Raw genomic sequence first — 56720 nt, forward strand, 5'->3', positions numbered from 1 at the left:
ATACTATCATTCTTCCAGGAAAACGGGTTTCTTTATGCATTCATTTTTGGATATTTATGAGTTTTGCAACACCCTCTATATCAAAAAGACGACCATACCATGTTATAGAACTATGAAATTTTTTCGACTTGTCATCTATATATTCAATAAAGAAGGCGTTTATCCATACATGACATCTTTTTCCCACATATATTATAGGAAGAACTTTTTTTCATTTGAGGTGTTCCTTATGGATCCATACGTCAATATATGTATTTGCATTACTCCCGGCGCCGATATTTCTGATGACCGCATCGCAAAAGATTTAGCTGTTGCAGAAGCAATTTGGCACCCCATTACATTTCAAATTCAAGAAGTAATTGTATTAAATGAACTTTTCCGTTTTTTTGACCGTGAAATCAGTTATAAAAATTCCATTCAAAGTCAAGAAAAGTTGGCATCCTTTTTCCAAACATGTGTAAATGAAGCTCCTGAATGCGACCTTTATATTTGTTATATTGGCAGTGATTATTTCAAAGAAACAGCAGTAATTGCCTGCGCTTATTCTTTAGCAAAACAACAGCAACTTACTGGCTATATCGTTTTAACAAATTCGGCTGCCCCTATGAAAAATATATATACGCTCGCTCACGAAATCGGTCATATTTTATTTACAAGACGTATTCATGGAAAACTTACTCATGCAGATCCTCATTCTCCAACCGGCTCGGAGCACCACCCTTCTCCAACAAATCTTATGTATCCGATAGTCCCTCGTCCAGAAAACGTTCATATTCATTCCTTATTAACAACAGAACAAAAAGCGCTCTCTTTACAAAGCTCTTTACTACAAAGAAAAAAACAGTAACCCTCATGTTACTGTTTAAAACAACTTGTTCCAATCAACAAACCAAATCCCGGCTGCTAGAAATAAAAATAGACAACTAAATGTAAATGTAATCCCTCTAAAAATCCCTATATAATATTTCTTTGGAAATAATTTTTTGTATATCCAGAGCAGCCGCTTTCCTATTAAACCGAAAAACAGAATATATCCTGATGTATAATCTAATATATTAATAAAATAGTCAACATATACCCTTTTTATAAAAGAGTTATTGTTAGGTTAACCTTAGAAAACTACTACTTAATTTACCTATAAATAATACTGTCTCTCTTTTTATTCGTATACTTTCCTTTTTCTAATTTTATATGAATTTTCAAAAGCATATAAATAACAATGAAAAGAATTATTTGTTGTACATACATTCCAATAATACTTGATAAATCTATCATTACGAATACATATTCCAATGCAATTGGAACTAGTAAATACGCCAAAGTAAACCAACCACCAAATTTAATATTTACAATAGCTGCAAATAGAACTACTATTCCAACAAGAATGAAGCTTTCTGTCGCAGTAAATTTAATAAATGTTGTACCATAAAAATTATTTAATAATGCAATACTGAAAATTGATAAAAACCATATCGCACCTGTTATATACATAATTAAAAATTCAGTTCTTTTACGCTTAAATGAGGCTGTTCTCATGCCCCATATTAATACACTAATTCCTACAAAAATCATAATCGGATATCCGATTAATTCAATTAAAGAATAAGACAAACGATGGTCGGCTTCACTAAAAAATACACTCTTCATCATCGTGAATGCTAATAAATTTATAATAAAGTAAAGCAATAATTTATAATTCCCTTTTTTATCAACTTCCATCTCTTTGGCAAGTTGATTTGCATACTCTTTTGGAGCATGACCGAATATATCATTTACACTCTTCCCTCTCTTTTCTCCTTCTATTAAATGAACTTCCGCATCTTCTATAAAGGAAATAATATCAGCTTCTCTAATGCCCTTCGTTCGTAAATACCCTTGAGTATCATCTAAAAACTTTTGCCCTTCATTCGATAGCACTTTTATCACTCCCTTATTTAACCATTTCTCTTCTATTCGTCTTCATCATAATTTCAAGGAAAATTAAAATAAACAAACTTCCGTATAAACATATAATTTGAAATAACATTGGCATAAGATCTTCAGATGTAAATGTTTTAAACATTAACATAATAGAAAGCGGAATGATTAAATATAAGTTTTTAAACCATCCTTCAAAATATATATTTATAGCTACTGTTATGATAAAAATCCCACCAGCTAATATATAACTTTGGACTTCGGTGAATGTGAGCATTTTTGTAGGATATATCACATCTAATATCGTAACAGCTCCTAATAAAAACAATGGAGCAATCATAACTAAAGACCACATAGAAAACCATGTTTTTGTAAAGCTTGTGACGAAGGTCATTTTGCGAAGTAGAAAATTAGGACTCATAACAACTAAAATCAATGAAAAACTGTAACCGATACACTGAATAAGTGAAATCTGTAACATTCCATTATTCACTATTAAGATAGAAGCAATAATCCAAAAAGATACGATATTCATTACTGTAAAACCAATTTGCTTCCACGTTTCCTGTCTATCTCTTTCCATCACTTTTACAAGTTCATTTGCATATTCTTTCGGTGAGCTTCCGAAAATATCTTCTACACTCTTCCCCTCACTCTCACCTTCTATTAAATGAAGTTCTGCGTCTTCTAAAAAGTTTTCAATATCACTTTCTTTCACACTCTTTGCCGTCAAAAATAATCTCATATCTAACAAAAACTTTCGTGCTTCACTTGATAACATTATTTTCTCCTTCCCTTCCCTTCAAGTAGACGTTCTACACTACTTTGCATCGCTTCCCAGCGATCCATAAATTCATCAAGTGCTTCCTCGCCTTTTTCTGTTAATGTGTAATATTTTCTCTTTGGACCAGATGGAGATTCCTTCATTACGCTTGTTATTAGTCCTTCTTTTTGCATTCGTATTAATAACGGATAAATACTTCCCTCACTCGCCATTGTAAAACCATACTTTGCTAGCTTCTCACTCATTTCATAACCGTATATTTCGCCTTCAGAAATAATAGCAAGTAAGCATCCTTCTAAGATCCCTTTCAGCATTTGACTTGTCGACATAATTCAAATCCTCCTACTATCTTGTTTTACAAGATAGATAAGCGTAAGTATCTTGCTTTACAAAATAGTATAGCAAAGACTATTTTGCAAAACAAGATAGCTAACGATATTTTTTCCAAATGTTTGCAGGACTTTCATTATAAACTCTCTAAATAGAGCACTATGAAAACTTTATTATGAAGGGATGTTTTTCATCATGGTTACAAATCGAGTTGTCTTTTTAACAGGTGCTGCGAGTGGTATTGGATATGAAATGGGAAGTGCTTTTGCAAAAGAAGGTGCAAAAGTTGTGATTACTGATCGTCTTGAACAACGTGCGAAAGAAGCTGCTGAGCAATTACAAAGTGAAGGTTTTCAAGCTATCGGTTTAAAATGTGACGTTACATCTGAAGAGGAAATTACAGCATCAATTTCTCAAACAGTTAGTCATTTCGGTTCATTAGATATATTAATTAACAACGCAGGAATGCAACACGTTTCACCCATTGAAGACTTTCCAACGGAAAAGTTTGAGCTACTAATTCAAATTATGCAAATTGCTCCGTTTATCGCAATTAAGCATGCCTTTCCGATTATGAAACAACAAAAATATGGTCGTATTATTAATGTCGCTTCTATTAACGGCCTTGTCGGGTTTGCTGGAAAAGCTGCCTACAATAGTGCAAAACATGGCGTAATTGGATTAACAAAAGTTGCCGCTTTAGAAGGTGCTACGCATGGTATTACTGTTAATGCCCTTTGCCCTGGTTATGTCGATACCCCTCTTGTACGTAATCAACTACAAGACTTAGCTACTACACGAAATGTACCACTTGAAAATGTTTTAGAAGATGTTATTTATCCACTCGTCCCACAAAAGCGCTTATTACAAGTACAAGAAATCGCTGATTATGCTATGTTTTTAGCGAGTGAAAAAGCTAAAGGTATTACTGGTCAAGCTGTCGTTATCGATGGTGGCTATACTGCGCAATAAAAAATAAAGTTTGCTCAAGAAGAGCAAACTTTATTTTTTATTGCGAGGATCTTCGTACTTTAGTAATTGCCGCGGGAGCTTCTCAATTGCAACAATTACCCCCTCTAATTTACTTTCAATACGGTGGAGTAAATATAATGTTACAACAATTGGAAACCCTACATTACCTATCATCTTGATCCACTCTTCCATCCTCTTCTCCTCCTTTCATTATATAAGTAAGAGAAAACAATGCATTTAGGCATAAAAAAACAAGCTATTATGTATTAGCCTGTTTTTCAAATAATAATGCAATTTCTCGTTTATAATCCCCGCTTATAATACCTTTCTCAGTAATAATTCCTGTAATTAATTCGTTCGGTGTTACGTCAAATGCAGGGTTATAAACATTCGTTCCAATTGGTGCTACTTGTTTTCCAAAGATTTTCGTAACTTCTGTTTCATCTCTTTCTTCAATAATTATTTCGGCTCCAGTTTCTTTCGTAACATCAAATGTTGACAGTGGCGCAGCAACATAAAATGGGATATCAAAGTGCTTTGCTAAAATAGCTAAATTCATTGTCCCTATTTTATTTGCCGTATCTCCATTTGCGACAATTCGATCCGCCCCTACAATAATTGCATTTATTTCTTTCGTTTGAATAGCATGAGCTGCAGTATTATCTGTAATAAGGGTCACATCAATATTTGCTTGCTTTAATTCCCAGGTCGTTAAGCGACCACCTTGTAAAACTGGTCTCGTTTCACACGCATATGCATGTAAACGCACACCTTTCTCTTTTCCAATATAAAAGGGAGCTAATGCAGTTCCATATCTGGCAGTTGCGATACTTCCAGCGTTACAGATTGTTAAAATATTATCGCCATCTTTAAAACATGTTAACGCATATTCCCCAATATTTCGGCACACCTCTTCATCTTCCTGCTGAATGCGAAGCGCTTCTTCTTCTAATGTTTTTTGTGCTTCTTTTATTGTAGTAATCTCTCGAATAGATTCTCTCATACGATCAATTGCCCAAAATAAATTTACTGCTGTCGGGCGTGACGTTCCTAAATAATTACAATCTCTATTAAACTTCTTTTGAAATTCTTCAATATGTACAGTGTTATATTTTTTTGATGCAAGCGCCAAGCCAAATGCAGCTACAATTCCAATTGCAGGCGCTCCTCGTACTTCTAACATTACGATACTTTTCCAAACCTCTTCAATAGTCGTCAATGTTTTGTATTCTGTGCTATGCGGCAATTTCGTTTGATTTAATACCGCAATTGCATCACCTTTCCAGCTTACAGATCTCGGAACAGTAACAATTGTACTCACGCTTTTACGCCCCCTGAAACTGTCTGTTGAAATAATGTTCGAAACAGTTGAATATCAGCACTTTTAGATTCATATTTTATTAGTTCTTTACCTAAGGATAGCGCTTGTTTCTTAGCTTGAATTCTTGTTTCTTTATTTTCTATTTCATCTAAATCTGCTACATGAGCTAAACCAATTGTTCTACGAATCAGTTCACATCCGGCAAATCCAACTGCATCAGTAAAGATATTTTGCAAAATAATTGGTAACCATTGTTTTTCTTTCGTATATGCTTCTACACCTTCTCCAATCCATAATTTTGTAAAATTTTCTACAAAATAACTCCACGTCTTTTCTATATGGAAAAATAGTACACTTCTTTTTTCTTCTTCTCTAGATAAAGCATTTAGTAATAGATTTGCAATAAATTGACCTATGTCAAATCCAAATGGGCCATATGTCGCAAATTCTGGATCAATCACTTTCGTTTCAGAAGGTGAAGAAAAAATACTACCAGTATGTAAATCACCATGAATAAGAGTTTCTTTTCTTGTTAAGAACTTATATTTATATTGTGCTACTTTTAGTTTTAAAGTTTTATCACTCCAAAGTTCATCAACCACTAGCTGTAAATCTGGCTCATAATCATTTGTATCATAATGTCCAAACGGATCTGTAAACACTAATTCCTCTGTAATTTTACAAAGGTCCGGATTTACAAAGGTACCTTCTAGTACCCTCTTCTCTTCTGACTGTAAACCAAAATCTGAAGTGTAAAATAAAACATGTGCTAGAAAACGGCCGATATGCTGGGATAAAAGCGGATATTCTTCTCCGTCTATTAATCCTTTTCTTGTAATTGTTAGTCTTGATAAGTCTTCTATTACCGTTATCGCTAACTCTTCATCATGACTGTACACTACTGGAACATAATCCGGTACATACTGCGCAAAAATTTGTAATGCCTTGCTTTCAATCGTTGCTCTTTTTATAGACAATGGCCAGCTTTCACCAACTACTTTCGCATAAGGCAGTGCTTGTTTTATTATAATTGATTTCTCTCCATCATCTAATTTGAACACATAATTTAAGTTTCCGTCTCCAATTTCATGACAAACGACATTTGCCTTTGCTTCAAAATAGCCATGATCTTTCGCATATTGTACAGCTGTTATTTCTGTTAATGAATAATATCCCATCGTCTTCTCCCCCTTTTTAAATTCAGAGGTTTTTCTAACATAGAAAAACCTCTTTCCACTAAGAAAGAGGTTTGAAGTTTATCTTCTCCCCTCTTATCTGCCAGAAAGTTTTACTTTCTGCTGGAATTAGCACCGTGCCTTTTGGCGTAATAAACGCCCCATTTCACAATGGTATTACGGTCGGTTGCTGGGCTTCATCGGGCCAAATCCCTCCACCTGCTCTTGATAAGAGTTGTATAATTTTTTGAATTTTTAACTTTATGTTGAAGACTATACCAAGAATAAAAATCACTTGTCAACATTTTATTTGTATAATTCTGGACGGCGATCCGCAAAAACTGGAATTCCTTTACGTACTTCTTTAATTTTCTCGAATTCAAGCTCTCCAAATAAAATTGATTCCTCTTCATTCGCCTCTACTACAACTTCACCCCAAGGGTCCACAATTAAAGAATGACCCGCAAATACATTATTTGGATCCTTTCCTGCTCTATTACATGCAACAACATAACACTGATTTTCAACTGCTCTTGCTTGCAATAGCAAACGCCAATGTGCTAAACGAACTAATGGCCATTCAGCTACAACAAATAATACTTTTGCCCCTTTAGCAGTATGGACACGCATCCACTCTGGAAAACGAATATCATAACAAATTGTTCCAGCGCATTCAACATCATCCAGCTTAAATTCGCCCGTACCATTACCGGCTATTAAATATTTATGTTCATCCATAAGCTGAAATAAATGTACTTTACTATATTCGTTGACTAGCTGTCCTTCATTATTTACAACATACATCGTATTTGTAACGCCTTGCTCTGTTTGCTTTGCTATAGAACCACCAACAATATGTACATCATATTGCTTCGCCCATTCTATTAACTTTTCTTTCGTTTCCACTCCATCCCTATCTGCAATTTCAGAAAGTCTCGTTAAATCATATCCTGTTGTCCATAGTTCTGGTAAGACGATAACATCTGGCCTTTCCTTCATAGCTTCGCTTATTTTATTTTTAGCATTCTCAATATTTTTTTCTACATCTCCAAAAACAATATCCATTTGAATACATGCGACTTTCATTTTTTCAGCCCCATTCTTATTTTTTTCTTTACAAAATACTGGAAAGATTATATTATTTGTCACTAGAATTGTAACAACTTTCAAAAGAGGTGGAAAGTATGAAATTATTTCAACCTTCTGAGATAGTAACATCATTGCCAACACAATTTTTCGCTTCACTTGTTGCAAAAGTTAACAAAGTCGTTGCAGCTGGTCATGATGTTATTAATCTAGGTCAAGGTAATCCAGATCAACCAACACCGCAGCATATCGTAAAAGCTTTACAAGACGCTGCCGAAAAGACCATTCATCATAAATATCCGCCATTTCGCGGACATGAAAGTTTAAAAGAAGCCGTGGCAACATTCTATCAACGTGAATATGATGTAGTAGTAAATCCGAAAACTGAAGTTACTATATTGTTTGGTGGAAAGGCTGGATTAGTAGAATTACCAGTTTGTTTTACAAACCCTGGTGATACGATTCTCGTTCCAGATCCAGGCTATCCAGATTATTTATCAGGAGTTGCTTTAGCCAAAGCACAATTTGAAACAATGCCGCTTATTGCAGAAAATAACTTTTTACCAGATTATACAAAAATTAATAACTCTATTGCCGAGCGTGCAAAATTAATGTTTTTAAACTATCCAAATAATCCTACAGGTGCTACTGCATCAAAAGATTTTTTTGATACAACCATTCATTTTGCTAATAAACATAATATATTAGTTGTTCACGATTTCGCTTACGGTGCTATCGGATTTGATGGTCAAAAACCTGTTAGTTTCTTGCAAGCAGATGGTGCGAAAGATATAGGAATTGAAATTTACACGTTATCAAAAACTTTCAACATGGCTGGCTGGCGTATTGCTTTTGCAGTTGGAAATGAAAGTGTCATCGAAACCATTAACCTATTGCAAGATCATATGTATGTTAGTATTTTTGGTGCAATTCAAGATGCTGCTCGCGAAGCACTATTAAGTTCACAGTCTTGTGTAGTAGATCTTGTAAATAGTTACGAATCTCGGAGAAACGCTCTTATTTCAGCTTGTCACTCAATTGGTTGGAATGTAGACATTCCAACCGGATCATTCTTTGCATGGCTTCCTGTACCAGAAGGTTATACATCCGAGCAATTTTCTGATATTTTACTAGAAAAAGCACACGTTGCAGTTGCTCCTGGTGTTGGATTTGGTGAACATGGCGAAGGGTATGTCCGTGTTGGTCTCTTGCATACAGAAGATAGATTACGAGAAGCCATTAATCGAATTGATAAATTAAATTTTTTCAAAAAGTAATTGACAACATGAAAAATATCTGACAAAATTCAGTTATCTTAAAAATTTAAACATTTCTAAATACTTCTTATCAAGAGCAGGTGGAGGGACGAGCCCGACGAAACCCGGCAACCGATCTACAATCGTAGACACGGTGCTAATTCTCGCAGCATTATGCTGACAGATAAGGAGCTGGTTGTAAAAAAACCTCTCCTTAGCTGAGAGGTTTTTTTATTTAACTAGGAGGTTATAACAATGAGCGGAATTATAGCGACGTATTTAATCCATGATGATTCACATAACTTAGAAAAAAAGGCTGAGCAAATTGCACTTGGTTTAACAATTGGCTCTTGGACTCATTTGCCACAATTATTGCAAGAACAATTAAAGCAACATAAAGGCAACGTCATTCATATTGAGGAATTAGCTGAACATGAACATACGAATTCGTATTTACGTAAAAAAGTAAAACGCGGAATTATTAAAATCGAATATCCGTTATTAAACTTCAGTCCAGATTTACCAGCAATTTTAACGACTACATTTGGAAAGCTATCCCTTGATGGCGAAGTAAAATTAATTGACTTAACTTTTTCAGAAGAATTGAAAGAACATTTTCCTGGTCCAAAATTCGGGATAGATGGGATTCGAAACCTTTTACAAGTGCATGATCGTCCCCTTTTAATGAGTATTTTTAAAGGAATGATTGGACGAAATATTGGGTATTTAAAAACGCAATTACGTGATCAAGCAAGTGGTGGTGTAGATATAGTAAAAGATGATGAAATATTATTTGAAAATGCATTAACACCACTTATGAAACGCATTGTATCTGGAAAAGAAGTTTTACAATCCGTATATGAAACATACGGACATAAAACGTTATATGCCGTAAATTTAACAGGACGAACTTTTGATTTAAAAGAAAATGCGAAACGTGCAGTGCAAGCTGGAGCTGATATTCTATTATTTAACGTATTTGCTTACGGACTAGATGTACTGCAATCACTTGCAGAAGATGATGAAATCCCAGTTCCTATTATGGCACACCCTGCTGTAAGTGGTGCTTATTCAGCATCTAAGTTATATGGAATTTCATCTCCATTATTACTCGGAAAGCTACTACGCTATGCTGGGGCTGACTTTTCATTATTCCCATCTCCATACGGAAGTGTTGCGCTAGAAAAAGAGGAAGCTCTTGCTATCTCAAAATATTTAACTGAAGACGATGCATTTTTCAAGAAGAGCTTTTCTGTTCCATCTGCTGGTATTCACCCTGGTTTCGTTCCCTTTATTGTACGAGATTTCGGTAAAGATGTTGTTATTAATGCTGGCGGCGGGATACATGGACATCCAAATGGAGCGCAAGGCGGTGGTAAAGCTTTCCGTACTGCAATTACAGCTACTTTGCAAGGTAAATTACTCCATGAAGTAGATGAAATTAATTTACATAGCGCACTACAAATATGGGGAAACCCCTCTCATGAGGTGAAGTTATGAGTATTCAATTGTTTTGTGATTTCGATGGTACGATTACAAATAATGATAACATTATGTCCATTATGGAAAAATTCGCTCCACCAGAAGCAGAAGAAGTAAAAAATAGAATTTTATCACAAGAGCTATCTATTCAAGAGGGTGTTTCTCAATTATTTCAATTAATACCTACTCATCTGCACGATGAAATTATTCAATTTTTAATAGAAACTGCTGAAATTCGTAATGGTTTTCATGAATTTATACAATTTGTAAATGAAAATAACATTTCTTTTTACGTTATATCAGGTGGAATGGATTTCTTCGTCTATCCACTCTTACAAGTACTCATTCCAAAAGAGCAAATTTACTGTAATGAAACAGATTTTTCAAATGAATACATTACGGTGAATTGGCCTCATCCTTGTGATCATCATTGTCAAAATCATTGCGGATTATGTAAATCATCACTCATCCGTAAATTGAGTGATACGAATGACTTCCATATTGTGATTGGAGATTCAATTACTGATTTACAAGCTGCGAAACAAGCAGATAAAGTATTTGCTCGTGACTTCCTTATTACAAAGTGTGAAGAGAATTATATTGCTTATACACCGTTTGAAACATTCCATGATATTCAAAATGAATTAAAACATTTGTTGGAGGTGAAATCATGAAACAACTTTTTCGTCAATGGTATGACTTAAGCGAGATAAAAAAAGAATTAACAACTCGAAATTGGTTCCCAGCAACAAGTGGTAATATTTCTATAAAAGTTAGTCATGAGCCACTTACTTTTCTCATTACAGCAAGCGGTAAAGATAAAACAAAAACCACTCCAGATGATTTTCTATTAGTAGATCATGTAGGAGTTCCCGTTTTAGAGACTGAATTACGCCCTTCAGCAGAAACAATATTGCATACACATATTTATAACAATACGAATGCCGGATGCGTACTTCATGTTCATACAACTGATAATAATGTCATCACAAATTTATATAGTGATGCAGTTACCCTTCAAAATCAAGAAATTATTAAAGCTCTCGATATTTGGGAAGAAGGGGCAACAATTCACATTCCTATTATCGAAAACCATGCCCATATCCCAACGCTTGGAGAAAACTTCCGAAAGCATATACAAGGTGATTCGGGAGCGGTATTAATCCGTAACCACGGTATTACCGTATGGGGCCGAGATAGCTTTGATGCAAAGAAGAGATTAGAAGCTTATGAGTTTTTATTCCAATTTCATATAAAACTATTATCAATTCAAGGAGGCGTTTCTAATGGCGCAAATTCATATTCATGAAGTAAATACTCGTATTGAAAATGAAGTGGAAGTATCTAAATTTCTACAAGAGGAAGGCGTTTTATATGAGAAATGGAATATTTCTAAACTTCCTACTCATTTAAATGAAAATTATTCTTTAACAGATGAAAACAAAGCTGAAATATTAGCTGTTTTTTCAAAAGAAATCGCTGATGTTTCAGCACGTCGAGGTTATAAAGCACATGATGTAATTTCACTTTCAAATAGCACACCTAACCTTGACGAATTATTAATTAATTTCCAAAAAGAACATCATCATACAGACGACGAAGTCCGCTTTATCGTCAGTGGTCATGGCATTTTCGCTATTGAAGGCAAAGATGGGAAATTCTTTGATGTTGAACTTGAGCCAGGCGATCTAATATCTGTTCCAGAAAATGCAAGACATTATTTTACCTTGCAAGATGATCGTCAAGTTGTAGCTATTCGTATTTTTGTGACAACTGAAGGCTGGGTTCCAATCTATTAAGGTAGTTAGTTGAATAAAAGGACTTGGATCCCCTTTTCCAAACTTTTATTCACTCTACATATATACATCCTCCTATGGAACAGGCTTATTTCACTTTTGAAATAGGCCTGATTTTTTATTTACTCAAAAGTACCATTTCATCACAAATTTAACGCCTTGATTTTTCAAGTGTATTTATTGAACATTTATTGAACATTTATTGAAATTTTTCTGAAAATTCTGTTTTAAATGTGATATACTACAATTAACTAAGAAGGAAAATAATATCGCAAACAGAGGGGGATAATCATGAGCTTACTTATCGCACTTATACTTGGAGTTACATGTGGAGCATTTCCTGTTATTTTAGGAGCTATTATGGAAGAGTTAGAAATTGGTGTTTTAGGATTTGTCGCATCTTGTGTAAGCGCTTTATTTTTTGGTTTATTCGGCGCTATTCCTGTTTCAATTCTGTGTGCTTTTTATATAATACGCCATGCTCGTACAAAACAATTTGGTCCTAATCACATCGCACAAATTATCCCATTCCCGGTTGAACGATGTCGCCGCGCTTCTAACTTATAATGACTAAATAAATAAAAGTCCTCAAATGAGGACTTTTATTTATTTTCTTCTAGAAATTGAAACAATTCTTGTAGATGTAGGGCATCTTCACCATAGCTAACAGATACATGAAATATACCGTCAATCTCAGCTTGCATATAAAGATCCACTCCATCACGATCATATTTCAATGCCAAATAAAACTCCATTTCTTCTAACATCTTTTTAGAGGTTCGAATTACATAATGCCCCGTCTCATCTCTTCCATATTCAAAGTCTGGTTCAAAATCATATTTTTGTTTAAAAGCTTCTTTTTGTTTTTCATTAATTTGCATACAAGTAGCTCGCTGTACAGTATCAATCATCTCATCAAACTTTTGAAGGTCCACCTCGTTTACCCCCTTATATATTTTTTATATAATACTTGTGTTCCACTATTTTCTTCGCCATCCTTAATTAACTCTTCATACAATTCTTTCGCCAAACTTAAGCCTGGGACTGGTAATTGTAATTTTTCTGCTTCCTCTAAAGCAATTTTCATATCTTTCATAAAATGCTTTACATAAAATCCTGGCTCAAAGTCTCCTTTTAACATTCGAGGAGCTAAATTACTTAATGACCAACTACCTGCTGCCCCTGTTGAAATACTCTCTAACACTTTATCTGGATTCAATCCAGCCTTCTTCGCGTAAGCAACAGCCTCACATACTCCAATCATATTGGAAGCAATCGCAATTTGATTGCACATTTTTGTATGTTGTCCACTCCCAGCTGGTCCTTGTAATTGAATGTTTGTTCCTAACTTTTCAAGTAAAGGTAAGCATCTATCATATATTTCTTTCTCTCCACCTACCATAATTGCGAGTTTTGCTTCTTTCGCACCAACATCTCCTCCTGAGACAGGTGCATCTAACGTATATATATTTTTGCTTTTTGCAACTTCATTAATATGTTTTGCTAAAGTAGGTGTAGATGTCGTAAAGTCAATTGCTATCGTACCTTCTTTTGCATGTTCTATAATTCCTTCTATACCAAAATACACTTCTTCTACATCATGTGGATATCCAACCATTGTCATTACAATATCAACTTGCTTCACTAACTCTTTTGGCGTATCACACCATTGTGCACCATCTTGCACTAAAGAATCTGTTTTTGCTTTCGTTCTATTATATACATATACTTTATGACCATCTTGCATTAAGTGATAAACCATACTTTTTCCCATTACGCCAATACCAATGAAACCTATTGATAAAGTTTTATGTTCCATTTTCTCATCCCCTTTGTTCTAATAAATCATTTACCATCTTTCGGAACTCTTTATTAAAGTCATCATCCATACTATTTTTTACATTTGAAAATAACATAACAAAAATTCCTTTTTCTTTATTAAAATTATTGAAAGTGTTCCAACCAGATAATACACCATGATTATGAAAATAATCTGGATATATATAAAAACTAAATGCATATTTCCGTTCTGCTGAAGGCGAAAACATTGCTTGTATACTTTGTTCAGAAAGAAGTTTTCCATTTATAATTGCTTCGTCTAACTTCTTCATATCTCCAACTGTCGTATACATCTCACCACAACCATATAGCCAATCCATGCCTAACTTCTGCGCTGGTACAAGCTCTTGATTTTTTTTCACATAACCCTTTGTAAAATTTTTATCTCCAGGTACCATATTTCCCATACCGGATTCATGCATATCTGCTTTTACAAATATGTTTTCTTTTATGTAATCTCCTAAAGGTTTTTTCGAGATATGTTCTATTATATAAGCAAGAACCATATAATTATAATCTGTATATCTCCAACCTGTTCCTGCAGGAAATTCTAAATTTTGACGTCCAATCCAATTAATTAACTGTAAACGGGAAGCAGCATTCACATTTCCTTTCGCATGTTCAGGTAAACCAGAGGTATGGGTTAATAAATGATATAGCGTAATATTTTTATTCTCCGGAAATGAAGGAATATATTTATTTACATTATCTTGAATATTCAATTTACCTTGTTCTTGCAACTGTAAAATAGATGTGGCAACAACTGTTTTCGTAATAGAACCAATACGATATTTTGTTTGAGGCGTATTTTCTATTTTATTTTGAACATCAGCATACCCATATCCTTTATTCAATATAACACGCTCTTTATCTGTTACCAAAACTGTTCCATTAAATTGCTTTCCGACTAAATATTGATCTAATTTTTGAGATATGCTAGCATAATCAATTTGTTGCTCTTCTTTTTCTTCTATATTCCCTTGTACTTCTGATTCAATAGTAGGATTCACTTTAGTTGTTAATACAGTGTTTTCCTTTATATTGGGGCTAACAAGAAAATAGTATACTCCGCCGCCAACTATAGCAGACAGTGAAGCCATCACCATTACTTTTTTTATCATATTGATCCTCCATAATTCCTTCGCTAAAAATTGTCCCCCTATTCTATTATCAAACAATAAAAAAAAATCGCAACAATTTGTTGCGAAAAATTACATTTTTTCTTTTCTATACACACATACTTGATTCTTCCCATTTTTTTTCGCTTCATATAATGCAATGTCCGCTCGTTGCATTAATTCTTCTCTTGTAGTTCCTTGTTCATATAACGCAACTCCAAAGCTAGCTGTTAGCTTCGAAATTCCAGTGAATTGCTTTGTTTCAATGAAGAATCGTAATGACTCCGCAACTTGAAATGCTTCCTTTTCTACTGTATTTGTCACTAATATAATGAATTCTTCTCCTCCCCATCTTGCAAATACATGTTGTTGCTCCACTTTAGATTTCATAAGCTCTGCAAGTTGTATTAATGCCAAATCACCAAAATCATGACCATATGTGTCATTAACCGTTTTAAAATTATCTATATCAAATAAAATGATAGCTATTTTCTCATCACTACGTATTACCTTTTCCCACTCTACCTCTAGTATTTGTTGAAACTTTAAACGATTATAAATCTCTGTCAATGAATCTACCATAGCAAGTCTTTCTTGCTCTTGATAGATTTCATCTAATTCTGTAATTTCCGTGCACTTTACAATAAATCTTGATAAATCTTCTGGCAATGGTGTCGCACGTAATAAAAAAGTTGATACTACCCCTTCATAATTTAGCATCTTAATTCTTCTACCACTTGATAAAGTATCGTCTAACCATGTTATATCATGCATCGTCGAATAGTATCCACTTTCTCTAATAAAATGTTCAGCAAATACTAAATGTTGCTCACGATAGGCAAACAGATTTTCATATCCAAAAAAAGCTAAAAAATTTGTATTACAATCAACAATCTCATCATCTTCTACTATAAATAATAGATCATTTTGAAAATCAAACATCGTTTGAAGCAATTCCTGCTGCAAACCGACTTGTCTTACTAAAGAAAGTTGATACAAACTCTTATTCACTTCCTCTAACACTGCTTGCGGAGTTACAGGAGCTATTACAATATTACGTATTCCTAATGCAAGTACATCTGTGAATTCTTTTGTTATTTGTTGATCCCAAATGACAATGAATGTACTGTGCGGAGTATACATATTCTTTATATATTTTATTTGAGAATAATCTGTTACATACGTAATGATAATGTGTGGTTTCGTTCTTTGAAATAATAGTTCGCCCTCTTCAAAACTATTTGCTATAAACATACATTTTGGATGGATATTTTCTACCGTTTGTTGATGCTTACATCCATTTTCTATATAAAGGACATTTAACTGCAGATCTTGTAACACATTTTGGAAAACCGTATTCTCTAATAAAAAATGTAGTATGTTCATCACTAGTCTTCACTCACTTCATATATCTTGTTCTACTGAATTCCTCACAAACTTTTTTAAAAGACTGTTCTCCAATAAACTTTAATTTGTGAGAGATACATATTAACAAGCTAATTGAGAATGTTATCTTCGCTTTTCACTCTATAAATTCCTTTTTTAGTGTATGATTGTAGGAATTGTATCGTTTGTATGAATGCCCTAGCTTATTTTTAAAACTTGACAATTAAAATAAAGATATTATATTCTTAAATTCGATAACTTACAAAATGTAAGTAGTGTATATTATTTTTTTGAAAATAATTCGATATACAATTTGGAGGATATACAATGACAAACGACAACTTTTTTAACGTTCTATATGAACGCACATCTACACGTGCATTCAACCCAAATAAAGAAATCTCATCTACAGAATTACATGAGATTTTAAAAGCCGCAGCACAAGCACCTTCCGCTTGGAACTTGCAACACTGGAAATTCCTCGTTTTTCAAGGTGAAGATGTACAAAAACGATTACACCCAATAGCTTATAACCAACAACAAATTCTTGATGCTTCTGCAGTAGTCGCTATTTTAGGTGATTTAGAAGCTTATAAAAATGTTGAGCCAGTATATGGTCCAATTGTAGAACAAGGATTTATGAAAGAAGAAGCAAAAGAACGCTTAGCTAAAAATATTGAATCTGCATATGCTCGTGAACAATTCCCAAGAGATGCTGCCTTTTCAAATGCATCTTTAGCAGCAATGCAACTTATGCTTGCAGCTAAAGCAACTGGTTGGGATACTTGTGCTATTGGTGGCTTCAATCCACAAGCACTGACAGACGAATTTAACGTTTCATCTCGTTACGTTCCAATTATGCTTATCACAATTGGTGAATCAACTTTAAAAGGCCACCCTGCACCTCGTATGAGCGTAGAGCAAGTGAGTGAGTGGGCAAAATAATAAAAAACGAAGGTAAATACATTGCCTTCGTTTTTTTATTTCCTGTCATACTTTTGTAATATTACTACAAATCATTCGACATTTATACTTATGGAAAAGTATATTCTATTCCCTTATCATAAATAAACTTGACGTTTTGTGTCGAATTTTGTTTAGGTGTTGAAATATACCCGTGTGTTTTTGTTACAATTGTGATACAATGATAACAAATAGATAACAAGAGAGGGATTTTCATTGAGTTCATACGGAAGCTTTATCGCACTTTTATGTTACATAGTAACTGTACTGCTTCTATATTTTATTGGTGATGCCGCAAACATCTCCATTTTACAATTCCCAAAAGAAGAAGCATTCCAATTAGAATCAGAAAAACATACTGCACGATCCATTGTACCACTACTCCTAGCTCTTCCTGTATATATCATCGTTTTATATAAAAGTAAAAAAGTGTAAAGGCTACCTATTTCATTTATTTCGGTGGTTTTTACATTTTTTTGTTATATTTACCCTATTTTAAACATCATTCCATACTAAACACCCAGCTAGTCATTTAAAATGAGAAAATCCCCTAGAAAAAATTCCACTCTCTGTCCAGTCACTCACTACCGAACTTACATAGATTATAAGTGTGAAGGGGGTGATGAGGATTATGTTTGGATCATTTGGATGCTGTGATAACTTTAGAGACTGTCATCATCATGAAAGAGAGTGCAGACATCATGAGAAAGAGAAAGAGAGAGAAGTAGTTAGACCACAACAACCAGCTGTATGTAACGTACTTGCTAGCATTTCAGTTGGAACAGAACTTTCTCTTTTAAGCATTAGAGGTAATGGCACTTTCAACAATGTAATTTTTGAAGGTTTCGCTAACGGTGTTGCTCTTTTCTCTGCTTTAGCTCGTAATAACAAAGACGACAAAGATAACAATAAAGACGATAAGAACAATCAAAATCGAAATACTTTTACTGGTATTTTACGTGTATGCCCAACTGATATCGTTGCTATCGCTATCTAATTCCGTTCCTTATCCTCTATAGTAAGAAAATAAGATTTATTTTTCTCATAGAAAAAACCTGAGACCGATTTCAAATCGACTCAGGTTTTTTTATTGGTTATATGCTTTTAACTAGTTCAACAACTTCTTCAGCAGTTGACATCATTAATGCTTTTTCTGCTAATGTTTCCATTTCTGCTTTTGACAACTTGCTTAGTTGTGTTCTTGCAGGAAGAATAGATGTTGCACTCATACTGAACTCATCTAAACCTAATCCTAATAATAATGGGATAGCAAGTGAATCGCCTGCCATCTCACCACACATACCAGCCCATTTGCCTTCTTTATGAGCAGCATCGATAACCATTTTTACAAGACGTAAAATAGATGGGTTATATGGTTGGTATAAGTATGATACTTGTTCGTTCATACGGTCTGCAGCCATTGTGTATTGGATTAAATCATTTGTTCCGATAGAGAAGAAGTCAACTTCTTTCGCGAATTGATCTGCTAATACAGCTGAAGCTGGGATTTCAACCATCATACCAACTTCAATAGAATCAGAAACAGTTGTACCCGCTTCTACAAGTTTCGCTTTCTCTTCTAATAAAATTGCTTTTGCTTGACGGAACTCATCAAGAGTTGCAATCATTGGGAACATAATTTTTAAGTTACCGTATACGCTAGCACGAAGTAATGCACGAAGTTGTGTACGGAACACATCTTGCTCATCAAGACATAAGCGAATTGCACGGTATCCTAAGAATGGGTTCATTTCTTTTGGTAAATGTAAGTATGGAAGCTCTTTATCTCCACCGATGTCAAGTGTACGAACAACGACTGGTTGACCTTCTTTTACACCTTCAAGAACTGCTTTATACGCTTCGAACTGCTCTTCTTCTGTTGGAAGATTGTCACGACCCATGTATAAGAATTCTGTACGGTATAAGCCAACGCCTTCTCCGCCATTATCGATAATACCTTGTACATCATTTGGTGTTCCGATATTTGCAACAAGCTCAACGTGATGTCCATCACTTGTTACAGTAGCTTGGTCTTTTAATTTTGCCCATTCAGTTTTTTGCTCTTCAAATTTCGCTTTCTTTTCTTCAAACGAACGAAGAGTTTCTTCTGATGGGTTTACAATTACTTCTCCATCTAAACCGTCAATGATAACGATATCGCCGTTTTGGATTTTCTCCATAACAACTTTCGTACCAACAACAGCTGGAATTTCCATAGAACGAGCCATAATTGCAGAGTGAGATGTACGTCCACCGATATCAGTAGTGAAACCTTTTGCATACTTACGGTTTAACTGAGCTGTATCAGATGGTGTTAAATCTTCAGCAATAATGATTACCTCTTCAGAAATTGTACCAGGATTTGAGAAGTTAATTCCTAGTAAATGTGCAAGAACGCGTTTTGTTACGTCACGAATGTCCGCAGCACGTTCTTTCATATATTCATTATCCATGTTTTCAAACATAGAAATAAACATTGATGCAACTTCATCCATTGCAAATTCAGCATTTACTTTTTCGCTATTTACTTTATCTTTTACTGGGTTTACTAGTTCTGGATCATTTAACACTAATAAATGTGCTTCAAAGATCGCAGCTTTGTCAGCACCTAGCTCAGCAAATGCGTGGTCCTTAATAGCTTCTAATTCAGTTTTTGCTTTCTCAAGCGCAGCGTCTAAGCGTGCAATTTCTGCAGCTTCGTTTGTAATTGATTTCTTTTCGATGTTAAATTCAGGATTTTCAAGTCTGAAAGCCTTTGCAATAGCAATCCCACTTGATGCAGCGATCCCTTGAATGTTAAGAGTCATTATTCTCCTAATCCTTCGTTTTTCATAGTTTCTTCGATAGCTGCTAGTGCTTGAGCTGCATCATCACCATTTGCAGTGATTTTAATTTCTGCGTTTTGTTGAATGCCTAAAGACATAACGCCCATGATTGATTTTAAGTTAACGTTCTTTCCGTTATACTCTAAGTTAATATCAGAACCGAATTTGCTTGCAGTGTTTACAAGTAGAGTTGCTGGACGAGCATGAATTCCTGAGTCGCTAGTTACTTTAAAGATTTTTTCCATGATTATTTATCTCCTTTAAATTACAGTTTTTTTTAGTTGTATAGACGTGAGTACTACATCATCTATTGTATATAATAGGCGATGTTCGGTCAACCACATCGCCTATTATAATTATAAACATTTTGCGTCAAATTCCTACTGAATGTCAATAATAGCGGTTTCGCCCTTCTTAACATTTCCATCTTTTTTCAATTCGACTTGTTGCCCTTGTTGTAAGTTTGTAAATACAATTGGTGTAATGATAGATGGTGCATTTTCTTTTACAAATGCAAGATCTACTTTTAATAATGGTTGGCCTTGCTTCACTTTATCACCTTGTGCTACAAGTGCCTCGAATCCTTCACCATTTAATTTTACAGTATCAATACCAAAGTGGATTAAAATTTCTTTTCCGCCTTCAGATTGAATACCAATCGCATGTTTTGTAGGGAATACATTGACAATTTCACCGTTAACTGGAGAAACTACTGTTCCTTCAGTTGGCTCAATTGCAAATCCGTCTCCCATCATTTTTCCTGAGAATACTTGGTCAGGCACTTCTGTAATTGGTAAGATTTTCCCTTCGATTGGTGATACAATTGTTTCATTTTCATCAACTTTTTGAGGAGTTTCTTCCACTTTTACAGGTTCTTCTTTTTCAACATGAGGTGTACGACCTGACATTATATCATGAATTTGTGATTTTAACGTGTCAGATTTCGGTCCGAAAATAGCTTGAATGTTATTTCCAACTTCAAGTACACCAGCTGCTCCAAGTTCTTTTAAGCGGTCTTTGTTTACATTCTTTTGTTCGTTAACTTGAACACGTAAACGAGTAATACAAGCATCTAAAGAAGCAATGTTTTCTTTACCACCAAGTGCTACTAATACTTCACGAGGAAGTTCGCCTGCTTCTGTTTTTCCTGCACCGTCATTCGCATTTGCCTCTTCACGACCAGGTGTTTTTAGATTCCATTTACGGATTGCAAAGCGGAATCCGAAGTAGTAAATAACTGCTAGTACAAGACCAACAATAATTACCCACCACCATGCTGTACGGCCTGGTAATACACCGAATAATAGGAAGTCAATTAAACCACCAGAGAATGTCATACCAATTTTAACACCTAAAATTTGCATTGTCATAAATGATAGACCAGCAAATACAGCGTGAATTCCGAATAATACTGGCGCTACGAATAAGAATGAAAATTCAAGTGGCTCTGTAATACCTGTTAAGAAAGATGTTAATGCTGCAGAACCTAAAATACCTGCTGCTAATTTTTTATTTTCTGGACGTGCTTCATGGTACATTGCTAAAGCTGCTGCTGGAAGACCGAACATCATGAACGGATACTTACCAGTTGTAAATGTACCTGCTGTTAATTCTACACCGTCTTTTAACTGTGCCATAAAGATTTTTTGGTCACCACGGATTAATTCGCCAGCTGCATTTGTATACTGACCGAATTCGAACCAGAACGGTGAATAGAAAATGTGATGTAGTCCAAATGGAATTAATGAACGTTCAATTAAACCGAATATAAATGCTGCGATTGTTCTATTTGCATCAATCATTTGATGTGAGAACGTGTTTAAGCCACCTTGAATGTATGGCCAAACGAAGCACATGATAATACCTACTATTAAAGAGAATGTTGCAGTTGCGATCGGTACGAAACGCTTACCTGCAAAGAAACCTAAGTATGATGGTAATTCAATGTTGAAGTATTTATTATAGCAATATGCCGCTACTATACCTACGATAATACCACCAAATACCCCTGTTTGTAGCGTTGGAATACCTAATACGTTTGCATACGCTGGATCTGTAAATCCAATTTTTACTGGGTCTGCTCCAGAACTTGTCACTTTCACTAGCTTATCTACTTCTAAGAACACACTCATCGTTTTGTTCATAATTAAGTAGCCGACGAATGCTGCTAAACCAGCTACTCCGTCTCCACCAGCTAAACCAATTGCTACCCCAACTGCGAATAATAATGCAAGGTTAGCGAAAATAATATCACCAGATTGTTCCATAATTTTTGCAACCATTACGAACCAATCTGCTTTTAAAGCAGGAATAACATTTGTTAACTGTGGATTTTGAAATGCATTACCAAATCCAAGTAAAATACCTGCCGCCGGTAAAATCGCTACTGGAAGCATTAACGCTTTTCCGACTTTTTGAAGAACACCAAAGATCTTCTTAAACATGGAAACCCTTCCTCTCTTATCTATATTGATACCTTCCGACAAACGCCAAAAAGACATGAGGAAAAAAAGATAGAACGATAGCTATACAAAGGGTAGTATATCCCTTTCTCTAGCTTACATTCCTTACTTTTCTCCACTCATGCCTGATCGAATCAGTAACACGTGTCAAAAATAGGTTTACGTATAAGTTCACTATAATTAAGGCAAACGTTTTCGTTACTCACCTTAATGTGTTTGTCGAAATTTGTATAACTTTGCAATAGTTATTATACATAACTATTGTAAGCGATTCAATCATTTTTTTTAACGTTTTCATTTTAGACAAAAATATATGACTTATTACACATGCTCTGCCTTGACTAAGCGTTGCAAGTGCATCGTTAAATAAATACTTTCAGCTTCATATACAGGTAGTTGCAACTCTTTTTGCATGACTTTAACTAACTTCCAAGCTACGTTATAGCAAACTGGATACTCCGCCTTTAATAAATCAGCAAAACTTTGCGATTCTTCTACTTTTTCTCCTTTTTTCACCCTCTCAATAGCATATTGAAGATGACGAATAAGGCGTAAATAATGAATGCTCTCTTGATCTAATGTAATTTCTAAGTTTGTCTCAATTAAAGATACAAGTTGTGCAATCAGACGAGAGTTTTGATTAACTGAAGATAAATCAGAATTTGTAAGCGAACTGTAAATGTGAAGTGCAATAAAACCAATTTCTCCTTCTGGCAATGTAATTTGCAAACGAGAATTTAAAAGTTCTACAACACCTTCCGCAATTTCATATTCCTCTGGATAGAGCATTTTTGTTTCAACTAAAAAAGGATTATCAATTGTAAGTCCTTGTTTTAACCTTTTAATTGCAAATGAAATATGATCTGTTAACGCAATATGAATATGTTCATTTAGTGGAGATTTCGCTTTTTCTTGAATGTACAGCATAATATCGTTCATCAATTCAATTAATTTTTCACTAACATGCGGCACTAATAATTTATATTGTTCACGATCACGTTCATTTTTTAAGACAAACATTTTTTCGATTTGTTCTTGCTCCAATACATCTTTCGCTTTTTTCCCAAATCCAATTCCTTTACCAATCACTACTACTTCCTCGTGTTCAGGATGGCTAGCAATGATGACATTATTATTTAAAACTTTTTTAATTTCTAGATAATTATTCATATAACACCACCCTCGTACTTAAATAGCCTACTTTTATGTTACAGAATATTCTTCTTTGTCGTCAATGTAAAACATCTGCCATTTAATAAAAATTCATTTTTTAGACATGTTTATATATGATGCGTATAATGTAAGAGCAACTGTACATAGAAAGGAGATAACAGCATGATTAAAATGTTTGTAAGTGATATCGATGGTACAATGATGCAACACGGAGGTCTTATTGATGAACAAGATGTTGCGGCACTACGCAGCCTCGCCGAGCAAAATGTTATTCTTTGCTTCGCTTCCGGAAGACTTGATAATGAAATTGCAGACTTAATGAAAGCTGTAAATACAAATTTTCATCGTATTAGTGTAAATGGTGTTTTTGTATATACACATGAAAATAAACAACTATTATCTGCAACTTTTGATTCCAGCATACTTCCCGATTTGTTAGCTATGACGAATGAAAATCCTTATTTCCGTTATGTAAGTGATGAGCATAATTATTACATTGAAGAGAAAACACCTTTTATTCAAGAACTTGAACAACAAGTAACAATGACTTCTGTTGAAGAACCAAACTTACTACAGAAGATTGATGATACAATTTTCCCAAATAAAATTTCTGTCGGTGGAACAAAGGAGAGCTTACAACTCCTTCAAAAAAAAATTGATGAAAAATTCCACGGGAAAGTTAGTACTTTCATCTCAGCAGAACAATGTTTAGATGTAATGCCACCGAATGTTAGTAAAGGCTCTGCCATTTCTGTTTTATTAAATGAGTTTCAAATAAAACCTGAGGAAATTGCTTGTATAGGGGATTCTTACAATGATATTCCTATGTTTTCTTTAACTCCTCACAGTTTTGCTATGTCGCAAGCAGATGATGCAGTAAAAAAACACGCTCACTATGTAGTAAATCACGTCAAAGATGCTGTTAACCACGTAATTGCTCATAATAAAAATACGACTCATTCCTTATAAGGATGAGTCGTATTTTTATTTCTTTACATGTTATCCATTTTCATTTCGACTGTACTTCACAAACTGAAATATACTATTTGTTACGTGCGATATTCGTAATAAATTTATAACGATCTCCACGATAAATACATTTCACGTACTCTAGCGGTATCTCACCTTCTGAATATGACCATTGACGCATTACAAGTACAGGCGCCTTTTTAGGAATATGCAGATGTTCAGCTTCATTTTCCGTCGCAACAGAAGCTTCAATTGACTGAGTAGCGCTAACAAGTTTAAAGCCCAGTTTTTTCTCTAAATGTTCATATAAAGATTGTTGCAATATCTCTTCGTTAATGTCTTTTACAAGAGCTGGCGACAAATATGTCGTCTCAAAAGCAATCGGTTCATCATCAGCTAAGCGAATACGCCTCACTTCATAAACCGATTCCCCCTCCTGTATTCTCAACCGGTCTGCTATTTTAGCAGTAGCTGGAACTAGGCGGAAACTAAGTAATTGACTACTTGGGTTCATTCCACGAGAAATCATATCTTCTGTGAATCCCGTCATTCCTTGCAATTTTTGTTCCACTTTCGGAAGTTGGACAAATGTTCCAATTCCACGCTTCCGATATAAATAGCCTTGTTCCACTAAATTATTAATCGCCTGTCTGATTGTCATACGACTCACTTCGAACTTATCACAAAGTTCATTCTCAGATGGGATTTTATCTCCCGGCTTCCATTCGCCGTCCTCAATTAGCTGTTTCACCCACTCTTGAATCTGATAATAGATCGGAAATGGTGAATACTTGTCGATGTTCATCAGCAATCGCCTCACTGCATAAAGATAGAGCTTCTTGATCTGCGATTACGGTTACATTCGGATGACGTTGTAAAACTGTAGCCGGACACTCTTCACTATATTCACCTTGCAATAATTCTTTAACAGCTTCTGCCTTTTTAGAACCCATAGCAACAAGTAGAACTTGTTTCGCTTTCATAATGCTTCCAATTCCCATTGTAATCGCATGAGTTGGCACATCTTCTTCTTTTTCGAAGAAGCGAAGGTTTGCTTGGCGTGTAGATTCTGTTAATTCAACAATGTTCGTTGGAGAATTAAACGGTGTTCCTGGCTCATTAAATCCGATGTGACCGTTTTCACCGATTCCAAGAATCTGTAGGTCAACTGGGTTAGCAGTTAGAATGCCCTCGTAACGTTTGCACTCTTCCTCTAAATCACTTGCCATCCCGTTTGGTACATAAGTTTGTTTAAATGGAAGATGATCAAACAACTGTTCTTGCATGAAATAGTGATAGCTGTTTTTATCTTCATGTGGTAAATTTACGTACTCATCTAAGTTTACAGTGGTTACACGGCTTGTATCAAGTTTATTTTTTCGCATTTCTGCATAAATACCTAATGGAGAGCTTCCTGTAGCCATTCCTAATGTTGGATTTTCTTTTGTTTTTACAACTTCTTCAATTAATTTATAACCTGCTTCGGCTAGTTCTTCTGGAGTTTTTACAACAAGAATATTCATTTAATTACTTCCCTTCCTTCATATGAATTCCTAAACGAACCGTATCATATACATGTAAATCTTCATTCATCACAACAAAGTCTGCATCTTTTCCTACTGCTAATGCACCTTTATTATTTAATCCAAACTCTTCTGCTTGGTTAACTGATGTCATCAGTACTGCATCTTCGATTGAACAACCCGTAAATTCAATTACATTTCGGAAAGCTTGATCCATTTTTAGAATACTACCAGCTAACGTTCCATCTTCTAATCGAGCACTACCATCTTTTACATGTACTGGCTGTCCGCCAAGCTCATATAATCCATCTTCAAGACCTTTTGCGCGCATTGCGTCAGTAATAACACTTACTTTTTTCGGTCCTTTTAACTTATATGCTAATTTCACCATATCAGGGTGAATATGAATACCATCTGTAATTACTTCAACCATTACATCTGGATTTAATAACACATGACCAACAACTCCTGGTTCACGGTGATGTAATCCACGCATTTGATTGTATAAATGTGTCGCATGTGTAATCTTTCTATTTTTTAGTTGCGCATCAATTGCATCTGTATGCCCCATTGTGCCCACTACACCAGTTTCAGCAAGATATTGTTCAAACTCTAATGCTCCCTCTTCTTCTGGTGCATATGTTACTAATTTAATTAAATTCCCACTTGCTTCTTGCCATTGTTTAAATTGCTCAATATTTGCAGGAACGATATGTTCAAGTGGTTGTGCACCTGCACGTTTCTTTGAAACATAAGGTCCTTCTAAGTGAATATATTCGAAATGCGCTCCTTTTTCTTTTGCTTCTTTCGCAGCAGTTAGCGCTGCTTCAATTGCCTCTGGAGCTTGTGTCATTGTTGTCGGGAAGTAAGTTGTAACCCCTTCTTTTAACATTTCTTTACCTAGAGTTACTAACCCATCGCTATTTGCATCCATCGCATCAATATCGTATCCACCATGAATATGAACATCGATCATACCTGGAATTACAATCTTCCCTGTAGCATCAAAAACAGTTTCATTTTCTTGTGGTACATATTGAGCCATCAAACCAATTTCTTTAATGGTTTCTGCGTAACGGATAAATCCGTTTTCCACTATTTCTTGACCTGTGTAAATTTTGGCATTGATGACAATTTGCGTTTTCATTTTCATCGATCCTTTCCCATGAAATACCTACTTGTTATTATTACCTTATTCGCCTAGTTCCATCTTAATATATGCACGAGTAGTTGTCTATACATTCTAATGAAATTTCCTTTTTATTCAACAAAAAAGGAAATTTCTTACGTCCCTTATAATTATAATATATATTATTCATTTTTCCAAAAAGGGACAGTATCCACCCCTAATATAGAAATCACTTCAACAATGGCATTAACCCGCTAGACTCTAACATAACATGTTCACCATCTGTTTCTATTTCTACTGTACGTTTATTCGTTCTATATACCATTATACCGTGCCTTTTTAAGCGTTTTACTACACTTTGATGAGGATGTCCATACGGATTACTACTCCCGTAAGACAGAATAGCAAACTGCGGTTCCACTTTTTTTATAAACGTTTCACTGGTTGAAGTATACGAGCCGTGATGCCCCACTTTTAAAACATCTGCATGTACATCAAATTGTTTTAATATTTCATGTTCTGTCCGTACATCCGCGTCACCCATTAATAAAAAATCCGCTTTTCCATATCGCACCTTTAAAACAATTGAGGATTCATTATTTTCATCTTTTGATTTCCCATTGTTTAATACTTGTATAGAAACATGTGGATCCAGCGGTATATATTGCCCTTCCTTTACTGAAACGAAAGGTATCCCTCTTTTTTTAATATTATTCCGATATGTATGATAAGTAAGAGAACTATATGTTTTTCCGCTATCTAATATAAGCGATACCGGCATTTGCTCTACAATTGGAATTAGCCCCCCTATATGATCCATATCAGGATGGGTACTGACAATTACATCTAAATGATTAATCCCTTTCTCAATTAATTTCTGAATAATAACCTCTCCTGCTTCATAAGGTCCTCCATCAATTAACATTGTTTGTCCGTTTGGCATTATGATAAGTGTTGCATCACCTTGCCCCACTTTTAAAAAGCTCACTTTCATTTTACTAAGATGTTGCCGATGCATATGTAAAGGAGACGTAGTATGAATAGACATCATATACCTTTTAGCTGATGCGCTATTTAAAGAAAAACATAATAAAACAGAAACTAATAATAGAATAATCCGCATACCTCTCATAACTCGTCTCCTTTTTTCATTTAGTATGGCACTGTAAATAATTGATATACAAAAAAGCTTAGCAAAATGCTAAGCTTTTATTTCGATATCTCTTGTAAGGAACCGAAGAATAAATCCGCTTCATTCATTTGTTCATTCTCTTCAGAAAGCGGCGGTAAATCATCTAATGTTTTCAATCCAAATGTGTCCAAAAATTCTTTTGTTGTTCCGTATAAAATAGGACGCCCTGGACCTTCTGCTCTTCCCATTTCTTTTATAAGTAAATGTGAAACCAACGTTTGTAACGCCTTATCGGTTTTAACTCCTCTAATCTCTTCCATTTCAGTCCTTGTGATTGGTTGACGATATGCAACAATCGCTAACGTTTCAAGGGCAGCTTGTGAGAGTGAAGCAGCTGTTGGTGTATCTATTAATTTTTGATAATATGAAGCATGTTCTTTCTTTGTAGCAAAACGATATACTTTTGCATACTGTACAATTTGCAAACCACGGTTTGCACCTTCACATTCTTGTTGCATTTCTTCTAAAATATTAATTACTTCATTCATTTCAATTTCAAGAACTTTCGCTATTTGTTCTGGATAAATCCCTTCATCACCAGAAACAAATAAAAGGCCTTCAATAATTGACTTTTGTTCTTTCCTATCCATTTCACGAGCTCCTTCCTTCTATTTTCCCATAAAAATACACATCAAAAAACCGAATCACAATCAATGCGTTCGGTTCAATATTTCTTCTCTTGTTCCAAACGATACATTAAAACATAGCATGAGATAAAGTGTTTCTATCCCAATTTCATATACTTGCTCTATGCAGATTTATTAGAGCTTGATACGAAAATTTCATCAAAATTATGTTCTTGCTCAATTATGATTTGTTGATTTTTCATAAGTTCCAGAACTGCTAAAAATGTTACAACCATTATTTCACGTTCATCATCAACAAACAAATCATGAAAACTTTGGCGACCACCCTTTATTTTTAACTGCTTTAAAATATCAGTCATTCGCTGTTCAATTGGTATTTCTTGACGAGTAATACGTGTTGTTACAGGTTTTTTTGCCTTTTTACGGCGCATTAATTTTTGAAATGCCGCTAGCATATCATATAACGTAACATCAAGAGGCAAGCTTGTCTCTTCTTCTTGTTGCAACGATGTAAAGTCAATTGGTGGACGTGTATATAGCTGTGCTCTTTCTTGTTCTCTTTCTTTTAACTCAGTAGCAACTTGCTTATATTTCTTATATTCAATTAACCTCTCCATCAATTCTTGACGAGGATCATCTATAAAATCATCACCGTTATCAAGTACATCTTCTTCATGTTTCGGCAACAACATTTTACTTTTAATTTGTAATAACGTTGCGGCCATTACTAAATACTCACTTGCAACATCTAATTGCAGTTCTTTCATCGTATGCACATAAGATAAATATTGCTCTGTAATATCTGCTACAGGAATATTATATATATCAATTTCATAACGATGTATTAAATGTAACAATAGATCTAAAGGCCCTTCAAAAGCCTCTACTTTAAAATTATATTGCACAAAGCATCCCACCACATTTTTTCTATAACAACATAAGTATAGAGCATACTCATGTTCTATCCAACCTTTTTAAGAAATTTAATTAAAAATAGACCGATGCCTATGTCATCATGCCCACCACTTCATATGATAACAGTGTAGTAAGAACAATGTAGGAGGTCAAAAAACTATGGGTCACGTTGATTGTGGTTTTAGCGGTGGGTTCGCATTACTTGTTGTACTGTTTATTTTGCTAATTATTGTAGGAGCAGCTTGCTTCTGCTAATATGAACAATAACGGCTAGGGGGAAATCTCCTAGTCGTTTATTGTTCATATTTCTATGATACACTTATATGTATAACCGTTAGATAGGGGCGAGAAAACATGTATCCTACCGAATACATACAATTTTTAATTCATTTCCAAGGAGATTACGACTATTTTGAATGCCACGAAATACTAGAAGAGTACTGGAAGACAAAACCAAGAGGAAATCGTGATCATTACTTAGTTGGTCTCATTCAAATTGCAGTTTCTTTATACCACCAAAGACGTGCTAACTGGAATGGTTCCACAAAAATGATGAAAAGCGCAATCACAATTTTAGAAAAAAGCGGTGTGTCTTTACAACGTTTAGGAATTAATCAAGTACAACTTCTTTCCTTGCTCAATGAAAGATTGCAATCTATCCATAAAAAAGAACGTTTTGTACCTTTATTTTTACCCTTATCAGATCCATTGTTAGAGAAGCAGTGCATAGAGTTATGCAAAAAACAAAACCTCTCTTGGAAAGACTTGAATGCTATTCCAAGTGAATATATTATACACAAGCACACTTTGCGTGATCGCACAGAGGTCATTACTGAACGAAACGAACAATTACAAAAAAGAAAGCAGAGATAATAAACTACTTATCCCTGCTTTCACGAATGTATATTTTGTTCTAGCCCTTTACATTTTTCACAAAAACTTGCTGTTTGCTCATTTCCGCAAATTGTAAACTCAAGAAATTTACTCTTTAACTCTTGAACCATCTTCGTTCCAATCCCCACATGACGGTGAGACGGATTTACACTTAAATGCTGAATTTCTAATACTTGATTCTCTTTTTTTATAATCCCCATTATTCCAACAAAATCTTCATTTTCTTTCCACAAGTACAATTGCCAATCATCTTTTGCTTCATATTCTTTCATTGTCAATTGTAATGTTTTCAAATCTTTTTCAGTTGGCATAAACGAAAGAAGCCCCATTGCGATTTTTTCATAACTTTTTTTAAAACGAATTAACATAACCCTTATCCCTTCTCACAAAAGTTACAAACTAGTAATCCCCTCAATCACTCTTTTCATATCACATTCATTTTACAATATTTTCAACAGAGTGAGAAGAGTCTAAAACAACTTGATAATCATACAAAGCGAAAAGAAGAAAGTCAAATCTATGTTTCAGCACTATTCCTTTAATAAATAGAGTAAAAAAAAGAAAATTTTATATAGAATGAAAAGAAACATTTCATTCAACATCACTTCATTCATAGTTACCCTAAAGCAGCACAATTCTAGCAAAATTAATATAACAAAAAATATTTGTTGAAACATATAATGTAATGTATTCTATGTAATTTGTTAAAGGTTTGTTCTCACAAGCAATATATTTTAGCAACAATACTACTTGTATGATGCTGTAGAAGAAGTACTCAATCTCATTAAAAATAAAAAAGAGAGCAAAAGCTCTCTTTTCCCTTACCTTATTCTTCCCAAACTTTAACTTCTTTCATTACATCGCCTTGACGCATTTTTAATACTGTTTCAATACCGCTTGTTACTTTACCAAATACAGTATGAACGCCATCTAAATGTGGCTGTGGCTCATGAACAACAAAGAATTGGCTACCGCCTGTGTTACGGCCAGCGTGAGCCATAGAAAGTGATCCTACAAGGTGTCTATGAGGGTTTCCATCAGTTTCACATGGAATAGAGTAACCTGGACCACCAGCACCTGTACCTGTTGGGTCTCCGCCTTGGCTTACGAAGCCAGGAATAACACGGTGGAATGTAACACCGTCATAAAATCCTTGCTCTGCTAATTTTTTAAAGTTTTCTACTGTTTTTGGCGCTTCTTCTGGGAAAAATTCCAATTCGATTTTTTCACCGTTTTCCATTAATATGTATCCTAAAGTTTTCATATGTATATGTCTCCTTTCAACTATCTCAGCACTATATTACCACATTCATGACTAGAAACAAAAAGAATCCGACAATCTAGATACTTCTTTTTTGAAATGCGGAAAAAGCTAGGTGACAAATAAGAAATATATACTATAATAACTTTGTTGCCCGAAAATTTTAGAAAGAGAAAGGGAGCGGTTTTTCGTGAAAACGAAATTATTAGCTCTGCTATTAGCTGTAACGGTATTTATGATGCCAACAGCTTCATTTGCAGACATCATCGAGGGAGAATCAATTGTTACACTAGGAGAGAACTTATCCGAACAACAAAAACAAGATCTGTTAAAAGAAATGAAAGCACCGAAAGATGCTACAATTATCACTGTATCTAATGCGGAAGAACATAAATTTCTAGAAGGCATTGTTCCAAAAGCACAAATTGGTACGAGAGCAATTTCTTCTTCTATGATTACATACACAAAACCAGGATCTGGTCTTATTGTACGATCAAAGAACATTAACTGGGTAACAGATGCAATGTACACTAACGCTTTGATTACAGCAGGTGTAAAAGATGCAGAAATTCAAATTACTGCACCTTTTAAAGTTTCAGGAACTGCAGCTTTAACTGGATTAATGAAAGCATATGAAACTGCGTCTAATAAACCAATTCCGGAAGAAGTTAAAAAAGTAGCGAATGAAGAAATGGTACAAACAGCCCAGCTTGGTGATAAAATTGGTGAAGAAAAAGCAGTTCAACTTGTTGCAAAAATTAAAGAAGAAATTGCAAAAGAACAGCCAAAAACAACAGAAGATTTACGTTCATTAATTAAAAAAATTGCTGATCAACTCGGCATTACATTAACAGATGAACAGTTAGATAACCTAGTAGCGTTATTTGATAAAATGAAGAATCTTAATATCGATTGGAATCAAGTTGGTAGTCAATTAAACAAAGCAAAAGAACACGTTTCTGCCTTTTTAGGATCTGAAGAAGGACAAAGTTTTCTAGATAAAGTGAAAGATTTCTTCTCAAGTATCATTGATTTTGTTAAATCTTTATTCAAGTAACGGTAATTTCATAACAGCCTCTTCAACCGAACGCACTATATGATTTGCTTTCTCCTTTACATATGGATGGGCATGATGAAGAGTAAATGAATGCGGGGTTACTTCAAACATAGAAATATCATTGAAGGAATCTCCAATACAAGCAACTTCATTTGCTTCAATTTGCAAATGGTCCATTAGTCGCTTTAGAGCACTCCCCTTACTCACGCCTCTTGGCATAATATCAACATAGCGTTTACCTGATATAAAAACTTCCGCTTCGCCTTGAAACATATCTCGTAGCTCTTGATCTAACGTCACAATTTTCTCTTCTTCTCCAAAAACAAACAATTTTGCAGGGTGTACAGTCTTACCAAACTCTTCTTCTAACGCTTCAATTTCAGCGATATGCACGCCCATATACGCTTCAAAATTATGGTGATGTTCATTTTTCCTTTTTGTATATCGTTGCTCATTTGCACAAACAATATCCGCTAGTCCTTTTTTATGTATATATCGATATATTTCCTGGGCAACCGTATTTTCAAAACTCGATTCATGAAATAAATTCCCATCTGGAAGTAACATTGTCGCTCCATTTAAGCCAGTTGTGTAATATGGGAATGAAAACCTTTTTACAACTTCATCAATTCTGTGTGTAAAGCGGCCAGAGGCAAAACAAATATTTGTCCCTTTCTCAGCTAACCAACACAGCGCACGTTCATCTTCTTTTTGCATATGATTCACATCGTAAACGAGCGTGTCATCTAAATCACTTACAAATAATTTAATCATGTCCTCTTCCCCTTCCATACACAATATCTACTCTAAGTGTACACAAAAAATGTTTGATTTTTGTTAAAAAACAATAAATTTTTACTAAAAAAAATAAACGGGTGTATAATCCCGTTTATTTTTGTCTTTTTACATTTTGAGGTCTTACAATACTTGGTCGTACTTTTAAACTAGACATCGTTGGACGGAGTAAAATTTTTGTTAACGCGCCCCAATCAAATGGTAAAAACGGCCATAAATAAGGTGTTTGTAAACTTTTTATAGACGTTAAAAATAAAATTAATATCGTCATACCAATTACAAATCCCATCTCATGGAAGAGACCTGTTAAAATAATAACAAACAATTTCCCAACCTTATTCCCTAATCCTAATTCATAACTCGGTGTTGCATATGCACCAATCATCGAAACCGCTACATACAAAATTACTTCTGGCACAAACAAACCTACATCAATTGCAATTTGACCAATTAATATGGCGGAAATCAACCCTGCTGCAGACGATAATGGGGTTGGAGTATGAATAGCAGCCATCCTTAAAAACTCAAGTCCGACCTCTGCCATTAACACCTGTAATAGGATTGGTAAATGCGTCATCTTAGTCGGTCCAATAAAAGCGAGATTTGCTGGTAAAAGAGTTGGATCAAATACAAACACTAACCAAAATGGTAATAAAAATAACGAGAATATAACACCTAAAAAGCGCACCCAGCGTAAAAATGTACCGACAGCTGGATTTTGTCTAAACTCTTCTGCGTGCTGTAAATGATGAAAATATGTTGTCGGTGTAATCATAGCACTTGGCGATGTGTCAACAAGTACTAACACATGTCCTTCTAGTAGATGATTTGCTGCTACATCTGGCCTTTCTGTATATCGAATAAGCGGGAATGGGTTATAGCTTTGCTTTACAACAAACTCTTCTACTGTTTTATCCGCCATCGTAATTCCATCTACATCAATGTTATTTAATTCTTGTTTTATAATCTTTACTAAATCTGGATTTGCAACATCTTGAACGTATGTAATACAAATATCCGTTTGTGATCTATCTCCTACTCGAACCATTTCATTTCGAAGTCGTGGATCTCGAATTCTCCTACGAATTAACGCTGTATTTACAACGATATTTTCAACAAATCCATCCCTCGCACCGCGTACTACCTTTTCGGTATCTGGTTCTGTCGGTGTTCGCCCTGGATAACTACGAACATCAATCGCGAACGCTTCCGTTTCACCTTCCACAAATATCACAATGAGCCCTGATAATACTTGGAGCATTACCTCATCCATCGTTTTCACTTTGCTTACTTGTTGATGGATTAAGCGATTCTCTAAAAGCTTCATTGTATCTTCTTCTACATCCCTTATCTCATTTGTATCCACCGCTTCTTCTAAAATAGGGATAATATAATTTGTATCACAAAGTCCGTTTACAAATAACACACCGATTTCTTTATTCAAAATTTGAAATTTACGAATGCCAACATCGTATGTAACGCCTAGTCCAACTGTCTGCTTTAAATAATTTTCATTATCACTTATGAAAGTTGATATAGGGATATCCACTTTTTTAGGCTTCGTCATAAAAACCACTCCTTTCCAAAATTAATTGAATCGCTTTTCTAGTAATAGGTGATCCCCTCTCCCATTCATCATTCCCGCACATCTTACCAATGTCACCGACTCCAACGATGACCGGAACATTCAAGTCATCTAAACAATAAATTGTATCTCCGCTAATTCTGCCAATTTCACCATCTGGAAGTCCAAATTTATCAACACCGTATTCGGTTAAATTTCCGTTCCGATCTACACTTACATCTACACGTGCCCATTCCCAATGATGCGTATTAGACGCTACCGCTAAAATACCGAGCACATCAATTTGTTTATGGGTAGCTACATATTTTAAAGCCTTTTCACCAGATCCTTCTCCAATAAATCCACTGTCATCAAACATGACAAATACAGGGTCATATGGCGTTTGCATAATAAGCTCAACAACTTTTTTCCCTGTCAATTTGGTTGGATTACTTTGTGATGCTGAAATACACCTTCCCCCAAATTCCTTTGTTAAAAGCTCAATTGTCCGCTTTGCATATTCATCTCCATCTGTGACCAAAACAACCCTTCGTCTCATTTGATTTATCCTTTCGGTTTACATATAAGTGCTATAAAAAACGAAAACAATATCGCTGCGGAAATGCCCGCAGACGTTAAACTAAACATGCCAATACCAATTCCTAAATATCCATGTTTTTCTGCTGCATGCATTGCTCCGTGCAATAGTGAATGTCCAAAACTTGTAATAGGGACTGTTGCTCCAGCACCTGCAAACTTTATTAGTTTATCGTACAATCCAAATCCATCTAAAATTGCTCCGATGACTACAAAAGTTGCCATTAAATGAGCTGGTGTTAACTTTGCGAAATCTAACAATAGTTGCCCAATTACACAAATAGCTCCACCTACAAGAAATGCATATATAAAATCCACAATTCACTCTCCTTTAACTCTCTCAAATACGACACCATGTGCAATTGTTGGAATCGTTTCTTTCTGTTGCATCATTATCGGGCTTAATAATGCGCCAGTGGCAACGACAAAAATTCGTTGTAAATTCCCTTTTTGCATCTCGTGTAATAAATGGCCATATGTGACAACTGCTGAACAAGCACAACCACTACCACCTGCAAACACTTCTTCTTGACTTGATTCATAAATCATTAATCCGCAATCATTGTATATATGTCCAAGATTGTAACCTTCCTCAAGTAAAAGTTGTTTTGCAATCGGTGTCCCAACAGCTGATAAATCACCCGTAACAATCAAATCATAGTCATCGGCACTTCTTCTTAAATCTTCAAAATGCTGTTGAATTGTATGAGCTGCTGCTGGAGCCATCGCTGCCCCCATATCCAAAGGATTTGTGATTCCTAAATCTTGCACTTTTCCGATTGTAGCCGCCGTAATTTTAATTGCACTTTTTTCATTGCTAATTAATATAGATCCTGCACCAGTCACAGTTGAATTTGCTGTCCCTGGTTTTTGCCCACCGTACTCTGTTGGATAGCGAAATTGTCTTTCAGCCGTTGCATTATGACTACTTACTGTAGCTAAGACACGATTTGCAAATCCACCGTCTATAAAAGCTGATCCAACTGCTAAAGTCTCCATAGACGTCGCACAGGCGCTAAACATTCCTAAAAAAGGAATGCCCCACTTACGCGCAACATAATTTGCTGTCACTGTTTGATTTAATAAATCTCCCGCTAAAAAGAAATCAATTTGCGATGTTTTTATATTCCCTTTTTGCACTGCTTGTTGAATTGAGTCTGACATTAATCTTCGTTCGGCGAGCTCCCAATTTTCCTCTCCACAATGCAAGTCATCATATGAAATATCAAAATCTTTTCCAAGAGGGCCCTCAGCTTCTTTCGGACCGACAGCAGTACCCGTTGCATTCACATATATATCGTTTTGAAATACCCACGTTTGTTTTCCGGTCAACCTCATACTAGCCCCTCCTTTAAGACATAAAAATTTTAAAGGTATACCTTATTAACCCAATGATATATGCACCAACAACCCCAAATACAATCACACTTCCTGCAAGTTTAAACATATTTGTCGCAATCCCTAGAACAATCCCTTCACTCTTATGTTCTAAGGCAGCGCTCGCCATAGAATTTGCAAATCCTGTTACCGGTACCGCTGATCCTGCTCCAGCAAATTGACCGATTTTATCATATACACCACATCCTGTTAAAATCGCGGATAATAAAACAAGCGTTGCAACAGTTGGGTTTCCTGCCTCTTGTTCACTGAAGTGAAAATAATGTATATAAAATTTCATCAATACTTCTCCAACTGTACAAATGAGTCCACCTACAAGAAATGCTTTGATACAATTTAGTAAATAGTTTGGCTTTGGATGATACTCCTTCACTTTATTTATGTAATCATCCTTCAACTTCTGACTTGTCATTTATATACTGCCTCCTACTTTACGAAATAAACCCAGTGAAACAACGATCCTATTACTTTCCCAAGCACAAGAGCAACGAGTAAAACAATAATCTCCCCCTCTACCCCTACTCGTTTAGCTAAAATAGGTAGAACATTTAACACCTCTGTTAATGCCGCAGCGAGCATTCCAATGAACGTACCACAAAATAGCCCTAATATAACGAGCCAATATTGCGACGTTTGAAGTGTAATGTTTTTCAAACTGCACCAAGCCCCTGTTAAAGTACCTGCAATGACTGCCCACTCAAAATATTGAATATGCTTTCCACTTCTCGTTAATTGAGCTAAACGAGGGATTATACCAAGTACAGCTAAAAATGCGACATATCCGCTACCTACCGCTATCCCTCCAGCTAAACCAATTAAAATAACAAACCCAGACTCAATCATCGGCAAGTTGTTTCATATTATCCTTGTTTTCATTAACGATTACATACTGATCAAGTGACTGTTGGTATTGAAACATCTCAACTTCTAACGGACTCGGCTCTTCATTAATTCGTTTTTGAAATACATGATTAAAGAATAGAACCATCCCTAAACCAAGACCTAAAGAATAAGGAATTTGAAATAAAAGTGGTTGTGCATTAAATTCTCCAGTAATCATGTAATATAACCGTTGATGTACTTGTTGCATACTTACATCCTCATGGAAATAAATGATTGCAAGAGCTGCTCCAATGAAAAGTAAAAGCCATACAAGCCCGAAAAAAATTGGGTGTGCCTTCTTTTTTTCGTATATAATTTCAACAAGAGTTTGTCCGGAACCGAGTAAATTAATTTGTACGTGAGATGCTTTCTGTTGAATAATCTCAATTACTTTCATAACATCAATTACAACATGCGTCTTATCATGCGCTGTTATTTTGTAAACTATCTCATTTTGTAACAACTCAACTACGGAAGAATCTCCGGCAAGTTGAGCAACATCGCCCAGCTTTACTTCATAAGTAGGAGAAACTTTTAAACGATTGCGCATTTTAATATAAATCGTTTGTTCCAACTTTCATTCACCTCTTCACTCTTCCTCGTAGTTGTAGTATGGTTATTGAATTTTTTTCTAATACAATTTTTTCATAAAAAAACATCTGCACCATTTTGGTACAGATGTTTTTTACTTATGCCTTTTTCTTAAATAAGTTTGCAATACTTAATGCAAGCCCTCCCCAAATGACTACTATTCCAATAACCATCATCATAATCGCTGATCCACTCATTATGAAACACCTCGATCTTTCCATTCTTTTTCAAGCTTGGCAGAATCCGAATGAATTTGTGCATCCCATTTTTTCAGGCCAATGATTATTGCAACTATGAGGAATGCTGCTGCTATCGACCAACCATACGTTACAACAAACTCAGTCGGATAATCTCCGTAGTTCTTTTTAATATTTTGGATTGTACCATCAATTAGCATATACCCTAACATAAGCGGAGTAATAACGAGTAAACTCACTCTCCAAAACGTTCCTAATTTAATATCAGATACAAAGTTTGCATGATTTTGATAAACTGGTAAACGGCGTAAAATGAGCCCTATCGTAACTACTTCCGCAAGTGCAATTGTAATTAATCCGAAATTATTAGCGAAATAGTCGACAACATCTAAGAACATAAGTCCACCACGTGTTGCAAAAACAAGAGAAACTAACACGAGAAGGGTTCCCATAATTCCAATAGTTTTTTCCCGACTTAAACTGAATTTTTCAGATACAGCGGCAAAGCATACTTCCGCGAGTGAAATAAGTGATGTAATTCCAGCAACCGTTAACGATAAGAAAAATAAAACACCAAACAACGGTGACATCGGCAATTCATTAATAATTTGAGGAAATACTACGAACGCAAGCCCAACGCCAGCACTTGCTACTTTATCAACCGGTACTCCCATATTATTTGCCATAAATCCAAGAGCTGCAAAGACCCCCATACCTGCTAATAATTCAAATCCTGAGTTTGCAAATCCAGTAATAAAGGCATTATTTGTTGTATCCGAATTTTTTGGTAAATAACTAGAATACGTAATCATAATTCCAAATGCTAAAGATAAACTAAAGAATATTTGACCGTAAGCAGCAAGCCATACTTTCCCATCAAAAATACGACTCCAATCTGGTTTAAAGAATGCATCTAGTCCTTGCATAGCACCTTCCATCGTCACTGCACGAACAACAATAATAAGGAACATAACAACTAATAAAGGAATAAATATACGGTTAACAACTTCGATTCCTTTTTTAACTCCTTTAAATGCAACGCCAAGCACAATAATCCAAACGAGAGCTAACGGAATTAATACTTCTGGTACAAGTCCTCCAAATTGTCCTGGCTTATCTGCAACATGTAAGTACTCTTTAAATAAAAATGATTGCGTGTCTTTTCCCCATGCTCCAGTAATTGCAAAGTATGTATACGATATAGACCAAGCAATAATCACTGCATAATATGTTGAAACAATAAATGTTACGCACATTTGCCACCATCCAATAAATTCTGCACGCGGGCTAATACGGAAAAATGTAAGTGGTGCTGAGCCACGATGACGATGACCAAGGGCAAACTCAAACGCTAACAATGAAATACCAGTCGTTAATAATGCAAATAAATACGGTAAAAAGAATGCTCCTCCTCCATTTTCATACGCTGTATAAGGAAAACGCCATATGTTTCCTAATCCAACGGCAGATCCGACCGCTGCGAAAATAAATCCAGCTCTCGTTCCCCATTGTTGCCTCGTTTCCATGTTTCCTTCCCCCTTTATGACAAGTTCATACTTGGATTATATTTTAAATTGACTAAATTATCAATAAATTCTGTTAATTTTTGCAAAAATTAACATCTCTCTCCTATTAACGGCATAAAAAAATCGAATAGACAATTATTCGTCTATTCGATCTTTCATCTGTTTTAATATTTTCTTTTCAAGTCTTGAAACTTGTACTTGCGAAATGCCTATGCGCTCGGCTACTTCTGACTGTGTTTGATCTTTATAGTAACGCAAGTATACAATTAAGCGCTCTCGTTCATCTAGTTCTCTAATCGCTTCTTTTAAAGCAATTTTATCGAACCATTTCGTTTCAGATTGATCTGCAATTTGATCTAAAATAGTGATTGGATCTCCATCGTTTTCATATACAGTTTCATGTATAGATGAAGGGGCCCGGCTCGCTTCTTGTGCTAGAACAACTTCCTCTGGCGTTAGTTCTAGTGCCTCTGCCACTTCATTAATCGTTGGAGCCCTTCCGAATTCTTTCGAAAGCTCATCTCTCATCTTTCGAATTTTGTTTCCGGTTTCTTTTAAAGACCTACTAACTTTCACTGATCCATCATCGCGTAAGAAACGTTGTATTTCACCAATAATCATTGGAACTGCATATGTTGAAAATTTCACGTCGAAAGATAAATCAAATTTATCTACCGATTTCAAGAGTCCAATACATCCAATTTGAAATAGGTCGTCTGGTTCGTATCCTCGATTAAGAAACCGCTGTACAACCGACCAAACGAGGCGCATATTACTTTGAACGATTGTATCTCTCGCTTGTTGATCTCCATCTTGACTTTTTTGAATTAACGCTTTTAGCTCGTGGTCCTTTAACTGAGGTTTCTTCTTCTCATTTTTGACCTCTATGTCCATAGGCTATTCTCCTTAATTGCATAGAGCGTTACTATTTGATAAGTATTTTGTCAAATGGATTGTTGTCCCGAAAGATTCGTTTGAAATAACTTCTACTTCATCCATAAAATTTTCCATGATAGTAAATCCCATTCCGGAACGCTCTAATTCAGGTTTAGTTGTAAAAAGGGGTTGTCTCGCTTCATCTAAGTTAAAGATTCCAATCCCTTCATCTCGAATCGTGAGTTTCACCATTGCTTCTTCCAAAATTACAGAAATATAAACAATACCTTCTGCATTTCCTTCGTATCCATGAATAATTGCATTTGTAACCGCTTCTGACACAACTGTTTTAATCTCCGTTAATTCTTCCATCGTTGGATCTAGTTGTGCAATGAAAGCCGCCACTGTAACGCGAGCGAATGATTCATTTTGACTTAATGCTGAAAATTGAAGGTTCATTTCATTTCTCATCTATGCCACCCCCAACGTCGCGAGCGCGTGCGCTTCACTTTCTTCTAAGCGAACGATTTTGAATAAGCCCGACATTTCAAATAAACGCTTAACAGGCGGTGAAATTGCACAAACAACCATTTCTCCACCTAATCCCTTTACGTGTTTATATCGGCCTAATATAACACCTAGACCAGAACTATCCATAAACGATAAGTTCTCTAGGCTCAAAACAATATGATGAACACCATGTGTCTCAATCATATCTGTTACTTTCGTTCGCAACTCTTCAGCCGTATGATGATCTAATTCACCCTCTAGTCTCACACATAGGACGTCACGTTTTACTTCTAATTGCATGGAAAGACTCACACGATTTCCTCCTTATGCTCAAACTTTACTTATTCACATACATAAAGATTTTCGTGATATAAAATAAGAATCCTTCCTGCTGACAAAAGAAGAACTATTTCGTCATAAAGTGAAACCTTTCAGCATTATTCACTTACATACGAATAGAAAAGCGGCAAAATATTTGCCGCTATTTTGATGTTGAAAACATCCCAAAACTTCTTTTAAATAACTCCCACCAGCTCGCTGCAGCAACATCTTCTTTTGCTATAATTGTTTGTTTTAATAAAACATCTTTATCTTTTTTTATAACAAGGGTGCCAAGCGCGTCACCTTTTTTAATCGGTGCTTTTACTTTCTTTTCAGCAATTACTTCTTGTTTTACCTTGTCCATATTCTCGCCCTTCTTCATAAGAAGAGAAACATTATCTGACGCAACTAAATCTACTTTTTCTTTTTTCCCTTTTCCTACTTGAACTGTCTTAATTTTTTCGCCGCGCGTATACAATTTCTTTGTCATATATTGTCCAAATGCATAGTCAAGAAGCTTTGTCACTTGGTTGTTCCGTTCTTTTGATGTTGGTGCTCCCATGACAACTGAAATGACACGCATACCATTTTTTTCAGCCGATGCTGTTAAACAATATTTCGCTTCTGTCGTAAAACCTGTTTTTACTCCATCTACGCCAGGATAAAAACGTACTAGTTTATTCGTATTAACGAGCCAAAACTTTTTATCCGTATCTTCACGTAAATAATCTTCGTACTTACCTGTGTATTTACGAATAAGTGGATACTTCATCAATTCTCTCGCCATTATAGCCATATCATTTGCTGTCGAATAATGGTCTTTGGCCGGAAGACCTGTTGGATTTTGAAAATGTGTATTTTTCAGCCCTAAATCTTTCGCCTTTTTGTTCATCATATTTACAAATCCTTCTTCTGAACCTGCGATGTGCTCGGCTACTGCAACAGATGCGTCATTTCCAGATGCAATTGCAATACCCTTTAACATCTCATTTACAGTCATCTCTTCCCCAGGTTCTAAAAAGATTTGCGATCCACCCATTGAAGCTGCATGTTCGCTTGCTCTAACTTTATCGGTCAGTTTTAGTTTTCCTTTTTCAACTTGTTCCATAATTAAAAGCATTGTCATAATCTTTGTCATACTAGCAGGTGGTAATTTTTCATTTGGGTTTTTATCAAATAAAACTTTACCTGTATCTTGCTCAATTACGATTGCTGACGACGCTTGTTCCGCTAACTTCGGCGTTGTTTCTTCTGTTTTCTCCTGCTTCGTTTTTTCAGATTGCGCAAAACTCACTGAAGTTCCAGAAAGCAATAACATGAAACAAACAAGTATTCCAAAAACTCGCTTCATGACTAACCCTCCATTCTATATCAGACCTATTTTTTCCAATTCTCCTTTTTTTAATACCAATTTTTTCTATTATTTTCAGTTGACAAATACATTCGTCCCCTATATTGTATTAAGTGTATTACACGCAGTAGTACACTTAATACATATGAGGAAGGAGACATTGCTCTTGCATATTCAACTTGACCCAAGAAGCAACACTCCGATATGGGAACAAATTGTTCAAAATATAAAAGAACTCGTATTGAAAAACATGTTGGCTCCAAGTGATAAACTTCCTTCTGTACGCGAACTCGCTTCTTTACTCGTTATAAATCCAAATACAGTGAGTAAAGCGTATCAAGAGTTAGAGCGACAAGGAATTATTGAAACGTTACGAGGAAAAGGAACATTTGTATCCCAATCGATTACCCCAACATTAGACGAAAGGAAAATCGCTATGGTTGAAAAGCAATTTCATCAATTACTATTAGAAGCCTCTTATCTTGGTATTACGAAAGATAAAATTCATGATTGGATAGATTCATACTATAAAGAGATTGGAGGGAATACGGATGTTGAAAGTGACAAGCTTGAAGAAAACAATTGATAATCAAACAATTTTAGACGATGTTTCTTTCACATTACAAAGAGGTAGTATCATCGGATTACTTGGAAGAAATGGTGCGGGGAAAACAACTTTATTACGAACGATAGTCGGCATTTTAGACCCAGATGAGGGAACTGTTACATATGAGGATATCGACATTCATAAGAATCCTGAAACGAAACAAAAAATCGTATATGTCCCGGATTCTACTAACATACTGAACGGTTATACAGTAAAAGAAATCGTGAAGTTTTATAAAGCAGTTTATACAGCATTTGATGAACCATATTTCTACGAACTACTAGAACGTTTCAACTTACCAAACAAACGAATTCGTAGTTATTCAAAAGGAATGAAGGCACTGCTTGCCATCATTTTAGCTGTTGCTGCACAGGCAGAATATATTATTTTAGATGAACCAACAAACGGACTTGATCCTATCGTTAAAAGGCAGATTTTACAGTTTCTCGTTGGAGAAGTTGCAGAAAAAGAGATTACCATTTTCATATCTACCCATCATTTAGATGAAGTTGAACAAATTGCAGATACAATCATCATATTAAAAGGACATACCGTATCTTCTATTACATCGCTAGACGATGCAAAATCACAATTTGCTAAAATCCAAGTAGCTTATGAACGTTCACTACCTCAAAAACTAGAAAACTTAAGCAATATTAAAATATTAAATCAAACGGGAAAAGTATATACGATTTTAATTGAAGGAAATGTAGCTGTAACGCTTGAGAAGTTTTATAAAGAGCAACCTATACTCATTGAAGAATTAACAATGTCACTTGAAGATGTCTTCGTTACGACACTGGAGGAGGATGGGTATGTTTCATAAGGTGTTGTGGATGTGGAATTGGAAGCGTGGGAAATATGCTGTGTTACTTTTTCTCTTCAGTTCACTTTATTTTTTATCTTTCGAATACTATCAAGCAGCAGAAACTCAACAGTCTCTCTTTCTCCATCCAGAAAAAATAGGTGAAGAAAAGTTCTACTATCATTATTCTTTTCATTCTTCTAATAGCTTTTTGTTAGGTATTATTACAATTATCCTATCCTGTATATTAATTGGCTGGGAGCGAAGTAATCAAAATGGAGATTCACTTATGACATTTCCATTTAAAAGACGTGATATGTTCTTATCGAAGTGGGTTTTTGGTGGATTTTTCATTGTACTATCATTTCTAATCAATTGGGGTCTTATGTATTTTATTTATAAATCTACGATTCACTTTGAATATCAATCTTTCGAACCGTTTCATCGATATTTCTTGTATGCAATTTTCACATATATCGCTATCTATACTGTCTCTTTATGTATAGGTACATTTACTGGCAGTATTATTTCACAAAGCATCTTCAGCATTACTTTTTGCATAATGGGAATGGGAATCTTTTCACTCTTACTCCTTTTCTTTACAGCTCATGCTGAAGCAATACACGAAAATAAAAGTTATACAAGTTTCGAAAACGTTTATAAATTCAATAAAAAAACCAACATTTCAAGCGCTATATTAGACTTTTCAATTAGTTATAATTACCACCCTACTGCCCAATCAGATGAAGATCATGGAAAAGTAATACAAAGGGGACCTACTTTTCATAGTTATTACTCTGCAAAAATAATACTTGTTCCTATCTTCTATACAATTTTCAGTTTGCTTATTGGGATGTTTCTCTATGCAAGGTCACCTAATGAACATAATAAGAAAATTTTCCTTTTTCCAAAATACAACTCACTCTGGATGTGGTGTACTACCTTTTATTTTGCATTAATAGGTGGGCAAATGTTAAAACGTTTTGATTTATTATTTAGTTACTATGTTGGATTCTTTTTATTTGGAATCGTCACTTATTTTATATTATCACGTCTTACAAACTATAAAGTTTTTTAAAGGAGAGATCCTATGTTTCAAAAAGCATTATGGGTGCATACCTACAAACAAAGTAAATATATTGTTTGGCTACTTTGGTTAGTAAGTTTTTATGTACTATTATATAAATACTATTTAGCAGCTGCCGAGCAATTAAAATATTTTCATGAACATAATGAATGGAAATATATATACCGATACCATTATCAACTTTCACTTCCCGATGCTATCATGGTTCAAGGAGGACTCCTTATTATATTAGCGTGCATTCTTATTGGATGGGAACGTCAAAATCAATCAAGTGACATTTTATGGTCTATGCCATTTAAACGAAAACATCTCTTCATAACGAAATGGCTTTTTGGTGTGTGTAATATTGTAGCTATCGTTATACTAAATTGGGGGCTTTTTGCTATTATGAAAAAGACAACCTTTCATAATAAGTATCAAATATTTTCACCATTTCATACTTACTTCTTGTACATGGTTATCATCTTAATTGCTATCTATACACTTGCATTATGCATAGGAACAATTGCTGGTAATATGATTTCACAAGGATTCTTCAGTGTTGCTATACTTGGATTCCCTTTTATTTTGCCGACTCTAATTGCCGGAGCTATTTCTATTCATACGGTTGGACTTACTTCCAATCATACCGTCTATACGGAGGAAAATGTAGATCGTTACGGTTCAGTAATAGAAAAAATGAGTATTTTAGCGCCCGTTCGTGGATTCAATATTAATTTTAATTACGATCCTCAACGTGCTTATACTGATCAACAAGGCGTACGTCATGATGAACCTAATTTTACGTATATTCCTTCAGCAACAAAACTTACCGGTCCAATTGCAAATATACTTATTCTATTCCCTTTAGGAATGTACTTATATACAAGATCACCTAATGAACAAAACGGAAACTTTCTATTATATCCGAAGCTTAAAACACTATGTATGATATGTTGTGTAATCTTTATTGGAATGTTTGGAGGAATGGCAGCGGGCGGAAGTCGTTCTATCTTAAATTATTATATTGGTTTTATAGGGACCAGTACGATAGTCTACCTACTATTATCTCGCTTATTAAAATTTAAATTTTCTTGGCGTGTGAAATAACCTCCTCTTAAAGAGGAGGTTATTTTACATTCTCTCTCCTATCCCCATACACCATCTCTTCTTTCATCCCAAATCCATCACCATTTTGCACAATTTGCTCTGTCGGTGCAACTACACTTTCGGCAATTTTCCATTCCCCACGCTCTTTTACGAATACTTGTAGAAAATAGTTCATGCCATCTAATTGATATGCATTTTCTTTTTTCACATTATAGTGAATCGCAATGTAGTACACTTGAATGTTTTCTTTCCCTATTTTTGATACGTATTGCGATAGTCTCGGTATATAAAGTGCTGCTTTCTGAAAAGATAGTTGCTTCGCTTTAACAAGCGATGAACTTGTTACATTACGTAATGTGTCCCGATTACGAATATTATCGCTATGGTGGAATAATACTGCGTTTTGCATAGAACGAACCCATAATTTCGAATATAAGACTGTATTATCGTTTTCGATGTACTTCACTTCTTTTCGCACCACTTGGATAGGCGTATCTGCGTACGTGAATGTTTGAAAACAGAAAAAACTACCAAATAAAATGGTAAGTGCAGCAATATATTTCATAATCTTTCCTCCGATCTTTTAATTAAAGTATCGGAGTTTCAAAATATTTTTATTCAAAAGAAAAAGGATAGGAGTGCTTTCGCTTCCTATCCTCATTTATTATAATACGCGGCCAAATAGTTCTAAGACCATTTCTATTTCTTGGTCGCTCCAACCTTTAAATCTCTCTTTATAATATTCTTTACGCACAGCTTCAAGTTTTTCAGTTACTTCTCTTCCGTGCTCTGTAATTTCTAAGTACACGATTCGACGATCTGAATTAGAACGTTTTCTTTCTACTAATCCTTTTCGTACGAGACGATCTGTAACAGCTGTAATATGACTGGAGGTTACGTTTACTTCACTCGCAATTTGCGAAGCCATCTGTGGACTGTTTAAAAATAACGCACGTAATACAGAAAATTCATTATATGGCATATGTTCTGCAAAACGTGTATTAATATCATTTTGTAATAAACGTATCATTTTTCGAAATGATGCAGATAAATCTAAAATCAGCGTTTCTCTTTTTTCGTTCAATAGCCTCGTCCCTTTTTTATCATATTTACACATATTATAATCTATAAATACCTATGTTGTATATGCTTTCTTTCCTCAACATTCTCATTTATGTAACTTTTTTCATATAAATTTCTTTTTTGTTCACACATATACATATAAAAAGGATGGTGATGGAAAATGCAGGGTGGAATGAATCCTTATTTACACAACGTACGCACTGCTAATACTGGTAAAGAAGCTACTATTACTGTACAAGGAGAAGGTGTTGTAAAAGCAAAACCGAATGTTGTTATATTAACACTCGGCATTCGAACAGATGATAAAAATGTAAAACAGGCTCAAGAAGAAAATGCAGTGCAATCCAAACAATTGCTGGATGCACTTAAACAGCTTGGTATTGCCGATAAAGATATAGAGACGATTTCTTATACAATTACTCCTCAATACGAATATGTAAATGATAAAGCATTGCTGCAAGGATACCGTGTAGAGCATTTGTATGAAATTACCGTTTTAAATGTACAAAAAGCTGGGGAAGTATATGATATAGCCGTTTCAAATGGAGCAAATGTAGCAAAAGGGTTACGTTTCCGAGTATCTCATCCAAATAAATATTATGAGCAAGCTCTCATTCAAGCTCTGCACCAGGCAGTAGAAAAAGCTCGTGCTATTGCGAGTACATATAATTTAAATATTAATCCCGTTCCCCTCTCATTCGTTGAAGAATCTGCCCAATTACCAAGGGAGGTTACGTCTTATGCTACTTTACATGCGCAAGCAGCTCCACCCATTCAATCGGGAGAGTTAGAAATTATTTCAACAATACGGGCAATTTTTACGTATTTATAAATAATTTCATTTATAAGTAAACGTTATCATTTTCCTTGTTGTAAAAACATGATGTTCTGATATAATAAAGGACGGTGAGCTCTTACGAAAGAGATATCACGGGTGGGAGAGGGATATGAAAAAGAAGGTTTAACATGAAAGGAATACTTGAAAGAACATTTAAATTAGGTTTACACGAAACATCACCAAAACAAGAAGTTTTAGCTGGAGTTACGTCATTTTTCACGATCGTATATATTATGATTGTAAATGCGTCAATTTTATCCGATGCTGGCATTCCTCTTGAAGCTGGAATTTTAGCAACTGTTTTCAGTTCATTTGTCGGATGTCTACTCATGGCATTTTGGGCAAATGCACCTGCTATTCTTGTCCCTGGTATGGGTGTAAATGCATTCTTCACGTACACAGCTGTGCATACGCTTGGACTAACTTGGCAAGAAGCATTGGCTGCTGTCTTTATCTCTGGTATTATTTTTGCAATTGCCGCTTTTACACCAATCGCTCGCGTGCTATCAGTATCAATTCCAAAGTCATTAAAGGAAGCAATTACTGTCGGCATCGGATTATTTTTAGCGTTTATCGGATTGCAAAAAGGTGGTTTAGTCGTTTCGAACCCAAATACTGCTGTTGCAATGGGTAAATTAAGTAACCCTGTCGTTCTTGCGACCGTGCTTACTCTTATCGTTGCACTTGTACTATTTATTCGTAACGTACGTGGAAACTTTTTATGGACGATTGCAATAGGAACTGGTATTGCATGGCTATTTGGCCTTGTTGATACAAGTCAAATCGGAAATAGTTCATTCTCATTCGCTAATTACGGCGATGTGTTTGGAGCTATGTCATTTGGCAAACTTTCTTCCTTACCGTTTTGGATTGCAACATTCTCCTTAAGCATGGTGCTTATTTTTGAGAACATGGGACTTCTGCACGGTTTATTAGAAGATGACCGTAAATTCCCACGTGCTTACCAAGCCAATGCAATTTCAGCAATGACATGTGGTCTATTTGGCACAAGCCCTACCGTATCAACAGTAGAGAGTGCCGCAGGTATTACTGCAGGCGGAAAGACAGGTCTGACGTCTATCGTTACGGGGTTGTTATTCTTTGCATCATTGTTTGCACTTCCGTTTGTCAAACTAATTCCTGATAGTGCCATTGCACCAATCTTAATTATTATTGGCGGCCTGATGATTACAAGCATTCAGCAAATTCCTCTGAACGATTTTTCAGAAGGATTTCCAGCGTTCTTAATTATCGTCATGATCCCGCTCACATATAGTATCGCTGATGGCATTGCGTTCGGATTTATTGCTTACCCTATCTTAAAAGTTGCTCTTGGAAAGCGTAAAGAAGTCGCACCATCTATGTATATCATTACATGCTTATTCTTAGCTATGTTTGTATTACATGCTATTGGTTAAGAAAAAACACCGGGGAAATCCTCGGTGTTTTTTACTTAAACCATCCTTTTTTATAAAACCAGGCCATCATTCCGCCGCCAATTAATGCCATTAGAAGAAGACAAATAAAATAACTATATTGTCCACCAAGCTCTGGCATATGCGTAAAGTTCATTCCATATACTCCCGCAATAAATGTTAATGGCATGAAAATAGTCGAGAATACAGTTAATGTTTTCATAATGTTATTCATATGATGTGAGTTTAATGAAAAATAACTATCCCGAATATCCGCCGTTAACTCTCGACTTGCCTCAATCATTTCCGTAAGTTTAAGTAAATGATCATGTATATCTTTAAAATAAATCTCATGATCACTTATACCGTAAAAACGAGTGGAATTCAAAATACGATACAATAAATCACGCATTGGAATAATTGTACGTCTTAACTTAGATAAATCTGCCCTAATATCAAATACTTCTTCTAGCAGGGCTCCTGCTGTCTCACCTGTTAAATTATCATCAATCGCATTTAAATGATCTTCAATGTAATATACAGGTGCGAAATAATCATCTACAATTTGATCAGTAATCGTATGTGCTACATGTAAAGGCCCTTTCTTAATCCGCCTCTTCTCACCAAGTGTTTTCCATACTCTTTCAATTGCATTATTATGAGAAAAATGGAAAGAAACAATATAGCGATCACTAACAAACAAATCAATTTCATGTGGTTCTAGCCCATCTTCTCCAAACGCGTGAAGAACTAAAAAGTTATATCCATCATAAAAATCAACTTTTGGCCTCTGTACATATTCTAGACAGTCTTCAATTGCAAGGGGATGGAACTTAAAATGGTCTTGCAGAATATATGTATACTCTTCTTTCGTTGGCTTATATAAATCTAGCCAATACCATACAATATGGTCTTTCTTTGTTTCTTCTAGAGAAACATCATATAATACTTCATCAGTTTTTGTTACTGCACAAATTCTAATCATAATTTCACCCATTATTATTATAAACAAAAAATAGTAAAAAAAGCCAAGGAGAAATCTCCTCAGCTTTTTTTTATTACTTCGTTACGATACCGTGTACTAAAGTTGGTGCATCTACGTGTTCTTTAGAGATCTTCATGTTCTCATAAATTTTCGCTTTTACATCTTCAACATTTTCGCGGTTTGTGTAAATTGTAACAAGGGATTCACCTTGCTTCACGCTATCGCCTACTTTTTTGCGCAGCATTAGACCAACTGCTAAATCAATTTTAGACTCTTTCGTTGCACGTCCTGCTCCTAAAAGCATTGCTGCTGTTCCGATTTCGTCTGCAACGATTTCTGATACATATCCGTCTTCTTTCGCTTCCACTTCAATTTTAAATTGTGCTTGTGGCAATTTAGAAGGGTCATCAACAACAGATGCGTCGCCACCTTGCGCTGATAAGAACGTTTTAAATGATTCTAGCGCTTTTCCGTTGTTCATTACTTCAATTAGCTTTTCACGTGCATCTTCTAAAGATGAAGCTTGTCCAGCAAGGTACACCATTTGACTTCCAAGTGTTAAACATAGCTCTTCTAAATCTTTCGGCCCTTTACCTTGTAATGTATCAATTGCTTCTTGTACTTCTAATGCGTTACCGATAGCTTCACCGAGTGGTTGACTCATATCAGAAATAACTGCCATCGTATTACGACCAACGTTATTACCGATGCGTACCATTGCTTCTGCTAAACGTTTTGCATCTTCATCCGTTTTCATAAATGCACCTGCTCCAGTTTTTACATCAAGAACAATTGCATCTGCACCAGCAGCAATTTTTTTACTCATAATCGAACTTGCAATAAGCGGAATTGAGTTTACTGTTGCTGTTACATCACGAAGTGCATATAACTTTTTATCAGCAGGTGTTAAGTTACCACTTTGGCCGATAACAGCGATTTTGTTTTCATTTACAAGACGCATGAATTCATCGTTTTCAATTTCCACATGGAATCCTGGAACTGCTTCTAATTTATCAATTGTACCACCAGTATGTCCTAAACCGCGTCCAGACATTTTCGCTACTGGTACACCTAAAGCAGCTACTAATGGACCTAATACAAGTGTCGTTGTATCACCAACACCACCTGTCGAATGCTTATCTACTTTTACACCTTCAATAGCTGATAAGTCGATTGTATCACCGCTATTTACCATTGCCATCGTTAAATCAGCACGCTCTTGATCGTTCATATCTTGGAAGAAAATTGCCATTGCAAGTGAACTTACTTGATAATCAGGAATATCACCATTTGTATATCCTTCAACAATAAAGTTAATTTCTTCTGTCGTTAATGCATGTCCGTCACGTTTTTTTGCAATTAGGTCCACCATTCTCATTGTGAAGTCACCCCTTCATTTGTTTTACGATTGCTTTTAGTAATGCTAAGAAGTTAGCTTTAACACGTTCTGTCGTTTCAATTACTTCATCGTGGTGAAGTGGCTGATCTAAAATACCAGCTGCCATATTTGAAATACAAGAAATACCTAATACTTTCATACCAGCATGACGCGCTACAATTACTTCAGGTACTGTTGACATACCAACTGCATCTCCGCCAAGTGTACGAAGCATACGAATTTCAGCAGGTGTTTCATATACAGGACCTGTCATTCCTACGTATACACCTTCTTGTACTTTAATATTTAAGTCTGCTGCAACTTGTTTCGCCATTTCGCGAAGTTCTACTGTATATGATGTAGACATATCAGGGAAACGTACGCCCATTTCAGAATCATTCGGTCCGATTAATGGATTCGTACCCATGAAGTTAATGTGGTCTGAAATTAACATAAGATCGCCTGGCTCAAATGATGTATTTACACCACCAGCTGCGTTTGTTACAACTACTGTTTCTACACCTAGTTCTTTCATAACACGAACTGGGAATGTTACTTTTTGCATGTCGTATCCTTCATAGAAGTGGAAACGTCCTTGCATTGCTACTACTGTTACACCTTGAAGTGTACCAAATACTAGTTGACCTGCATGGCCTTCTACAGTTGATACTGGGAATTCAGGGATTTCACTGTAAGGTACTGTTACTGCGTTCTCAATTTCGTCTGCTAATACACCTAGTCCTGATCCAAGGATTAGTCCTACTTGTGGTGTCTCTTGAAATTTCTCTTTTAAGTATGAAGCTGATTTTGTAATAAGTTCACGATTCATTTGTTTATCCCCCTATTTCTTTAGCTCGTTTAAGAAGCTTGTTCCGTATTCTGGCATTTTCACACCGAAGTTTTCTGCTACTGTTGCACCAATATCAGCAAATGTTTGACGAAGTGGTAACTCTTGTCCGCCTTCTTTCATGCTTGGGCTATATGCTAATAATGGTACATATTCACGTGTATGGTCAGTACCAGGGTGAATTGGATCATTACCGTGGTCTGCTGTAATTAATAATAGATCATCTTCTTTTAGTTTTGCGAATACTTCTGGAAGACGTGCATCATATTCTTGCAGAGCTTCTCCGTATCCTTGTGGATCACGGCGGTGGCCGAATAATGCATCAAAGTCAACTAAGTTTAAAAAGCTAAGACCTGTAAAGTCCATATTTAATGTATCTACAAGCTTATCCATTCCATCCATGTTAGACTTCGTACGAAGTGATTCAGTTACCCCTTCGCCATCATAAATATCAGAGATTTTACCGATAGCAATTACATCGTAGTCACTATCTTTTAATTCATTCATTACTGTACGACCGAATGGTTTTAATGCATAGTCATGACGGTTTGGTGTACGTGTAAAGTTTCCAGGTTCACCAACGAATGGACGAGCAATAACACGACCTACCATGTATTTCTCATCTAATGTTAATTCACGTGCAATTTTACAAATTTTATATAATTCATCAAGTGGCACTACTTCTTCGTGTGCTGCAATTTGCAATACGCTATCAGCAGAAGTATAAACGATTAAAGAGCCTGTTTCCATTTGCTCTTGACCAAGTTCATCAAGAATCTCAGTTCCAGAAGCTGGCTTATTACCGATAATTTTACGGCCTGTTTTTTCTTCTAATTCATCAAGTAATTCTTTCGGGAATCCTTCTGGGAACACTTGGAATGGTGTATCAATGTAAAGGCCCATGATTTCCCAGTGACCTGTCATTGTATCTTTACCAGTAGATTTCTCTTGCATTTTTGTGTAATATCCAAGTGGTTTCTCTACTTTAGAGATACCTTTCATTTCTCGAATGTTACCAAGACCTAATTTCACCATGTTAGGCATTTGTAACCCATTCATATGTTCAGCAATGTGACCAATTGTGTCAGATCCTAGATCACCAAATTGCTCAGCATCTGGTGCTTCACCGATTCCCACAGAGTCCATTACGACTAGGAATATACGTTTATATTTATTCATAACTGCGACCTCCTATAAGTTCAGTTCTACTTCTTGTAGTATGTTCAAAACGCTATAAAGTGAAACTGTTATCCAAAAGAATTCTCATTGTCAAACAGTACTTCTTTAAATCATTTTCTAACCTATTTCGTTTACTTGAAACGATTCAAAAACATTTCTAGTTTTTTCTAAGTCAGATGTCAGACATCTGATACTGATATCATAACATGTTTACGCTTTCTTTTTAATACATTTTCGTAGAATTTCTCATTTTCTTCACACTTCTATTGTAATCCATTCTGCAACGAAGTGCTAATTTTTTATGATTTATTTCTTCATATTAAAAATAAAAAGTAGCTCTAAAGAGCTACTTTTTATTTTACTTCTATTGTTTCTTCTTTATGTTCATGCAATTCGCCTTTTCTTACATGTACTTTCACTTTGTAAGCACCGTTCTCTTTGAAAGTATGTTTCGTTTCATACTCTCCTTTATTCCCTTCTTTCGCTGGAATAAATTCGTGTTTTTCAACACCATCTTTCCAAATCTCTAGTTGTACTTCAGCACCAGTTAATGCTTCTTCTTTTTGCTTTAAATGAACTTTCATTGTAGATTCAGCATTTGCCTTTATGTCTCCAGCCATAAGATGGATCATTGTGTCACTTTTATGATCTCCATGTCCTGCACTGTGATTACTATTTTCTTTTTTCGCATCTTCTACTTTCGTATTTCCTACAGCAACTTTCACTTCTGGCATAACGTGCATTTCACGTGCATTTGTGTGAGCAATAATATGGTATACTCCATCCGTTTCGAATGTTTTCTCTACTGCATAAACACCTTTTCCTTTATGCTTACCATCAAACATCTCATGCTTTTCGTCGCCATCTTTCCAAATTTCAAACTTTACATCATCGGCATCCGTTACTTTTTCTTTCCCTTGTGTAACAAGTGCTTGTACTTCTGTTTTTTCACCTGGTTTAATTTCTTTCGGATTTGTTTGGACTGCTACTTTTACAGCTTCAAGTTTCTGTTCTTTTTTCGGTTCTTCTTTGTTTGTATTACAGCCAGCCAACGCTAGCATCGCGATAAATAAAGTTATAATCAGTTTTTTCATCATCATTTCCTCCTTTATACTTTATTTAGTATAGAGGAAATACATTGTAATATTCCAGTCTTCTGCTGAAAACAATATACGAAATGTTTGTGAAGTTTCTGTGAAACGGTCTTCCCCTCTTAATCTATGAAAAAAAGAGCATAGTAACTATGCTCTCGGATGAAACTGTTTATATACATCTTTTAATCTAGTTTTTGAAACGTGCGTATAGATTTGCGTAGTTGAAATATCTGCATGTCCAAGCATTTCTTGTACAGCACGTAAATCTGCTCCATTTTCTAATAAGTGCGTAG

Annotated in this window: 67 protein-coding genes and 2 riboswitches (1 of these 69 running past the window's edge); of the genes, 21 read left to right on the forward strand and 46 right to left on the reverse strand. The window is 35.3% G+C overall.

Annotated features, from left to right (window positions below; genetic code table 11):
- Window positions 1-229: 229 nt before the first annotated feature.
- Entirely contained in the window at window positions 230-847 is a 618-nt protein-coding gene (locus ACQRBL_RS20020) for an ImmA/IrrE family metallo-endopeptidase (protein ID WP_023522944.1), read from the forward strand.
- 15 nt (window positions 848-862) lie between these two features.
- On the opposite strand, the gene ACQRBL_RS20025 is transcribed toward ACQRBL_RS20020, so the two are convergent.
- Genes ACQRBL_RS20025 through ACQRBL_RS20040 form a run of 4 tightly spaced genes read right to left on the reverse strand, consistent with a single transcriptional unit; the run spans window position 863 to window position 3030 of the window.
- Window positions 863-1087 (reverse strand): DNA-binding protein, encoded by a 225-nt coding sequence (locus ACQRBL_RS20025; protein WP_370451649.1) that lies wholly within the window; start codon window positions 1085-1087, stop codon window positions 863-865.
- 44 nt (window positions 1088-1131) lie between these two features.
- Complete coding sequence (locus ACQRBL_RS20030; protein WP_000950457.1) at window positions 1132-1917, reverse strand: DUF1129 domain-containing protein; 786 nt, start codon at window positions 1915-1917, stop codon at window positions 1132-1134.
- Between the two features lie 13 nt (window positions 1918-1930).
- Window positions 1931-2698, reverse strand: a complete 768-nt coding sequence (locus ACQRBL_RS20035; protein WP_023522946.1) for a DUF1129 domain-containing protein — start codon at window positions 2696-2698, stop codon at window positions 1931-1933.
- On the reverse strand, window positions 2698-3030 hold the full coding sequence (locus ACQRBL_RS20040; RefSeq protein ID WP_000107977.1) for a PadR family transcriptional regulator: 333 nt from the start codon (window positions 3028-3030) through the stop codon (window positions 2698-2700). Before ACQRBL_RS20040 ends, ACQRBL_RS20035 begins: the two co-directional genes overlap by 1 nt.
- Window positions 3031-3226: 196 nt before the next feature.
- On the opposite strand from ACQRBL_RS20040, the gene ACQRBL_RS20045 reads away from it, so the two are divergent.
- The gene (locus tag ACQRBL_RS20045) at window positions 3227-4003 is read left to right on the forward strand and encodes a 3-hydroxybutyrate dehydrogenase (RefSeq protein WP_000258451.1); all 777 of its coding nucleotides are present in this window, start codon (window positions 3227-3229) and stop codon (window positions 4001-4003) included.
- Window positions 4004-4033: 30 nt separating this feature from the next.
- Here ACQRBL_RS20045 and ACQRBL_RS20050 read toward each other — a convergent pair whose 3' ends face one another.
- The 4 genes from ACQRBL_RS20050 to ACQRBL_RS20065 all read right to left on the reverse strand — a co-directional run bounded on the left by ACQRBL_RS20050 (window position 4034) and on the right by ACQRBL_RS20065 (window position 7669).
- Window positions 4034-4195 carry a YvrJ family protein gene (locus ACQRBL_RS20050; protein ID WP_000393338.1) on the reverse strand — a complete coding sequence of 54 codons (162 nt, stop codon included), beginning with the start codon at window positions 4193-4195 and terminating at the stop codon, window positions 4034-4036.
- A gap of 67 nt (window positions 4196-4262) precedes the next feature.
- Window positions 4263-5324: an S-methyl-5-thioribose-1-phosphate isomerase gene (gene mtnA, locus ACQRBL_RS20055; protein WP_097920360.1), complete on the reverse strand. Its 1062-nt coding sequence runs from the start codon at window positions 5322-5324 to the stop codon at window positions 4263-4265.
- Window positions 5321-6502: an S-methyl-5-thioribose kinase gene (gene mtnK / locus ACQRBL_RS20060; protein WP_000542679.1), complete on the reverse strand. Its 1182-nt coding sequence runs from the start codon at window positions 6500-6502 to the stop codon at window positions 5321-5323. Before mtnK ends, mtnA begins: the two co-directional genes overlap by 4 nt.
- Window positions 6503-6592: 90 nt before the next feature.
- Window positions 6593-6734: riboswitch (SAM riboswitch) on the reverse strand.
- Between the two features lie 71 nt (window positions 6735-6805).
- Window positions 6806-7669: a carbon-nitrogen family hydrolase gene (locus tag ACQRBL_RS20065; protein WP_015055186.1), complete on the reverse strand. Its 864-nt coding sequence runs from the start codon at window positions 7667-7669 to the stop codon at window positions 6806-6808.
- 14 nt (window positions 7670-7683) lie between these two features.
- Between ACQRBL_RS20065 and ACQRBL_RS20070 the strand changes: the two genes are divergently transcribed.
- The 6 genes from ACQRBL_RS20070 (at window position 7684) to ACQRBL_RS20095 (ending at window position 12686) form a co-directional block, all read left to right on the forward strand.
- Entirely contained in the window at window positions 7684-8862 is a 1179-nt protein-coding gene (locus tag ACQRBL_RS20070; protein WP_023522948.1) for a pyridoxal phosphate-dependent aminotransferase, read from the forward strand.
- A 64-nt stretch (window positions 8863-8926) separates the two neighbouring features.
- Window positions 8927-9032: riboswitch (SAM riboswitch) on the forward strand.
- 64 nt (window positions 9033-9096) lie between these two features.
- The gene (gene mtnW, locus ACQRBL_RS20075) at window positions 9097-10341 is read left to right on the forward strand and encodes a 2,3-diketo-5-methylthiopentyl-1-phosphate enolase (protein WP_411995598.1); all 1245 of its coding nucleotides are present in this window, start codon (window positions 9097-9099) and stop codon (window positions 10339-10341) included.
- On the forward strand, window positions 10338-10997 hold the full coding sequence (gene mtnX / locus ACQRBL_RS20080) for a 2-hydroxy-3-keto-5-methylthiopentenyl-1-phosphate phosphatase (RefSeq protein ID WP_411995599.1): 660 nt from the start codon (window positions 10338-10340) through the stop codon (window positions 10995-10997). Before mtnW ends, mtnX begins: the two co-directional genes overlap by 4 nt.
- A complete protein-coding gene (locus ACQRBL_RS20085; RefSeq protein WP_000811341.1) occupies window positions 10994-11632 on the forward strand; it encodes a methylthioribulose 1-phosphate dehydratase in 639 nt (212 codons plus the stop codon). Before mtnX ends, ACQRBL_RS20085 begins: the two co-directional genes overlap by 4 nt.
- Entirely contained in the window at window positions 11610-12122 is a 513-nt protein-coding gene (locus ACQRBL_RS20090) for a 1,2-dihydroxy-3-keto-5-methylthiopentene dioxygenase (RefSeq protein ID WP_000057209.1), read from the forward strand. The genes ACQRBL_RS20085 and ACQRBL_RS20090 overlap by 23 nt, the downstream gene beginning before the upstream one ends.
- A 288-nt stretch (window positions 12123-12410) precedes the next feature.
- Window positions 12411-12686, forward strand: coding sequence for a hypothetical protein (locus tag ACQRBL_RS20095; protein WP_000054658.1), 276 nt, complete (start codon window positions 12411-12413; stop codon window positions 12684-12686).
- Window positions 12687-12721: 35 nt separating this feature from the next.
- On the opposite strand, the gene ACQRBL_RS20100 is transcribed toward ACQRBL_RS20095, so the two are convergent.
- The 4 genes from ACQRBL_RS20100 to ACQRBL_RS20115 all read right to left on the reverse strand — a co-directional run bounded on the left by ACQRBL_RS20100 (window position 12722) and on the right by ACQRBL_RS20115 (window position 16462).
- Window positions 12722-13054: a DUF3909 family protein gene (locus ACQRBL_RS20100; protein WP_411995600.1), complete on the reverse strand. Its 333-nt coding sequence runs from the start codon at window positions 13052-13054 to the stop codon at window positions 12722-12724.
- 5 nt (window positions 13055-13059) lie between these two features.
- A complete protein-coding gene (locus ACQRBL_RS20105) occupies window positions 13060-13938 on the reverse strand; it encodes an NAD(P)-dependent oxidoreductase (protein WP_000400434.1) in 879 nt (292 codons plus the stop codon).
- Between the two features lie 4 nt (window positions 13939-13942).
- Window positions 13943-15079 (reverse strand): serine hydrolase, encoded by a 1137-nt coding sequence (locus ACQRBL_RS20110; protein WP_000592902.1) that lies wholly within the window; start codon window positions 15077-15079, stop codon window positions 13943-13945.
- Between the two features lie 90 nt (window positions 15080-15169).
- Window positions 15170-16462, reverse strand: coding sequence for a GGDEF domain-containing protein (locus tag ACQRBL_RS20115; protein ID WP_411995601.1), 1293 nt, complete (start codon window positions 16460-16462; stop codon window positions 15170-15172).
- Between the two features lie 327 nt (window positions 16463-16789).
- Here ACQRBL_RS20115 and ACQRBL_RS20120 point away from each other — a divergent pair, with 327 nt between their 5' ends.
- From ACQRBL_RS20120 to ACQRBL_RS20130, 3 genes are all read left to right on the forward strand, one after another.
- Window positions 16790-17407, forward strand: a complete 618-nt coding sequence (locus ACQRBL_RS20120) for a nitroreductase family protein (RefSeq protein WP_000180387.1) — start codon at window positions 16790-16792, stop codon at window positions 17405-17407.
- A gap of 234 nt (window positions 17408-17641) precedes the next feature.
- Complete coding sequence (locus tag ACQRBL_RS20125) at window positions 17642-17860, forward strand: hypothetical protein (protein ID WP_000100485.1); 219 nt, start codon at window positions 17642-17644, stop codon at window positions 17858-17860.
- 196 nt (window positions 17861-18056) lie between these two features.
- Window positions 18057-18422, forward strand: a complete 366-nt coding sequence (locus ACQRBL_RS20130) for a DUF3915 domain-containing protein (protein ID WP_000468017.1) — start codon at window positions 18057-18059, stop codon at window positions 18420-18422.
- 97 nt (window positions 18423-18519) lie between these two features.
- Here ACQRBL_RS20130 and ptsP read toward each other — a convergent pair whose 3' ends face one another.
- From ptsP to glcT, 4 genes are all read right to left on the reverse strand, one after another.
- Entirely contained in the window at window positions 18520-20232 is a 1713-nt protein-coding gene (ptsP, locus tag ACQRBL_RS20135; protein ID WP_000174216.1) for a phosphoenolpyruvate--protein phosphotransferase, read from the reverse strand.
- Window positions 20232-20495, reverse strand: coding sequence for a phosphocarrier protein HPr (ptsH, locus tag ACQRBL_RS20140; protein WP_000411080.1), 264 nt, complete (start codon window positions 20493-20495; stop codon window positions 20232-20234). The genes ptsP and ptsH overlap by 1 nt, the downstream gene beginning before the upstream one ends.
- Window positions 20496-20630: 135 nt before the next feature.
- Window positions 20631-22694 carry a PTS glucose transporter subunit IIABC gene (ptsG, locus tag ACQRBL_RS20145; RefSeq protein WP_000473191.1) on the reverse strand — a complete coding sequence of 688 codons (2064 nt, stop codon included), beginning with the start codon at window positions 22692-22694 and terminating at the stop codon, window positions 20631-20633.
- A 339-nt stretch (window positions 22695-23033) separates the two neighbouring features.
- Complete coding sequence (gene glcT / locus ACQRBL_RS20150; protein WP_001067322.1) at window positions 23034-23882, reverse strand: glucose PTS transporter transcription antiterminator GlcT; 849 nt, start codon at window positions 23880-23882, stop codon at window positions 23034-23036.
- Between the two features lie 165 nt (window positions 23883-24047).
- On the opposite strand from glcT, the gene ACQRBL_RS20155 reads away from it, so the two are divergent.
- Window positions 24048-24854: a Cof-type HAD-IIB family hydrolase gene (locus ACQRBL_RS20155; RefSeq protein WP_000594250.1), complete on the forward strand. Its 807-nt coding sequence runs from the start codon at window positions 24048-24050 to the stop codon at window positions 24852-24854.
- A gap of 73 nt (window positions 24855-24927) precedes the next feature.
- On the opposite strand, the gene ACQRBL_RS20160 is transcribed toward ACQRBL_RS20155, so the two are convergent.
- From ACQRBL_RS20160 to scpA, 6 genes are all read right to left on the reverse strand, one after another.
- Window positions 24928-25659 carry a GntR family transcriptional regulator gene (locus tag ACQRBL_RS20160; protein WP_014894892.1) on the reverse strand — a complete coding sequence of 244 codons (732 nt, stop codon included), beginning with the start codon at window positions 25657-25659 and terminating at the stop codon, window positions 24928-24930.
- The gene (nagB, locus tag ACQRBL_RS20165) at window positions 25589-26377 is read right to left on the reverse strand and encodes a glucosamine-6-phosphate deaminase (RefSeq protein ID WP_001024208.1); all 789 of its coding nucleotides are present in this window, start codon (window positions 26375-26377) and stop codon (window positions 25589-25591) included. Before nagB ends, ACQRBL_RS20160 begins: the two co-directional genes overlap by 71 nt.
- A 4-nt stretch (window positions 26378-26381) precedes the next feature.
- Window positions 26382-27524 (reverse strand): N-acetylglucosamine-6-phosphate deacetylase, encoded by a 1143-nt coding sequence (nagA, locus tag ACQRBL_RS20170; RefSeq protein WP_001987227.1) that lies wholly within the window; start codon window positions 27522-27524, stop codon window positions 26382-26384.
- 211 nt (window positions 27525-27735) lie between these two features.
- Entirely contained in the window at window positions 27736-28638 is a 903-nt protein-coding gene (locus tag ACQRBL_RS20175) for a ComEC/Rec2 family competence protein (protein ID WP_001214828.1), read from the reverse strand.
- Window positions 28639-28715: 77 nt separating this feature from the next.
- Entirely contained in the window at window positions 28716-29288 is a 573-nt protein-coding gene (scpB, locus tag ACQRBL_RS20180; protein ID WP_000375171.1) for a segregation/condensation protein ScpB, read from the reverse strand.
- 158 nt (window positions 29289-29446) lie between these two features.
- Window positions 29447-30190 carry a segregation/condensation protein A gene (gene scpA, locus ACQRBL_RS20185; RefSeq protein WP_001199751.1) on the reverse strand — a complete coding sequence of 248 codons (744 nt, stop codon included), beginning with the start codon at window positions 30188-30190 and terminating at the stop codon, window positions 29447-29449.
- Between the two features lie 169 nt (window positions 30191-30359).
- Between scpA and ACQRBL_RS20190 the strand changes: the two genes are divergently transcribed.
- The gene (locus ACQRBL_RS20190) at window positions 30360-30455 is read left to right on the forward strand and encodes a YjcZ family sporulation protein (protein ID WP_000510194.1); all 96 of its coding nucleotides are present in this window, start codon (window positions 30360-30362) and stop codon (window positions 30453-30455) included.
- Window positions 30456-30554: 99 nt separating this feature from the next.
- A complete protein-coding gene (locus ACQRBL_RS20195; protein ID WP_000283610.1) occupies window positions 30555-31073 on the forward strand; it encodes a DUF309 domain-containing protein in 519 nt (172 codons plus the stop codon).
- Between the two features lie 20 nt (window positions 31074-31093).
- Here the strand turns inward: ACQRBL_RS20195 and ribT are convergent, their stop codons facing one another.
- Both ribT and ACQRBL_RS20205 read right to left on the reverse strand, forming a co-directional pair.
- The gene (ribT, locus tag ACQRBL_RS20200) at window positions 31094-31462 is read right to left on the reverse strand and encodes a GNAT family N-acetyltransferase RibT (protein WP_000908395.1); all 369 of its coding nucleotides are present in this window, start codon (window positions 31460-31462) and stop codon (window positions 31094-31096) included.
- Between the two features lie 458 nt (window positions 31463-31920).
- Window positions 31921-32358: a peptidylprolyl isomerase gene (locus tag ACQRBL_RS20205; RefSeq protein ID WP_000853790.1), complete on the reverse strand. Its 438-nt coding sequence runs from the start codon at window positions 32356-32358 to the stop codon at window positions 31921-31923.
- Between the two features lie 187 nt (window positions 32359-32545).
- Between ACQRBL_RS20205 and ACQRBL_RS20210 the strand changes: the two genes are divergently transcribed.
- Complete coding sequence (locus ACQRBL_RS20210; protein WP_000850513.1) at window positions 32546-33412, forward strand: DUF1002 domain-containing protein; 867 nt, start codon at window positions 32546-32548, stop codon at window positions 33410-33412.
- On the opposite strand, the gene ACQRBL_RS20215 is transcribed toward ACQRBL_RS20210, so the two are convergent.
- From ACQRBL_RS20215 to dacF, 14 genes are all read right to left on the reverse strand, one after another.
- The gene (locus ACQRBL_RS20215; protein WP_411995602.1) at window positions 33401-34204 is read right to left on the reverse strand and encodes a Cof-type HAD-IIB family hydrolase; all 804 of its coding nucleotides are present in this window, start codon (window positions 34202-34204) and stop codon (window positions 33401-33403) included. The two genes, ACQRBL_RS20210 and ACQRBL_RS20215, sit on opposite strands and share 12 nt — an antisense overlap.
- 97 nt (window positions 34205-34301) lie before the next feature.
- The gene (gene spoVAF, locus ACQRBL_RS20220) at window positions 34302-35774 is read right to left on the reverse strand and encodes a spore germination protein SpoVAF (protein ID WP_097960784.1); all 1473 of its coding nucleotides are present in this window, start codon (window positions 35772-35774) and stop codon (window positions 34302-34304) included.
- The gene (locus ACQRBL_RS20225; RefSeq protein WP_001254416.1) at window positions 35761-36330 is read right to left on the reverse strand and encodes a stage V sporulation protein AE; all 570 of its coding nucleotides are present in this window, start codon (window positions 36328-36330) and stop codon (window positions 35761-35763) included. The genes spoVAF and ACQRBL_RS20225 overlap by 14 nt, the downstream gene beginning before the upstream one ends.
- A 5-nt stretch (window positions 36331-36335) precedes the next feature.
- On the reverse strand, window positions 36336-36686 hold the full coding sequence (gene spoVAE, locus ACQRBL_RS20230; protein ID WP_000345907.1) for a stage V sporulation protein AE: 351 nt from the start codon (window positions 36684-36686) through the stop codon (window positions 36336-36338).
- A 3-nt stretch (window positions 36687-36689) separates the two neighbouring features.
- The gene (gene spoVAD / locus ACQRBL_RS20235; protein ID WP_097920361.1) at window positions 36690-37706 is read right to left on the reverse strand and encodes a stage V sporulation protein AD; all 1017 of its coding nucleotides are present in this window, start codon (window positions 37704-37706) and stop codon (window positions 36690-36692) included.
- 13 nt (window positions 37707-37719) lie between these two features.
- Complete coding sequence (gene spoVAC / locus ACQRBL_RS20240) at window positions 37720-38178, reverse strand: stage V sporulation protein AC (protein WP_000203808.1); 459 nt, start codon at window positions 38176-38178, stop codon at window positions 37720-37722.
- 14 nt (window positions 38179-38192) lie between these two features.
- A complete protein-coding gene (gene spoVAB / locus ACQRBL_RS20245) occupies window positions 38193-38609 on the reverse strand; it encodes a stage V sporulation protein SpoVAB (RefSeq protein WP_411995659.1) in 417 nt (138 codons plus the stop codon).
- Complete coding sequence (locus ACQRBL_RS20250) at window positions 38602-39222, reverse strand: stage V sporulation protein AA (RefSeq protein ID WP_000438367.1); 621 nt, start codon at window positions 39220-39222, stop codon at window positions 38602-38604. The genes spoVAB and ACQRBL_RS20250 overlap by 8 nt, the downstream gene beginning before the upstream one ends.
- Before the next feature lie 115 nt (window positions 39223-39337).
- A complete protein-coding gene (locus ACQRBL_RS20255) occupies window positions 39338-39436 on the reverse strand; it encodes a methionine/alanine import family NSS transporter small subunit (RefSeq protein WP_000016826.1) in 99 nt (32 codons plus the stop codon).
- A complete protein-coding gene (locus ACQRBL_RS20260) occupies window positions 39436-40962 on the reverse strand; it encodes a sodium-dependent transporter (RefSeq protein WP_411995603.1) in 1527 nt (508 codons plus the stop codon). Before ACQRBL_RS20260 ends, ACQRBL_RS20255 begins: the two co-directional genes overlap by 1 nt.
- 135 nt (window positions 40963-41097) lie before the next feature.
- Entirely contained in the window at window positions 41098-41856 is a 759-nt protein-coding gene (sigF, locus tag ACQRBL_RS20265) for an RNA polymerase sporulation sigma factor SigF (protein ID WP_000350729.1), read from the reverse strand.
- Between the two features lie 12 nt (window positions 41857-41868).
- Window positions 41869-42309 carry an anti-sigma F factor gene (gene spoIIAB / locus ACQRBL_RS20270; protein ID WP_001243398.1) on the reverse strand — a complete coding sequence of 147 codons (441 nt, stop codon included), beginning with the start codon at window positions 42307-42309 and terminating at the stop codon, window positions 41869-41871.
- A complete protein-coding gene (gene spoIIAA, locus ACQRBL_RS20275; protein WP_000059135.1) occupies window positions 42310-42660 on the reverse strand; it encodes an anti-sigma F factor antagonist in 351 nt (116 codons plus the stop codon).
- Between the two features lie 169 nt (window positions 42661-42829).
- On the reverse strand, window positions 42830-44020 hold the full coding sequence (gene dacF / locus ACQRBL_RS20280; RefSeq protein ID WP_000831997.1) for a serine-type D-Ala-D-Ala carboxypeptidase DacF: 1191 nt from the start codon (window positions 44018-44020) through the stop codon (window positions 42830-42832).
- A gap of 166 nt (window positions 44021-44186) precedes the next feature.
- On the opposite strand from dacF, the gene ACQRBL_RS20285 reads away from it, so the two are divergent.
- The 4 genes from ACQRBL_RS20285 to ACQRBL_RS20300 are packed head-to-tail and all read left to right on the forward strand — an operon-like array spanning window position 44187 to window position 47608.
- Complete coding sequence (locus tag ACQRBL_RS20285) at window positions 44187-44606, forward strand: GntR family transcriptional regulator (protein ID WP_000548027.1); 420 nt, start codon at window positions 44187-44189, stop codon at window positions 44604-44606.
- Window positions 44572-45453, forward strand: a complete 882-nt coding sequence (locus ACQRBL_RS20290) for an ABC transporter ATP-binding protein (protein ID WP_000922138.1) — start codon at window positions 44572-44574, stop codon at window positions 45451-45453. The genes ACQRBL_RS20285 and ACQRBL_RS20290 overlap by 35 nt, the downstream gene beginning before the upstream one ends.
- Window positions 45443-46510 (forward strand): ABC transporter permease, encoded by a 1068-nt coding sequence (locus ACQRBL_RS20295; RefSeq protein ID WP_411995604.1) that lies wholly within the window; start codon window positions 45443-45445, stop codon window positions 46508-46510. Before ACQRBL_RS20290 ends, ACQRBL_RS20295 begins: the two co-directional genes overlap by 11 nt.
- Window positions 46511-46522: 12 nt before the next feature.
- Window positions 46523-47608 (forward strand): ABC-2 transporter permease, encoded by a 1086-nt coding sequence (locus ACQRBL_RS20300; protein WP_411995605.1) that lies wholly within the window; start codon window positions 46523-46525, stop codon window positions 47606-47608.
- Window positions 47609-47627: 19 nt separating this feature from the next.
- Here ACQRBL_RS20300 and ACQRBL_RS20305 read toward each other — a convergent pair whose 3' ends face one another.
- Together ACQRBL_RS20305 and ACQRBL_RS20310 are read right to left on the reverse strand one after the other, a co-directional pair.
- A complete protein-coding gene (locus ACQRBL_RS20305) occupies window positions 47628-48173 on the reverse strand; it encodes a hypothetical protein (protein ID WP_000873787.1) in 546 nt (181 codons plus the stop codon).
- 99 nt (window positions 48174-48272) lie between these two features.
- Complete coding sequence (locus ACQRBL_RS20310; protein WP_001003307.1) at window positions 48273-48692, reverse strand: MarR family winged helix-turn-helix transcriptional regulator; 420 nt, start codon at window positions 48690-48692, stop codon at window positions 48273-48275.
- Window positions 48693-48851: 159 nt separating this feature from the next.
- Here ACQRBL_RS20310 and ACQRBL_RS20315 point away from each other — a divergent pair, with 159 nt between their 5' ends.
- Both ACQRBL_RS20315 and ACQRBL_RS20320 read left to right on the forward strand, forming a co-directional pair.
- The gene (locus tag ACQRBL_RS20315) at window positions 48852-49523 is read left to right on the forward strand and encodes an SIMPL domain-containing protein (protein WP_001161449.1); all 672 of its coding nucleotides are present in this window, start codon (window positions 48852-48854) and stop codon (window positions 49521-49523) included.
- A 134-nt stretch (window positions 49524-49657) separates the two neighbouring features.
- Window positions 49658-50947 carry an NCS2 family permease gene (locus ACQRBL_RS20320; protein ID WP_000676248.1) on the forward strand — a complete coding sequence of 430 codons (1290 nt, stop codon included), beginning with the start codon at window positions 49658-49660 and terminating at the stop codon, window positions 50945-50947.
- Window positions 50948-50978: 31 nt separating this feature from the next.
- Here the strand turns inward: ACQRBL_RS20320 and corA are convergent, their stop codons facing one another.
- The 6 genes from corA to xerD form a co-directional block, all read right to left on the reverse strand.
- Window positions 50979-51941 (reverse strand): magnesium/cobalt transporter CorA, encoded by a 963-nt coding sequence (gene corA / locus ACQRBL_RS20325; RefSeq protein ID WP_043924831.1) that lies wholly within the window; start codon window positions 51939-51941, stop codon window positions 50979-50981.
- Window positions 51942-52002: 61 nt separating this feature from the next.
- A complete protein-coding gene (locus tag ACQRBL_RS20330) occupies window positions 52003-53307 on the reverse strand; it encodes a pyrimidine-nucleoside phosphorylase (protein ID WP_078993985.1) in 1305 nt (434 codons plus the stop codon).
- Window positions 53308-53314: 7 nt separating this feature from the next.
- Complete coding sequence (locus ACQRBL_RS20335; RefSeq protein WP_411995606.1) at window positions 53315-54136, reverse strand: purine-nucleoside phosphorylase; 822 nt, start codon at window positions 54134-54136, stop codon at window positions 53315-53317.
- A 12-nt stretch (window positions 54137-54148) separates the two neighbouring features.
- Window positions 54149-55333 (reverse strand): phosphopentomutase, encoded by a 1185-nt coding sequence (gene deoB, locus ACQRBL_RS20340; RefSeq protein WP_001046079.1) that lies wholly within the window; start codon window positions 55331-55333, stop codon window positions 54149-54151.
- Between the two features lie 353 nt (window positions 55334-55686).
- On the reverse strand, window positions 55687-56427 hold the full coding sequence (locus tag ACQRBL_RS20345) for a FixH family protein (RefSeq protein WP_411995607.1): 741 nt from the start codon (window positions 56425-56427) through the stop codon (window positions 55687-55689).
- A 147-nt stretch (window positions 56428-56574) separates the two neighbouring features.
- Window positions 56575-56720, reverse strand: the 3' portion of a protein-coding gene (gene xerD / locus ACQRBL_RS20350) for a site-specific tyrosine recombinase XerD (RefSeq protein ID WP_000390088.1). The gene runs 745 nt beyond the window's last position; the window shows 146 of its 891 coding nt (coding positions 746-891); the start codon falls outside the window, past its right edge — the gene reads right to left on this strand; the stop codon is at window positions 56575-56577.

The sequence above is a fragment of the Bacillus sp. AF62 genome, from assembly GCF_050312695.1.
GTDB classification, from domain to species: domain Bacteria; phylum Bacillota; class Bacilli; order Bacillales; family Bacillaceae_G; genus Bacillus_A; species Bacillus_A cereus.

Bases quoted from the DNA above. Each gene is read 5' to 3' on its own strand.
- ACQRBL_RS20215 (WP_411995602.1), bottom strand. From the start codon at position 34,204: ATGGAAGGGGAAGAGGACATGATTAAATTATTTGTAAGTGATTTAGAT.
- ribT (WP_000908395.1), bottom strand. From the start codon at position 31,462: ATGTTAATTCGTTTTAAAAAAAGTTATGAAAAAATCGCAATGGGGCTT.
- ACQRBL_RS20105 (WP_000400434.1), bottom strand. From the start codon at position 13,938: ATGGAACATAAAACTTTATCAATAGGTTTCATTGGTATTGGCGTAATG.
- ACQRBL_RS20020 (WP_023522944.1), top strand. From the start codon at position 230: ATGGATCCATACGTCAATATATGTATTTGCATTACTCCCGGCGCCGAT.
- ACQRBL_RS20305 (WP_000873787.1), bottom strand. From the start codon at position 48,173: ATGAAATATATTGCTGCACTTACCATTTTATTTGGTAGTTTTTTCTGT.
- ptsP (WP_000174216.1), bottom strand. From the start codon at position 20,232: ATGACTCTTAACATTCAAGGGATCGCTGCATCAAGTGGGATTGCTATT.
- mtnK (WP_000542679.1), bottom strand. From the start codon at position 6,502: ATGGGATATTATTCATTAACAGAAATAACAGCTGTACAATATGCGAAA.
- ACQRBL_RS20335 (WP_411995606.1), bottom strand. From the start codon at position 54,136: ATGAATCGTGAACTTATTACAAAATCAGCTTCATACTTAAAAGAGAAA.
- sigF (WP_000350729.1), bottom strand. From the start codon at position 41,856: ATGGACATAGAGGTCAAAAATGAGAAGAAGAAACCTCAGTTAAAGGAC.
- ACQRBL_RS20290 (WP_000922138.1), top strand. From the start codon at position 44,572: ATGTTGAAAGTGACAAGCTTGAAGAAAACAATTGATAATCAAACAATT.
- ACQRBL_RS20330 (WP_078993985.1), bottom strand. From the start codon at position 53,307: ATGAGAATGGTGGACCTAATTGCAAAAAAACGTGACGGACATGCATTA.
- ACQRBL_RS20205 (WP_000853790.1), bottom strand. From the start codon at position 32,358: ATGAAAACTTTAGGATACATATTAATGGAAAACGGTGAAAAAATCGAA.
- ACQRBL_RS20115 (WP_411995601.1), bottom strand. From the start codon at position 16,462: ATGAACATACTACATTTTTTATTAGAGAATACGGTTTTCCAAAATGTG.
- ACQRBL_RS20095 (WP_000054658.1), top strand. From the start codon at position 12,411: ATGAGCTTACTTATCGCACTTATACTTGGAGTTACATGTGGAGCATTT.
- mtnW (WP_411995598.1), top strand. From the start codon at position 9,097: ATGAGCGGAATTATAGCGACGTATTTAATCCATGATGATTCACATAAC.
- ACQRBL_RS20295 (WP_411995604.1), top strand. From the start codon at position 45,443: ATGTTTCATAAGGTGTTGTGGATGTGGAATTGGAAGCGTGGGAAATAT.
- ACQRBL_RS20195 (WP_000283610.1), top strand. From the start codon at position 30,555: ATGTATCCTACCGAATACATACAATTTTTAATTCATTTCCAAGGAGAT.
- dacF (WP_000831997.1), bottom strand. From the start codon at position 44,020: ATGAAGCGAGTTTTTGGAATACTTGTTTGTTTCATGTTATTGCTTTCT.
- deoB (WP_001046079.1), bottom strand. From the start codon at position 55,333: ATGAATAAATATAAACGTATATTCCTAGTCGTAATGGACTCTGTGGGA.
- ACQRBL_RS20190 (WP_000510194.1), top strand. From the start codon at position 30,360: ATGGGTCACGTTGATTGTGGTTTTAGCGGTGGGTTCGCATTACTTGTT.
- ACQRBL_RS20315 (WP_001161449.1), top strand. From the start codon at position 48,852: ATGCAGGGTGGAATGAATCCTTATTTACACAACGTACGCACTGCTAAT.
- ACQRBL_RS20050 (WP_000393338.1), bottom strand. From the start codon at position 4,195: ATGGAAGAGTGGATCAAGATGATAGGTAATGTAGGGTTTCCAATTGTT.
- ACQRBL_RS20300 (WP_411995605.1), top strand. From the start codon at position 46,523: ATGTTTCAAAAAGCATTATGGGTGCATACCTACAAACAAAGTAAATAT.
- corA (WP_043924831.1), bottom strand. From the start codon at position 51,941: ATGGGTGAAATTATGATTAGAATTTGTGCAGTAACAAAAACTGATGAA.
- spoIIAB (WP_001243398.1), bottom strand. From the start codon at position 42,309: ATGAGAAATGAAATGAACCTTCAATTTTCAGCATTAAGTCAAAATGAA.
- spoVAB (WP_411995659.1), bottom strand. From the start codon at position 38,609: ATGATTGAGTCTGGGTTTGTTATTTTAATTGGTTTAGCTGGAGGGATA.
- ptsG (WP_000473191.1), bottom strand. From the start codon at position 22,694: ATGTTTAAGAAGATCTTTGGTGTTCTTCAAAAAGTCGGAAAAGCGTTA.
- ACQRBL_RS20110 (WP_000592902.1), bottom strand. From the start codon at position 15,079: ATGATAAAAAAAGTAATGGTGATGGCTTCACTGTCTGCTATAGTTGGC.
- ACQRBL_RS20085 (WP_000811341.1), top strand. From the start codon at position 10,994: ATGAAACAACTTTTTCGTCAATGGTATGACTTAAGCGAGATAAAAAAA.
- spoVAD (WP_097920361.1), bottom strand. From the start codon at position 37,706: ATGAGGTTGACCGGAAAACAAACGTGGGTATTTCAAAACGATATATAT.
- ACQRBL_RS20225 (WP_001254416.1), bottom strand. From the start codon at position 36,330: ATGAGACGAAGGGTTGTTTTGGTCACAGATGGAGATGAATATGCAAAG.
- ACQRBL_RS20320 (WP_000676248.1), top strand. From the start codon at position 49,658: ATGAAAGGAATACTTGAAAGAACATTTAAATTAGGTTTACACGAAACA.
- ACQRBL_RS20345 (WP_411995607.1), bottom strand. From the start codon at position 56,427: ATGAAAAAACTGATTATAACTTTATTTATCGCGATGCTAGCGTTGGCT.
- spoVAC (WP_000203808.1), bottom strand. From the start codon at position 38,178: ATGACAAGTCAGAAGTTGAAGGATGATTACATAAATAAAGTGAAGGAG.
- ACQRBL_RS20090 (WP_000057209.1), top strand. From the start codon at position 11,610: ATGGCGCAAATTCATATTCATGAAGTAAATACTCGTATTGAAAATGAA.
- ACQRBL_RS20070 (WP_023522948.1), top strand. From the start codon at position 7,684: ATGAAATTATTTCAACCTTCTGAGATAGTAACATCATTGCCAACACAA.
- ACQRBL_RS20255 (WP_000016826.1), bottom strand. From the start codon at position 39,436: ATGAGTGGATCAGCGATTATGATGATGGTTATTGGAATAGTAGTCATT.
- ACQRBL_RS20155 (WP_000594250.1), top strand. From the start codon at position 24,048: ATGATTAAAATGTTTGTAAGTGATATCGATGGTACAATGATGCAACAC.
- ACQRBL_RS20160 (WP_014894892.1), bottom strand. From the start codon at position 25,659: ATGAACATCGACAAGTATTCACCATTTCCGATCTATTATCAGATTCAA.
- ACQRBL_RS20035 (WP_023522946.1), bottom strand. From the start codon at position 2,698: ATGTTATCAAGTGAAGCACGAAAGTTTTTGTTAGATATGAGATTATTT.
- ACQRBL_RS20175 (WP_001214828.1), bottom strand. From the start codon at position 28,638: ATGAGAGGTATGCGGATTATTCTATTATTAGTTTCTGTTTTATTATGT.
- ACQRBL_RS20045 (WP_000258451.1), top strand. From the start codon at position 3,227: ATGGTTACAAATCGAGTTGTCTTTTTAACAGGTGCTGCGAGTGGTATT.
- ACQRBL_RS20130 (WP_000468017.1), top strand. From the start codon at position 18,057: ATGTTTGGATCATTTGGATGCTGTGATAACTTTAGAGACTGTCATCAT.
- glcT (WP_001067322.1), bottom strand. From the start codon at position 23,882: ATGAATAATTATCTAGAAATTAAAAAAGTTTTAAATAATAATGTCATC.
- nagA (WP_001987227.1), bottom strand. From the start codon at position 27,524: ATGAAAACGCAAATTGTCATCAATGCCAAAATTTACACAGGTCAAGAA.
- ACQRBL_RS20040 (WP_000107977.1), bottom strand. From the start codon at position 3,030: ATGTCGACAAGTCAAATGCTGAAAGGGATCTTAGAAGGATGCTTACTT.
- ptsH (WP_000411080.1), bottom strand. From the start codon at position 20,495: ATGGAAAAAATCTTTAAAGTAACTAGCGACTCAGGAATTCATGCTCGT.
- ACQRBL_RS20120 (WP_000180387.1), top strand. From the start codon at position 16,790: ATGACAAACGACAACTTTTTTAACGTTCTATATGAACGCACATCTACA.
- scpB (WP_000375171.1), bottom strand. From the start codon at position 29,288: ATGGATAGGAAAGAACAAAAGTCAATTATTGAAGGCCTTTTATTTGTT.
- mtnX (WP_411995599.1), top strand. From the start codon at position 10,338: ATGAGTATTCAATTGTTTTGTGATTTCGATGGTACGATTACAAATAAT.
- ACQRBL_RS20260 (WP_411995603.1), bottom strand. From the start codon at position 40,962: ATGGAAACGAGGCAACAATGGGGAACGAGAGCTGGATTTATTTTCGCA.
- spoVAF (WP_097960784.1), bottom strand. From the start codon at position 35,774: ATGACGAAGCCTAAAAAAGTGGATATCCCTATATCAACTTTCATAAGT.
- nagB (WP_001024208.1), bottom strand. From the start codon at position 26,377: ATGAATATTCTTGTTGTAAAAACTCCAGAAGAACTAGCCGAAGCAGGT.